Origin of the sequence: Mesorhizobium sp. BR1-1-6 (genome assembly GCF_020165355.1) — a bacterium.
In the GTDB taxonomy this organism is placed as follows: domain Bacteria; phylum Pseudomonadota; class Alphaproteobacteria; order Rhizobiales; family Rhizobiaceae; genus Mesorhizobium.
Genome location: NZ_JAIUHZ010000012.1, coordinates 1 through 57,671 on the forward strand (window position 1 = coordinate 1; position 57,671 = coordinate 57,671).

The 57,671-nt window shown below is 59.2% G+C and carries 45 protein-coding genes and 1 pseudogene (1 of these 46 running past the window's edge); 27 read left to right on the forward strand and 19 right to left on the reverse strand.

Annotated elements, in window-relative coordinates:
• Positions 1–92, reverse strand: a pseudogene (locus LB545_RS31045) (molybdate ABC transporter permease subunit); the annotation flags it as partial.
• A gap of 605 nt (positions 93–697) precedes the next feature.
• Between LB545_RS31045 and LB545_RS20935 the strand changes: the two are divergent.
• From LB545_RS20935 to LB545_RS20945, 3 genes are all read left to right on the forward strand, one after another.
• Positions 698–1,372 (forward strand): hypothetical protein, encoded by a 675-nt coding sequence (locus LB545_RS20935; protein WP_140498426.1) that lies wholly within the window; start codon positions 698–700, stop codon positions 1,370–1,372.
• Positions 1,373–1,909: 537 nt separating this feature from the next.
• Positions 1,910–3,259 (forward strand): UDP-glucose dehydrogenase family protein, encoded by a 1,350-nt coding sequence (locus tag LB545_RS20940; RefSeq protein ID WP_224705806.1) that lies wholly within the window; start codon positions 1,910–1,912, stop codon positions 3,257–3,259.
• Entirely contained in the window at positions 3,256–4,284 is a 1,029-nt protein-coding gene (locus tag LB545_RS20945; RefSeq protein WP_140625477.1) for an NAD-dependent epimerase/dehydratase family protein, read from the forward strand. Before LB545_RS20940 ends, LB545_RS20945 begins: the two co-directional genes overlap by 4 nt.
• Positions 4,285–4,314: 30 nt before the next feature.
• Here the strand turns inward: LB545_RS20945 and LB545_RS20950 are convergent, their stop codons facing one another.
• Positions 4,315–5,241 (reverse strand): formyltransferase family protein, encoded by a 927-nt coding sequence (locus tag LB545_RS20950; RefSeq protein ID WP_140625476.1) that lies wholly within the window; start codon positions 5,239–5,241, stop codon positions 4,315–4,317.
• Between the two features lie 433 nt (positions 5,242–5,674).
• Here LB545_RS20950 and LB545_RS20955 point away from each other — a divergent pair, with 433 nt between their 5' ends.
• The 8 genes from LB545_RS20955 to LB545_RS20995 all read left to right on the forward strand — a co-directional run bounded on the left by LB545_RS20955 (position 5,675) and on the right by LB545_RS20995 (position 18,171).
• A complete protein-coding gene (locus tag LB545_RS20955; protein ID WP_140513529.1) occupies positions 5,675–6,658 on the forward strand; it encodes a sulfotransferase domain-containing protein in 984 nt (327 codons plus the stop codon).
• A 17-nt stretch (positions 6,659–6,675) separates the two neighbouring features.
• The gene (locus LB545_RS20960) at positions 6,676–7,779 is read left to right on the forward strand and encodes a glycosyltransferase family 4 protein (RefSeq protein ID WP_140525323.1); all 1,104 of its coding nucleotides are present in this window, start codon (positions 6,676–6,678) and stop codon (positions 7,777–7,779) included.
• A 374-nt stretch (positions 7,780–8,153) separates the two neighbouring features.
• On the forward strand, positions 8,154–9,974 hold the full coding sequence (locus tag LB545_RS31050) for a sugar transferase (protein ID WP_140513525.1): 1,821 nt from the start codon (positions 8,154–8,156) through the stop codon (positions 9,972–9,974).
• Positions 9,975–10,262: 288 nt separating this feature from the next.
• Positions 10,263–11,666 carry a lipopolysaccharide biosynthesis protein gene (locus LB545_RS20970; RefSeq protein ID WP_224705772.1) on the forward strand — a complete coding sequence of 468 codons (1,404 nt, stop codon included), beginning with the start codon at positions 10,263–10,265 and terminating at the stop codon, positions 11,664–11,666.
• On the forward strand, positions 11,667–12,662 hold the full coding sequence (cysD, locus tag LB545_RS20975) for a sulfate adenylyltransferase subunit CysD (RefSeq protein ID WP_224619688.1): 996 nt from the start codon (positions 11,667–11,669) through the stop codon (positions 12,660–12,662).
• Positions 12,662–14,593 (forward strand): sulfate adenylyltransferase subunit CysN, encoded by a 1,932-nt coding sequence (cysN, locus tag LB545_RS20980; RefSeq protein WP_140513523.1) that lies wholly within the window; start codon positions 12,662–12,664, stop codon positions 14,591–14,593. Before cysD ends, cysN begins: the two co-directional genes overlap by 1 nt.
• Before the next feature lie 6 nt (positions 14,594–14,599).
• Entirely contained in the window at positions 14,600–15,817 is a 1,218-nt protein-coding gene (locus tag LB545_RS20985) for a glycosyltransferase family 4 protein (RefSeq protein ID WP_140498434.1), read from the forward strand.
• Between the two features lie 155 nt (positions 15,818–15,972).
• Entirely contained in the window at positions 15,973–18,171 is a 2,199-nt protein-coding gene (locus tag LB545_RS20995; RefSeq protein ID WP_140625474.1) for an acyltransferase family protein, read from the forward strand.
• Between the two features lie 98 nt (positions 18,172–18,269).
• Here the strand turns inward: LB545_RS20995 and LB545_RS21000 are convergent, their stop codons facing one another.
• On the reverse strand, positions 18,270–19,148 hold the full coding sequence (locus LB545_RS21000) for a sulfotransferase domain-containing protein (RefSeq protein ID WP_140498436.1): 879 nt from the start codon (positions 19,146–19,148) through the stop codon (positions 18,270–18,272).
• 436 nt (positions 19,149–19,584) lie between these two features.
• On the opposite strand from LB545_RS21000, the gene LB545_RS21005 reads away from it, so the two are divergent.
• Both LB545_RS21005 and LB545_RS21010 read left to right on the forward strand, forming a co-directional pair.
• Entirely contained in the window at positions 19,585–21,741 is a 2,157-nt protein-coding gene (locus tag LB545_RS21005) for a nucleoside-diphosphate sugar epimerase/dehydratase (RefSeq protein WP_140581293.1), read from the forward strand.
• A gap of 20 nt (positions 21,742–21,761) precedes the next feature.
• A complete protein-coding gene (locus LB545_RS21010; RefSeq protein WP_140557994.1) occupies positions 21,762–23,216 on the forward strand; it encodes a hypothetical protein in 1,455 nt (484 codons plus the stop codon).
• Between the two features lie 105 nt (positions 23,217–23,321).
• On the opposite strand, the gene LB545_RS21015 is transcribed toward LB545_RS21010, so the two are convergent.
• Positions 23,322–24,662 (reverse strand): O-antigen ligase family protein, encoded by a 1,341-nt coding sequence (locus tag LB545_RS21015; RefSeq protein WP_181165376.1) that lies wholly within the window; start codon positions 24,660–24,662, stop codon positions 23,322–23,324.
• 279 nt (positions 24,663–24,941) lie between these two features.
• Here LB545_RS21015 and LB545_RS21020 point away from each other — a divergent pair, with 279 nt between their 5' ends.
• Positions 24,942–27,239, forward strand: coding sequence for a GumC family protein (locus tag LB545_RS21020; protein WP_181169651.1), 2,298 nt, complete (start codon positions 24,942–24,944; stop codon positions 27,237–27,239).
• A gap of 36 nt (positions 27,240–27,275) precedes the next feature.
• Here the strand turns inward: LB545_RS21020 and LB545_RS21025 are convergent, their stop codons facing one another.
• Positions 27,276–28,406 carry a glycosyltransferase family 4 protein gene (locus LB545_RS21025; protein ID WP_140498441.1) on the reverse strand — a complete coding sequence of 377 codons (1,131 nt, stop codon included), beginning with the start codon at positions 28,404–28,406 and terminating at the stop codon, positions 27,276–27,278.
• A 66-nt stretch (positions 28,407–28,472) separates the two neighbouring features.
• Positions 28,473–29,693: a glycosyltransferase gene (locus LB545_RS21030; protein ID WP_140498442.1), complete on the reverse strand. Its 1,221-nt coding sequence runs from the start codon at positions 29,691–29,693 to the stop codon at positions 28,473–28,475.
• A 143-nt stretch (positions 29,694–29,836) separates the two neighbouring features.
• Here LB545_RS21030 and LB545_RS21035 point away from each other — a divergent pair, with 143 nt between their 5' ends.
• The 9 genes from LB545_RS21035 (at position 29,837) to LB545_RS21075 (ending at position 39,055) form a co-directional block, all read left to right on the forward strand.
• A complete protein-coding gene (locus LB545_RS21035) occupies positions 29,837–31,198 on the forward strand; it encodes a polysaccharide biosynthesis/export family protein (protein ID WP_140498443.1) in 1,362 nt (453 codons plus the stop codon).
• Positions 31,195–31,857, forward strand: a complete 663-nt coding sequence (locus tag LB545_RS21040; RefSeq protein ID WP_140498444.1) for a sugar transferase — start codon at positions 31,195–31,197, stop codon at positions 31,855–31,857. The genes LB545_RS21035 and LB545_RS21040 overlap by 4 nt, the downstream gene beginning before the upstream one ends.
• Entirely contained in the window at positions 31,854–32,531 is a 678-nt protein-coding gene (locus LB545_RS21045) for a PIG-L deacetylase family protein (RefSeq protein WP_140498445.1), read from the forward strand. The genes LB545_RS21040 and LB545_RS21045 overlap by 4 nt, the downstream gene beginning before the upstream one ends.
• 22 nt (positions 32,532–32,553) lie before the next feature.
• Positions 32,554–33,729, forward strand: coding sequence for a DegT/DnrJ/EryC1/StrS family aminotransferase (locus LB545_RS21050; RefSeq protein WP_140498446.1), 1,176 nt, complete (start codon positions 32,554–32,556; stop codon positions 33,727–33,729).
• On the forward strand, positions 33,726–34,736 hold the full coding sequence (locus LB545_RS21055) for a thiamine pyrophosphate-dependent dehydrogenase E1 component subunit alpha (protein ID WP_140498447.1): 1,011 nt from the start codon (positions 33,726–33,728) through the stop codon (positions 34,734–34,736). Before LB545_RS21050 ends, LB545_RS21055 begins: the two co-directional genes overlap by 4 nt.
• 3 nt (positions 34,737–34,739) lie before the next feature.
• A complete protein-coding gene (locus LB545_RS21060) occupies positions 34,740–35,672 on the forward strand; it encodes an alpha-ketoacid dehydrogenase subunit beta (RefSeq protein WP_140561287.1) in 933 nt (310 codons plus the stop codon).
• A gap of 6 nt (positions 35,673–35,678) precedes the next feature.
• Complete coding sequence (locus LB545_RS21065) at positions 35,679–36,773, forward strand: NeuD/PglB/VioB family sugar acetyltransferase (protein ID WP_224705773.1); 1,095 nt, start codon at positions 35,679–35,681, stop codon at positions 36,771–36,773.
• A 322-nt stretch (positions 36,774–37,095) separates the two neighbouring features.
• Positions 37,096–38,280 (forward strand): acyltransferase family protein, encoded by a 1,185-nt coding sequence (locus LB545_RS21070; RefSeq protein WP_140818776.1) that lies wholly within the window; start codon positions 37,096–37,098, stop codon positions 38,278–38,280.
• Positions 38,281–38,377: 97 nt separating this feature from the next.
• Positions 38,378–39,055, forward strand: coding sequence for a cysteine hydrolase family protein (locus LB545_RS21075; protein ID WP_224705774.1), 678 nt, complete (start codon positions 38,378–38,380; stop codon positions 39,053–39,055).
• A gap of 175 nt (positions 39,056–39,230) precedes the next feature.
• Here LB545_RS21075 and LB545_RS21080 read toward each other — a convergent pair whose 3' ends face one another.
• The 5 genes from LB545_RS21080 to LB545_RS21100 form a co-directional block, all read right to left on the reverse strand.
• Positions 39,231–39,992, reverse strand: a complete 762-nt coding sequence (locus LB545_RS21080; RefSeq protein ID WP_140498452.1) for a Crp/Fnr family transcriptional regulator — start codon at positions 39,990–39,992, stop codon at positions 39,231–39,233.
• Between the two features lie 131 nt (positions 39,993–40,123).
• Complete coding sequence (locus LB545_RS21085; RefSeq protein WP_140498453.1) at positions 40,124–40,903, reverse strand: response regulator transcription factor; 780 nt, start codon at positions 40,901–40,903, stop codon at positions 40,124–40,126.
• Positions 40,904–41,343: 440 nt separating this feature from the next.
• Positions 41,344–42,993 (reverse strand): FAD-dependent oxidoreductase, encoded by a 1,650-nt coding sequence (locus LB545_RS21090; protein WP_224705776.1) that lies wholly within the window; start codon positions 42,991–42,993, stop codon positions 41,344–41,346.
• Positions 42,994–43,137: 144 nt separating this feature from the next.
• Positions 43,138–43,617: a MucR family transcriptional regulator gene (locus tag LB545_RS21095; protein WP_318012505.1), complete on the reverse strand. Its 480-nt coding sequence runs from the start codon at positions 43,615–43,617 to the stop codon at positions 43,138–43,140.
• Between the two features lie 485 nt (positions 43,618–44,102).
• Positions 44,103–44,297 (reverse strand): hypothetical protein, encoded by a 195-nt coding sequence (locus tag LB545_RS21100; protein WP_140498455.1) that lies wholly within the window; start codon positions 44,295–44,297, stop codon positions 44,103–44,105.
• Between the two features lie 690 nt (positions 44,298–44,987).
• On the opposite strand from LB545_RS21100, the gene LB545_RS21105 reads away from it, so the two are divergent.
• From LB545_RS21105 to LB545_RS21120, 4 genes are all read left to right on the forward strand, one after another.
• Positions 44,988–46,994: a DUF4838 domain-containing protein gene (locus LB545_RS21105; RefSeq protein WP_140673422.1), complete on the forward strand. Its 2,007-nt coding sequence runs from the start codon at positions 44,988–44,990 to the stop codon at positions 46,992–46,994.
• 757 nt (positions 46,995–47,751) lie between these two features.
• Positions 47,752–48,081: a DUF768 domain-containing protein gene (locus LB545_RS21110; protein ID WP_140498457.1), complete on the forward strand. Its 330-nt coding sequence runs from the start codon at positions 47,752–47,754 to the stop codon at positions 48,079–48,081.
• A gap of 79 nt (positions 48,082–48,160) precedes the next feature.
• Positions 48,161–48,661, forward strand: coding sequence for a metallophosphoesterase family protein (locus tag LB545_RS21115; RefSeq protein WP_140498549.1), 501 nt, complete (start codon positions 48,161–48,163; stop codon positions 48,659–48,661).
• Positions 48,662–48,839: 178 nt separating this feature from the next.
• Positions 48,840–49,145, forward strand: coding sequence for a hypothetical protein (locus LB545_RS21120; protein ID WP_140498458.1), 306 nt, complete (start codon positions 48,840–48,842; stop codon positions 49,143–49,145).
• A 133-nt stretch (positions 49,146–49,278) separates the two neighbouring features.
• Here LB545_RS21120 and LB545_RS21125 read toward each other — a convergent pair whose 3' ends face one another.
• The 8 genes from LB545_RS21125 to LB545_RS21160 all read right to left on the reverse strand — a co-directional run.
• Entirely contained in the window at positions 49,279–50,463 is a 1,185-nt protein-coding gene (locus LB545_RS21125; protein ID WP_140581301.1) for an NAD(P)/FAD-dependent oxidoreductase, read from the reverse strand.
• Entirely contained in the window at positions 50,460–51,182 is a 723-nt protein-coding gene (locus LB545_RS21130) for a class I SAM-dependent methyltransferase (protein WP_140581303.1), read from the reverse strand. Before LB545_RS21130 ends, LB545_RS21125 begins: the two co-directional genes overlap by 4 nt.
• Complete coding sequence (locus LB545_RS21135) at positions 51,183–52,268, reverse strand: type III polyketide synthase (protein ID WP_140581305.1); 1,086 nt, start codon at positions 52,266–52,268, stop codon at positions 51,183–51,185.
• A 449-nt stretch (positions 52,269–52,717) separates the two neighbouring features.
• The gene (locus LB545_RS21140) at positions 52,718–53,905 is read right to left on the reverse strand and encodes an extracellular solute-binding protein (protein WP_224705778.1); all 1,188 of its coding nucleotides are present in this window, start codon (positions 53,903–53,905) and stop codon (positions 52,718–52,720) included.
• 34 nt (positions 53,906–53,939) lie between these two features.
• The gene (locus LB545_RS21145; protein WP_140561302.1) at positions 53,940–54,701 is read right to left on the reverse strand and encodes a glucosamine-6-phosphate deaminase; all 762 of its coding nucleotides are present in this window, start codon (positions 54,699–54,701) and stop codon (positions 53,940–53,942) included.
• A 2-nt stretch (positions 54,702–54,703) separates the two neighbouring features.
• Positions 54,704–55,756 (reverse strand): LacI family DNA-binding transcriptional regulator, encoded by a 1,053-nt coding sequence (locus LB545_RS21150; RefSeq protein WP_140558017.1) that lies wholly within the window; start codon positions 55,754–55,756, stop codon positions 54,704–54,706.
• 211 nt (positions 55,757–55,967) lie between these two features.
• The gene (gene uxuA, locus LB545_RS21155; RefSeq protein WP_224705780.1) at positions 55,968–57,152 is read right to left on the reverse strand and encodes a mannonate dehydratase; all 1,185 of its coding nucleotides are present in this window, start codon (positions 57,150–57,152) and stop codon (positions 55,968–55,970) included.
• Positions 57,153–57,187: 35 nt separating this feature from the next.
• On the reverse strand, positions 57,188–57,671 hold the 3' portion of the coding sequence (locus LB545_RS21160; protein ID WP_411971088.1) for a GntR family transcriptional regulator. 260 nt of this gene lie beyond the right edge of the window; 484 of the gene's 744 nt are visible here — the last part of the coding sequence; its start codon lies off the right edge, out of view; the stop codon is at positions 57,188–57,190.

A 57,671-nucleotide genomic window follows, 5' to 3' on the forward strand; every position in this document is an offset into this window, starting at 1 on the left:
AAGCCGAGCGTCAATCCGAAACCCGGAATGACGCTCGGCTGTCGAAACCGCCAACCCGCCCGAGCGGGTGCTGTGATGGCCACTGCTGTCATGGAGTTCCGGATCGCCCCACTCTTCAAGCCAGATTGCCCTTCGCTATGACTTCAAGAGCCTTGGGCGTGCAAGTTCGTTGAAAGATACGGCGCCTACTTCCATTCGCCCAAAGGCGTGTGGATTTTCTTCCTTCGCCGTCATTCGGGCTTTCTCCAGCTCTTCTGACTACTCCTTACTGCGCAGGTCTCCAGGTCTGGTTGGATGAGCACCATCACCGAAATGATAGGGTACGCGTATTCTTCAATCGTCGAAAAATTAAACCAGAAGGTTGCATGTCGCGACCAGCGTTGGGTCCCGAGCATCCACCGCGCGCATACCGCCCGGCAGACGGCGTTCGGCGGATCGGACGGCAGAATTGCAGACGTCGTCTTGTGGACCAGGCGACGCCGACAATGACGAAAGCGAAGCTATGGCAGCAAGTAGTAGCGAACACAATCGCGCGCGGATCAGCCGACAGTCGGAAGTGGGACCCTTGCTCAAAAGAATAGGTTGGCCACGCCACTAAGATATCTCACGCGTTCCCGTGATGGCCTTCTACGCAATACAAAACCAACGCATCATGGAGCGCATAAATCAGATTAGAAATCCGCCTGGGGAGGAGGATATGAAAAACATCTCAAATGACCTGATGGAAATTGCCGGCCGAATTCGCCCTGCGCGGGAAGCCTTCGCGGAGGCGGACAGGAGGAGGGTCGAATCCGCTTTGGAGGCAGGACGACTTCTTTGCCAGGCCAAGGACGACTGCCTGCACCAGCAATGGATGGCTTTCCTGAGATGGGCCGATATGGATGAACAAGAGGCTCGAAAGCTGATGCAGCTTGCCCGCGCGGGACTGACATCGTGCGTCGTTTCGGAAATCGGCGGCATCGATGCGGCACTGGCCTATCTTGTGGAGGCAAGATTGCCCGAGCCGGAAGAGTGCCTGACCGTGGGCCGCGTAGGCTGGCCGGAAAAGAACACGCCCTTCGCGATTATCAAACCCAATGCCGCGCATCCCGGCTATTACGATATCGCCATTGCCGACATGTGGGCCAATCCAGCAACGGTTTTCTCATCGAGAAAGCCGCTTCGGGGGGAAAGCATGAGGCAAGCCGACGGGTCGTTCTTCAACAGCCTCTGGCATATTGTCGATCGTGAATTGGATGTCCCGCATTCGCAGCGCGAGTTCCAGATGATGCCGGCGGATCTGTTCTCGCGAGATGGTGCCTTCCTCTTCGCCAAGCCTGTCTCCGCGGCTGACAGTGCGACGGAAAGCGAGGCCCACAGCTACATTCTTTGAATGTTCGCCGGCAAACGCGACCGCGCAGCCCCGCAACAATTCCATTGCATGGACCGGAAAATCGCCCTGCCGGCCTCGGCGTGCTCTGCCTAGCGTTGTTCGTCACGGCAGAACACTCCAGCGCGCAGTCTCACCCGGACGAAGATCTATCATGCTCAGGCGAGGCTGTTCGAGGGCAATTTCCTGACTCGGCTCCCGGACGGCAAGTTGAAGCGAGAACCGAACTACCTCTAAGAGCATGGCAAAAAGACCAAACGGCCGCCGACCGGAATTTTGACGGAAAATGAACTCAAGCAATCGACGCGCCAATGAAGCGCCGTCAGCCGGCTTGCAGCCGAGCGTGGCTGCGCGCCGGATCATCTCGTCTCGTCCATTTGCAATGGCCATCAGCACTTAGCGTTGTCAAACCGCGCCAGACGACCGTCCGGGCCCATACCAGGTCTCGGAAGTGGTAATGTCTTATCCGATTGCGCACTCCATTTTCTTGGCCGCTGCTGGCTTAATCGCGTCAGTTGTCATCATCAGAGTGGCGGTTACATGCGCATCGCGATTGTTGGTTCGGGTTACGTGGGTCTTGTATCGGGCGCTTGCCTGGCTGATTTCGGCCATCAAGTCGTCTGCGTCGATAAGGCGGAGGCCAAGATTGCCGATCTCCAGGCCGGAAGAATGCCGATCTATGAGCCAGGTCTCGACGACCTCGTCGACAAGAATTCCGCGAGCGGCCAGCTCACCTTCACCAGCACGCTTACAGCGGCAGTCGCCGATGCGGACGTGGTGTTCATTGCCGTCGGGACGCCTTCGAGGCGAGGCGACGGCCATGCCGATCTGTCCTATGTCTACGAAGCGGCCCGGGAAATCGCGGCCGCTGTTCACGGGTTCACCGTAGTGGCAATCAAATCCACGGTGCCGGTGGGCACGGGGGATGAGGTCGAACGGATCATTCGCCAATGCAATCCCCTGGCCGATGTGGCCGTCGTCTCCAACCCGGAATTCCTGCGCGAAGGAGCCGCGATCGACGACTTCAAACGACCAGACCGGATCGTTATCGGCCTCCCGTCGGACGAGCGTGGCCGGGAGGTGATGGCGGAGGTGTATCGGCCGCTCTATCTCAACCAGGCACCCATCCTGTTTACCGGCCGCCGCACGTCCGAGCTGATCAAATATGCGGCCAACGCCTTCCTGGCGCTCAAGATCACGTTCATCAACGAGATCGCGGATCTCTGCGAGAGCGTGGGCGCGAATGTGCGCGAGGTAGCGCGGGGCATCGGGCTCGACAATCGCATCGGCTCAAAGTTCCTGCACGCCGGCCCGGGCTATGGAGGATCCTGTTTTCCAAAAGACACGCTGGCTTTGGTCAAGACGGCGCAGGACAGCGGCGCGCCATTGCGCCTGATCGAAACGACGGTTGCCGTGAACGACCAGCGAAAACGCACCATGGCGCGCAAGATCGTATTTGCTTGCGGCGGAGATGTCCGCGCAAAGACAGTGGCCTTGCTGGGTCTTACCTTCAAACCCAACACCGATGACGTCCGTGAAGCGCCTTCCCTTTCGATCATCCAGGCCTTGATCGATTTTGGAGCACATGTCCGAGTGTATGACCCCGAAGGCATGGAACAGGCGAAAATCGTGCTCGGCACAAGCGTAAGTTATGCAGAAGGCGCCTATGAATGCGCCGAGGGCGCCGACGCGCTGGTCATCGTGACCGAGTGGAATCAGTTCCGCGCCCTGGATTTTGAACGACTGTCCCGCACGATGTCGAAACGGGTGGTGGTCGACCTGCGCAACATTTACCGGCGGGAAGACATCTCCAAGCACGGCTTCGAGTACGTGAATATCGGTGAGGGAGCGGTCGGAGACAAGGCAGTTTTCGCCGCGGCCGCGGAATGAGGTATCTGGTCACCGGCACCGCAGGATTCATCGGTTTTCACCTGGCGCGCCGGCTGCTCGACGACGGTCATCGCGTCACCGGCTTCGACGGCATGACGCCATACTATGACGTCGTCCTGAAGCAGTCCCGACACGCCCTGCTTCAAAGATACGACGCCTTTCGCGCCCATATCGGCCAACTGGAAGACCTGGATGCCCTTCGCCGCGCCGCGGACTACGCCCGGCCCGATGTGATCGTGCATCTGGCCGCGCAGGCCGGTGTCCGCTACTCAATCGACAATCCGCGAAGTTACACGGACAGCAATCTCGTCGGCTCGTTCAACGTCCTTGAGCTTGCGCGTGATCTCAAGCCCCGGCATTTGCTCCTTGCGTCCACGAGCTCGGCCTATGGAGCGAACGACAAGATGCCATTCGTCGAAACCGACATGGCTGATTGGCCGTTAACCTTCTATGCGGCCACGAAGAAGGCGATGGAGGCGATGGCGCACTCCTATTCACATATCTTCGGAACGCCGACCACATGCTTCCGCTTCTTCACCGTATACGGCCCCTGGGGCCGGCCCGACATGGCGCTCTTCAAATTTGTCGACGCGATCGAGAACGGCCGTCCGATCGAAGTGTATGGCGAAGGCCTGATGAAGCGCGATTTCACCTATATCGATGATCTCGTCGAAGCCATCGTCCGACTCGTCGAATGCACGCCGGCGACAGGTCGCGCGGCGTCCGCTCCCGGCGTCGTCGACACGCTGTCACCCGTCGCGCCGTGGCGTGTCGTCAACATAGGCGGCGGCGAGCCTGTCGGGCTGCTGCCTTTCATCGAGACGATCGAGAACTGCCTGGGCAAACGCGCCATCCGCAAGATGTTGCCGATGCAGGCTGGCGACATGCGGGCAACCTATGCCGACCCCCGCCTGCTGGAGGCCCTTACGGGCTTTCGCCCTTGCACCAGCGTCGAGGACGGGGTGACCGCCTTCGTACGCTGGTATCTGGAAGAACGGCCGTCGCGGCCGACAATCGCCGCCTGAAGCGCGCAGACCTGTGCTCCGTGCAGGCGCCTAGGTCCTTGGCGCGACACAGGTTGGTCCTGCCGAGGCCAGCTTGGCATGTATCCTGGGCCTTTCGCCATACCAGGATGTCACCTCAATGGCGGCTCCGTCTCCACAAAGCACTGTAAAGCCGCTGTCGGTATGAGTTTGGACCTGGCCGGTCAGCCCGATATGGCGCCCAGGCGGGGCAAACATGCGCGCCTTGTCGATCACGATCTTGGCACCGGCAGTGAAAGTGAAGGCGCCCGGATAGGGATCGCCGACGGCGCGGACGAAGCGAAGGACATTCTCGGCGGCATCGCTCCAGTCGATCATTCCGTCGTCGGCCGTGCGCTTTGCGCAATAGCTGGCAAGGGATTCGTCCTGCGCGACGCCCACGGCCTTGTCACGACTTATCGCCGAAACGACAAGCGGCGTCATCTCGAGCAGGGCCTGCTTGTGCTTGTCGTAGAGCGAGCGCGCGGTCTCGTCCGGTGCCACGGCAAAAAGCTTCTGGAGGACGATAGGGCCACTGTCGACACCCTCGTCGAGCCGGAAGAAAGTCGAACCCGTCTCCTTTTCATTCGCAATGATCGTCCAGGGGATCACCGCCCTGCCCCGAAAACGCGGTAACGGCGCCGGGTGAAAGCCGATCGAGCCATATCGGGCGACCGAGCGAAATTCGCCGCGGCAGATTTGCGACCAGCCGACCACCATCGTCAAATCGGGCCGCTCGGCTTCGAGCCTGTCGATCGTGTCGGGCGCATTGATGTCCTTGGTCAGGTGGACCGCGGCCCCGGCCAGACGTGCCGGCCCCGCCAGATCGACGAAATCGGAATGGCGTTTGGAAGCTTCGCCCGCAAGGGTGACAAGCAGCGAAGGCGTCATGCCAGCTTCGACAAGGGCATCGAATGCGACCCGAGATCCCTCCACCGCACCGACAAAGGCTATGCGCATGAATTCAAGGCTCCAACTCACCGGCGTGAGCGATAGATGGACACAGATCTCTTCTATTGTCTGCTTCGTTTCTGCGCCCAAGTCCTCCTTTAGAGGTAAACGGCAGCCGGCGATGCATCCCTATGTGCAACTCGTCCCTTCAAAGAAAGCTGGGTATTTAGGGGTTGCGACAGCGGGATTGGAATACGCGATGGACAGCTTCGCCGGCTTGGCATTTCTGGATCGCAGCGCCATTACAGTAGGGAAGGGCGGATCTGATCTGCTACGCATGGCGATCCTGCTTTCTGGACGCCGACGCATTTGTGCTTTCGTCCCGCTACGAAGATTGCGCGGTACCACTCAAGGCCATGGCCGGCAGCCCGCCCATCGCGTCCTTCGACTGCGACGTCATACATGCTGCGCTACGATCCCCAAGGACTGAAGACCTGTCACCATGCTGACGACCACCCGTCTGACATTGCATAAGATCGACGCCCGGATCAGGATGACCTGGGCTGCGTCGGGCGCAGACGCGTTTCTTGTCTCCTATCCCGAATCCGGAGCAACCCAGCTTAGACATATCCTTTCGGAATACTTTCGTCGCCACGCCAACGGCGAAAATGTCCATCTTTCGCCAATGTTCGAGGTTCTTCCGGATTTCGATCTCGATCCGACGAGGGGCATCCCGGCTTTTCGTTACACAGATGAGCGCCATCGTGTGCCGCTCGTCCTGGTTTCGCACCTCACCTATAGACGCTCGCTTTTTCTCAACCGACCCATCATCTTCATGACTCGAGATCCGCGCGACGTAATCGTGTCAGCTTATTTCGATGCCACACGTCACAAACGCTGCTTCGAAGGCACCATGGACGCGTTCATTGCCGATCGCGAACAAGGCCTGCCGGCTCTGATAGTATATCTGAATGATTGGGGTAGAGGTCTAAAGCATCACGTAAGTGCAGTATTGGGCTATGGGGAACTGACGGAAGACCCTATGGGTGCCTGCACGCGTATCCTGAGATTTCTCGGCCACACACCGTCCGTGCGCGCGCTTCAGGATTCTATCGACGCCTCGCGTTTCGATGTAATGCGTGAGCATGAGATGGCGGGCGGCCTAGCGGCCCACGATGGCGAAAGCCAGCATGCGCGTCCCGGCAAGGTCGGCGGCTTTTCCGATCATCTTAGTGATGCGCAAGCCGAACTCATTGAGCAGACCTGCATCGACTGGCTAACTCCAGCCGCGATCGAACTGCTTGCCCGTGGCGGAACGCGGCTCGCATGCGGCTGGTATGAACTTCGCCGCCAATTCATGGATGAACACGGCCAAGGCGAGACGATCAAGAGAGATCTTCCTGTCGTCGAATCCCTTTCCACCAATCCATGCAGCAACTTGGCGGAGATCGCCGAGAAGTATGGAAATAATCCATCGACGTCCTGACGTTAAGAGGGGAGTAAATGCGACTTGCGATTGTGCAGGCGGGCCTGGGTGCAGGAGGGACGGAGCGCGTCGTCAGTCTGCTTGCCGCAGATCGATGCAGGCGCGGAGATGAAGTCCATCTATTTGCTTTCGTGGGAGAGCAAGACAAGAGCTATTTTGCCCTGCACCCGAAGGTCACCGTCCACAGACTTGTAGAGGATGGAGCTTCGCGGCTTTCGAAACTCGGATTTGTCCGCAGCTTGCGGCGCGTGGTCGTGTTGCGCGCGGAATTCAAGCAGCTTCAGCCCACTCTGATCGTTTCATTTCTAACAAAGATTAATATTCTTTGCCTACTGGCGGCGAAAAATCTTGGCATCCGGGTTATTATCTCGGAAAGAAACAATCCCAAAGCGCAGAAAAAACACGCCGCTTGGCGGCTCGTTTCTGGCATCATACTTCGGCAGGCGGATCGGCTCGTCATGCAGACTGATGCGATTGTCAAGACGCTTCCGGATACGCTCAGAAAAAAAGCCCACGTTATCGGAAATCCTTGCGAGGTCATCGGAAATCCGTGCGAGGCGACCGATGCCTACAAAGACCATGGCAATGAGATGTTTCGCCTGGTCGCCGTCGGACGCCTGGTGGAACAGAAAGGCTTCGACACGCTGATAAAGGCATTTGCTAAAGTCGCCAGCGAATTTCCGGCATGGGCGTTGACAATCTTCGGCGAGGGACCTGATCGGGTTCTTCTTCAACGTCAGATCGATGCGTTGGATTTGGAGGACAGGGTAAAGCTTGCCGGCATTACCGAGCGTCCGGGCGAATGGGCGCGCGACGCCTCCCTCTTTGTCCTGCCGTCACGCTACGAAGGCTTTCCCAACGTGCTGATCGAGGCGATGGCGGCAGGCCTGCCCGTCGTCGCAACAGACTGCGATTTCGGTCCATCCGAAATCATCGAACCAGGCGTTTCGGGTCTGCTGGTACCAGTCGACGATGTTGCCGAGTTGGCATCCGCGATGGCATGCCTGATGCGAAACAATGCTCTTCGCCACAAAATGGGTAGATCGGCCCGGAAAACGATCGATCGGTTCTCAATGCAGCAGATTGCGGAAAAATGGGACTCCGCTTTGACGAAATTCTGAAAATGAAGGCAATCGATCACGAACTCAGTTATTCAGGTTCGCGATCTACGAATGAAAAATATCCGATCCCGGACAAGAACACCTCGAGCGTTTTCAAATCTGGCGCACATATCCTGATGTTCATCCGGAGAATGATCTTTGATAGGCGCACTTTACAGCCAATGTAACTAAAAGCGGCGACCTGTCGCGCGTGGAAGGCAATGCCCGCACATCGTCCCTGATTGGGATCGGTCTCAAGACACAAGGCTACATGTAGACTTTCGAGATTGTGTCCCGTGGCGTGGCTTGGCTTTTGACCACTACGAAGCCTTGCGGTTGGCCAGAGGACGTATCAGCGAGCCGCGGCAGGCATGCTGATGAAAGGAGCATCGCTCATGAAACGCACGTTCGACCTGCTCGGTGCCGCCTGCCTTCTGCTGCTGATGTCGCCCTTCATCGCGGTGCTTTCAATAGCAGTCGCGCTGCTTCTTGGGCGGCCTGTTTTTTTCCGCCAGGAACGTCCCGGCCTGCACGGGAAACCATTCAAGATAATCAAGTTCAGAACGATGACCGATCGTCGGGATCGTCATGGCCGGCTGCTTCCCGATGCTGACAGGCTGACTGGCTTTGGCAGCTTTCTGCGCGCAAGCAGCCTTGATGAGCTGCCCGAATTGATCAATGTATTGCGGGGTGAGATGAGCCTCGTCGGGCCTCGTCCCCTCTTGATGGAGTATCTCCCCCGCTATAGCCCTGAGCAGGCGCGTCGTCACCAAGTCATTCCCGGCATCACAGGTTTGGCGCAGGTGAACGGCCGCAACGCACTTGATTGGGAGAACCGCTTCGTCCTGGACGTCTGGTATGTCGATCACCGGACCTTCGCACTTGACCTGAAAATTCTCTGCCTGACCTTTTACAAGATCTTCACCCGAGAGGGGATCAGCGCCGCGGGACACGCCACCATGCCCGAGTTCATGGGCTCGCAGGTTTTGCAGTCGGGCGGGCCGTTGAGGACGTCTGGATCGCGCCTGCCACGGTTGGCCGCAAGGGTTGCAGCCATCGGTATTCTGCTAGAACTTGGGACTGCCGCTTTCGTTTTTGTTGTCGATCCATATGGGATCAACCATCATCTGGAGATTCCTGATTTCAATGCCGAAAAGACACATCGCCTTTCGATCGGTACGACAGCCGAGCGCTCACTACGTCTATGGCTCACCGACTACGACACTTTGATCCTCGGCGGCTCGCGGGCGCGCGTCGGGCTTGATCCCGCCGGACCGAGCCTAGCTAGGCTGAAGGCCTACAATGCCGCGGTTCCGCATGCGAGCATGGTCGAACTCTATGACATTGGCATGTTCGCCCTGGCTCACGGCGCACCCCGCCGGATGATCGTCAATCTCGATTTCTCCATGTTTGAGGCGGACCGAACGGAAACCCAAGATTTTCCGGAGTCCGGCTTTGCCGGAGTTCCAATGCCTATCGTTTATGCGCGGTCCCTGTTCTCCCCCGAAAGCTTTATCGACGCTTTGCGGACGGTGCACGCCAACAGCATTGGATTTCGGGAGACCGACAAGGAAGACGGTTTTCACCAGATCATGTTGGCACATAATTACAGCTACAGACAGGTGTCCGACCAGAGGCTGAATCGGTTGATGGCGGAGTTTTCGTCTCCCGGCAGCTTCGATTATGACATCACTAGAATCGGCCTGTTGCATGACCTGCTGGATCGTCTCACCGCCGCTGGAGTAGACGTCACGCTCTTCATTTCGCCGATACATGCTCGTCAGATGGAAGCACTCAGGGCCATGGGGCTACTCCCGGTTTACGACCGCTGGCGTGTGGATCTGACGTATACCGTAAGTCAGGTCAACGCATCCAAGACAGCCACGTCTGAAGTGAAACTGTGGGATTTTAGCGGCTATAACTCCGTTACAATGGAAGACATTCCGGATCCGGGCGATCGTCATCAGACGATGCGGTGGTACTGGAGCTCTGCGCGTTACACTCCGGCCTTGGGAGAGTTGATGCTGGATCGCATGCTCGGCCAAGCCTATTCGGGCCCGTCGGATTTCGGCATATCTCTTACCGGATCCAACCTTAGATCAATCCTCGACCAACAGCGAAAGAGGCGCACCATATATGTCGTGCTTCATCCCGAGGAGATTAATAGGATATGGAGCCGTTTGCTTTTATTTAAATTTACAAAGCCAAATATCTAGGCAATTTTTCTCTTTATTAGTTCGGTATGTGTTATAGTTCTACTTTTTTGTTCCGCATATATTGGCGATAAAACGGCCATGAAGCTGCTACCGCTAATGGGGTAGGCCATCGGTCGTAGCGGCGATCAGGTCCTAGCTTATTGGGGTTGCGACAGGACCAAACTTGGTCGTGGCGGCTTTCTGGTTTCTGCCGATGATGGATGCATCGGCAGAAACAATCCCGGAGAACGACCAAGGGACGCGTACTGCCGATCAAGAATGAGCGGGGCGACTTTGGCTACGGTTGCGATGATCGGAAGACTGGCTCGACGGGTGCTGCAAGCTGCCAGGCGCAAGAGTGCGGGCCGCACGCGCCTGGCCAATATCGCACACCTTCTGACCGGCAATTTTCTTGGCTCATTGCTGGCGCTTGTAGCCTTTACGCTTTCAGCACGAGCGCTTGGGGTGACGAACTATGGTGAGCTTGCATTGATCATCGCGTTCACAAGGGTCGTCGAGCGCGTTGTCAGCTTCCAGTCGTGGCAGCCAATTATCAAATACGCAGCCGGCATGAACGCATCCGAGGGCCACGAGAATTTGCGCGTCCTCATGAAGTTCGGCCTGCTTATCGATGTCGGCGCCGCTGTCAGCGCCTGGGTCGTCGCCATTGGCGCGGCCCTTCTCATTGCGCCGGTTTTCGGTTGGTCGACGCAAATCGTGCATCTTCTTGTTCTCTACTCCAGCGTTCTGCTATTTCAGATTTCCGGCGTCCCCGTGGCTGTCCAACGCATGGCCGGCAACTTCCGCCTCCTCGCCTATGGGCAGTTGCTCAACGCCGTTCTGCGCGTATTGCTGTGTCTGCTCGGCGTGCTGCTCAATGGCGATCTCGCTTACTTCACGGCGGTTTGGGCCGGAACGCAGATCCTCGGCTCCCTGGCGCTCCTGACGCTGACCATGCGCGCGCTACACAGGCAGGGTGTCCACAATGTCCTGGGCGCGCCTTTGGCCGGCATCACACGCCGCTTCCCTGGCATCTGGAATTTCGCGTGGTCGTCGAACATCTCACTCACTTTGCGCGCGAGCGCGCAAGAACTCGATACGCTGCTGGTGGGATGGCTAGCCGACCCGGCCTCGGCTGGCTTGTACCAGATCGCCAAGCGTATAGGCCGCGTCGGCCAGCAAGTAGGCCCGCAGGTGCAAAACGTTCTCTATCCCGATGTCGCCCGCCTTTGGGCAAAAGGCAGCATCGAGGAATTCAAGCGGGTGATCTTTCAGACCGAAGCCATGCTGCTCTGCTTTGGCGTCATTTGCGTCCTGGTCGTGGCGGTGCTCATCCGGCCGCTGCTCTCCTGGACCGCGGGACCGGAGTTCATAGGCGCAGCCAGCCTCGTCATCGTGCAGATGGTGGCGGTCACGTTCGTGCTTTCGGGCTCAGCCGCCCGCTCGGCGCTGCTTGCCATGGGCCGGCAACGTGAGGTGTTGCGCATTGTTGTCGTTGCCACAGCCGCCTTCCACGTGACGGCCCTCCTGCTCATCCCGCGGATCGGCGCGATGGGGGGCAATATTGCCCATATCGTCCTGGGCATTCTGTGGGCCTTCGGCCTGGCGCTTTCGTTGCGACAGGCGCTCAAGACCGCCCATCATCCCGACCGGCAAACCCCGCCGGCGGACGCTCTCAACCAAGCAAGTCTTGCCCCTTCAAAGGCGATCTAGATGTCTCTTGCACCTCAAGCTCTTGCGCCTCAAGCCCAGGCACCTCAAGCCCTGGTCACTTTGCCTGCAGCGCAGCGGCGCTCGCCTTCCTCTCCTTCGTGGCTCACACATCTGCAACGACTCGAGGCTGAATCAATCCATATCATTCGCGAGGTCGTCGCCGAACTGCGCAACCCGGTGATGTTGTATTCGGTGGGCAAGGACTCGGCCGTAATGCTCCATCTCGCGATGAAGGCCTTCTATCCGTCGCAACTGCCGTTCCCCCTTCTCCACATCGACACGACGTGGAAATTCAAAGAAATGATCCGTTTCCGCGACGAGACTGTCGCGCGGCTTGGCCTGAAGCTGCTGGTGCGTCGCAACGAGGCCGGCCTGGCCGAAGGGATCACGCCATTTACACATGGCTCGTCGACCTACACGCAGATCATGAAGACGGAGGCGCTGAAATCGGCACTGACCTCGCTCGGCTTCGACGCCGCTTTCGGCGGCGCGCGGCGCGACGAGGAAAAGAGCCGCGCGAAAGAACGGGTGTTTTCGCTGCGCAGCGATAGCCATGGCTGGGATCCAAAGAACCAGCGCCCGGAACTATGGAACCTCTACAACGGCCGGCTGAAACCAGGGGAGTCCGTCCGGGTCTTTCCTCTCTCGAACTGGACCGAAACCGACATATGGCAGTACATCATGAGGGAGAACATCCCCATCGTCTCGCTGTATTTCGCGGCCAAACGCCCCGTGGTGGAGCGCGACGGACAGTTGATCATGGTGGACGACGATCGTCTGCCGCTCCGCCCAGGCGAATCCCCCGAAATGCGCTCGGTACGCTTCCGCACGCTTGGCTGCTATCCCCTCACCGCGGCCACTGAAAGCACTGCCGCGTCTGTTCCCGAAGTGCTCCAGGAAATGCTTGTCGTGAGGACCTCCGAGCGATCAGGTCGGCTGATCGACCATGACGAGGCAACCTCGATGGAAAAGAAAAAGCGCGAGGGGTACTTCTGATGCTGGGTTTTGCTCAAACCGCGGAACTCGAATCTTCTTCGATAGACGAGATCACTTCGCAATATCTTGCTGTCCACGAGAAGAAGAGCCTGCTGCGATTTTTGACATGCGGCAGCGTGGACGACGGCAAGTCGACGCTGATCGGCAGGCTGCTCTACGACACGAAGCTGCTGATGGAAGACCAGCTTGCCACACTTACCCGCGATTCCCAACGCCACGGCACAACCGGCGGCGATCTCGACTTCGCCCTTCTGGTCGACGGTCTGGCCAGCGAGCGCGAACAGGGCATTACGATCGACGTGGCCTATCGTTTCTTCGCCACGGAACGGCGCAAATTCATAGTCGCCGACACGCCCGGCCATGAGCAATACACCCGCAACATGGCTACTGGCGCATCCAATGCCGACCTGGCGATCATTCTTGTCGATGCGCGGCAGGGCATTCTGACCCAGACACGCCGACATTCCTTCATCGTTTCGCTGCTCGGAATCCGGCATGTCGTCCTTGCGGTCAACAAAATCGACCTGGTCGATTATTCGCAAACGGTATTCGACGAGATCGAGGCGACCTATCGAAGCTTCGCGGAACCGCTTGGCTTCGCGTCTCTGGATGCCATCCCGCTGTCGGCGCGTTATGGCGACAATGTTCTTTCGAAAGGCGAGAACCTGCCCTGGTATCGGGGCCCGACGCTCATCGAGCATCTGGAAACCGTCGAGGTGGAACGAGACCGCCGTAGCGCGCCTTTCCGGATGCCGGTGCAATGGGTCAATCGCCCGAACCTCGACTTTCGCGGGTTTGCCGGCACCATCGCCGCCGGCGTGATCCGGCCGGGAGACCGTGTGGTCGTGGCACGATCCGGCGTGACGAGCCTGGTCAAGCGCATCGTCACCCAGGACGGAGACCTGTCGGAGGCAGCGGCCGGCGAGGCTGTCACGCTGACGCTCGAAGACGAGATCGACGTTTCTCGCGGCGACGTCCTGGCGGGGGCGGCGGAGCGCCCGGAAGTGTCAGACCAGTTTGCGGCCCATCTGCTCTGGATGCACGAGGATCCATTGATCCCCGGCCGCCCGTATCTGATCAAGCTCGCCACCAGCGTGGTGGGTGCGAGCGTTACGCAGATAAAACACCGGGTTGACATCAATAATTTTGCAAAACTGGCAGCAAAAACCCTCGAGAAGAACGACGTCGGCTTCGTCAACTTGACGACACAGGCACCGCTCGCCTTCGACCCGTTCTCCAACGTGCACGAAACCGGCGCGTTCATCGTCATCGACCGGATCAACAACCACACGGTCGGTGCCGGAATGATCGACTTCAGTCTGCGCAGGGCGAACAACGTCCATTGGCAAGCACTGGATGTCGACATGAATGCGCGGGCGATCGCCAAAGGTCAAAAGCCCGTGGTGCTGTGGTTCACAGGCCTGTCGGGCTCCGGAAAGTCGACGATCGCGAATCTCGTGGAGAAGCGCCTCCATGCGATCGGCAGGCACACCTACCTTCTGGACGGCGACAATGTTCGCCATGGCTTGAATCGAGATCTCGGCTTTACCGACGCGGATCGCGTGGAGAACATTCGTCGCGTCGCCGAGGCCGCCAAGCTGATGGTCGACGCGGGGCTGATAGCGCTCACTTCATTCATTTCGCCATTCCAGGCGGAGCGGCGGATGGCGCGCGACCTCTTCGGCCCAGGGCAGTTTATCGAGATCTTCATCGACACACCACTGGAGGTCGCTGAAAGCCGCGACCCGAAGGGCCTTTATCGACGCGCCCGAAATGGGTTGATCCAGAATTTCACGGGCATCGGCAGTCCCTATGAGCGCCCGGAAGCGCCACAGATCACGGTTACGCCGGATCTGAGCGCCGAGGAGGCCGCGGAAGTGATCGTCAGCTACCTCGAACGAGGCAGCTACCTCGGAACCGCGACCGGGTAACAGGCGATGGTTGGAGGAGCTAGCCAAGGGCCGATACGGGTTTGCTTTCCATTTATCGGTGATGATGTCGGTGGAAGCCACATCTCGGCGCTCAAGCTCATCCAGAACCTCGATACATCGAAGGTCGTTCCGATTCTGGTGCTTCAGGAAACGGCCGGGCCTCTGGCGGCCTTTCTGCAAATGGAGGGCCAGCCCTTCACGGGTTTTCCGCTGCCGACGACTTCGCCTGGAAAGGGAATAATCCCCGGCGATGTCATGACCTATCTGACCAGTACGCTTCCGCGCATGCGGCGTTTCATCAAGGAGCAGAAGTTCGATATCGTTCACACCAATGACGGCAGGACGCATGTGAATTGGGGCATTGCGGCGAGGCTGGCAGGTGCTCGGCTGGTTTGGCATCATCGCGGCGACCCCGACGCCAAGGGCGCTAACGTGCTTGCGCCGCTCATCGCGCATCGCATGGTGACGGTGTCGCGATTTTCGCGACCGCGGCATCCGATCAGATCCCTCAAGGGACGGCTCAGCGTCATCCATAGTCCCTTCGACCATCCGTCGACTGTGCCTGACAGGATCGCGGCCAAGGCCGCACTTCTGGACGAGCTAGGCCTTGCACCAGGAACACGCGTCCTGAGCTTCATCGGCGGGCTGATCGAACGAAAGCGGCCGCTCCTCTTCATCGATATCCTTGATCGTTTCGTGCGGGAGCATCCGCAAATCCCGGTCGTCGGCTGCGTGTTCGGGAATTCACCCGCGGGCTCGCAAGATCTTGAAGCGGCCGCCCGCGTGCGCTGCGCCGAGCGCGGGCTCGGCCAAACGGTGCGCTTCATGGGTTTTCGCAACCCGATCGAACCTTTCCTCGCGGCAACGGATGTTCTGGTGGTTCCCGCCATGGGAGAGCCCTTCGGCCGAACCCTTATCGAGGCGATGTTTCTTGGGACGCCGGTGGTTGCAACCGATCATGGCGGCAATCCGGAAGCTATCGAGAACGGGCGGACCGGATTTCTGGTCACACCGGAAGACGCCGGGGCCTTCATGGAGCCGCTATCGCGGTTGCTGTCCAATCCGCCGCTCTGGGCCCGGATCAGCGATGCAGCCCGCGACCACGCCTTCTTCTCCTACAGCACGCACCGCCATGTCGAAAATGTCATGAAGATCTATGACAGGGCGCTTTGCTCCCGCAAAGCCGGCTTGGCGACCGACCTAACCAGCGAAATCGGCGGTTAAAGGATTTTCGCAATGCGGGTAGAGCACATCGATTTCCTTGTCATCGGAGCCGCAAAAAGCACAACGACCTGGCTGCAGCAGCAGCTTCAGGCCGATCCGAGCGTCAGCACGCCGGCATCCTGATAGACGCATCCAAGGGAAGGGCCTCCTTTGACATGAGTGAGTTTCACGAAAAGTCAGCTGCGCCATTGACATATGGTTCCCCCGGCATTGATCGAGGTCTGCCGTACGAAGCCCATCATCCTGCTCGCAATGCGAACCAAGACACGGGAGCTGCCCAGAGTGGGATCGTGGCCACGGCCCCGGCCGGTCAAGTTGGATATCGCCGCGAAATTGACGGCCTGAGGGCGATCGCAGTCGTTCTGGTGATCCTCTACCATTCAGGGCTTCGCGTCGCGGGCCTTGACCCCTTTGCGGGCGGTTTTATTGGCGTTGATGTCTTTTTTGTTATTAGCGGCTATCTGATTGGCTCGATTGTACAGCGGGAAGTCATGGATGGGACTTTCTCGTTCGCCAATTTTTACGAGCGTCGCGCGAGACGGATCCTACCTGCGCTGTATACCGTCTTAGCAGTAACGATCCCCTTCGCTTGGCTATATATGCTGCCGAGTGCCTTTAGAGACTATTCGGCGAGCCTTTTGGCAACCGTGTTTTCAGCCTCCAATCTATATTTCTGGCATGTTGCGAGCTATGACGCAGCCGACAATCTTTTTCGTCCATTAATTCACACCTGGAGCTTGGGGGTCGAAGAACAGTTCTACGTGATCTTCCCTTGCTTTCTTCTACTGGTGTGGAAATTTTCTCGGAAATTTTTAACAGCCATCCTGTGCATTGGGCTCGTCGTTTCGTTCATTCTTGCGGAGTGGATGACGCGGCATTTCCCGGACGCATCTTTTTTTCTACTGCCACCCCGAATCTGGGAACTAGGGTTGGGGGTGTTTCTGGCAAGACGTGAATTGACTGGCGGCCGGCTTGTGTCGATGCGCTCTTCGCGAGTCGCGCCTGCGGTCGGTTTGGCGCTCCTGATCTGCGCGGTGCCGCTGATGCGGCCGCAGTGGCACCACCCGGGACTTGTGACGCTGATCCCGGTTGCAGGAACGGCATTGCTTATCTGGTATACAGGACACGGCGATCCCATTACACGAGCGCTTTCCTCCCAACCGTTTGTATTTGTCGGTCTGATATCATATTCCCTCTATCTTTGGCATCAGCCGATATTTGCTTTCGGCAGAATGAGCGCAACCGATTCTGTCGGTGGTATGATGGTATTTTTTTGGATTTTGATGTCAATTATACTTGCCATTGCGACTTACCGCTTCGTTGAGATTCCGACCCGTAGCAGAAAGCGAACCAGCAAGCACGTTATATGGCTGATTGCCTCACTAGGGGCCGTACTACTCAGCGGGGGCGGATACTACTGGTATGTCCAAAATGGCCTGCCAAGTCGTTTTGCAGACGGCCTGGCCCCGATTGCCGCTGCATCCGATATTCGCGAGGCTCAGATCTTTCAGAACGGGAAGAGCTGTCTCAACTTTGCGCCTGAACAGGGTCCTTGTACCTTTCATGGCTCGAATCCCGAGGGCTATGCTCTTGTTAGTTTGGGTGACTCTCACGCTCGCACTCTGCTTGGTCCGATGCGAGACAGCCTCGATGACTACCGAGATATCGCCTCGTTCACACCGCTCAATCGAGGCGGCTGCGTATTTCTTCTCGGTCTGCAAAGGGTTGACGTGGACCAACCGGGTTGTCCAGGCGACTACAATGACAAGAGGCTCGACTACATAGGCAGGCTGAAGCGACCGATAGCCGTGCTCTTGTGGCGTCTCCCCATTCTCGTGGAGCAGAGCCGTTACAACAATGGCGAGGGGGGAATCGAGCCGGGCGACGATCACCCGCATTTGGCCAAGCTGGGTGAAACCGGGCCCGCCGATCCGGCTGCAGTCGCCACGGCCATTTCCCGCACCATAAACACACTTCTGGAGCGCGGGGTGAAAGTTGTCTTAGTCTATCCTGTCCCGGAGATGGGTTGGAACGTCCCGCAGGTGCTTCTCATGCGGGCCAGACGCCAGAACGATCCTGCAGCTTATATGCAGGCGGACCCGATTTCGGTTTCCTACGGGGATTTCCGCCGGCGAACGCAACGGACATACGCATTATACGATAATGTCGGATCCGATCCAAATCTCGTGCGTGTGTATCCGGAGAAGGCCTTCTGCGATCAACAGCGCTGTTTCGCCAATCGAGGCTCTCAGATTTTTTATCGGGACGATAACCATCTCAGCGAGACCGGCGCGTCCAAGCTCAACGTTTTGATCATGGACGCCATCAAAGCACGGTGGGGAAATGACCGATGACAGGCGAAGGAAGAGCCGTGGACTTTTTCGACCGGGAAGTCTTATGCGACGTCCCAGCACGGAAGCGACAAGGCTGCGCCTTGCAGTAGAGCTCGACGCTATGCCTTGCGGTGGTATATTTCGAAATACGGGTCCAAAGAGCTGGCAATTCTCTCATCCATGTAAGCGATCTCGTCTCTGTTGAAATAGTCGACATAACCGCCAATTTTGCCCCGGCGCACCTTAAAACTGTCGGGATTCGACTGGTCCGTCGGGCGCATTCTTTCGTGACCGAAAGCGTCTGCCATTTCGATCTTTCGCAAATTCTCGAAAGAGCCAAAGGTTGTCGCCTCATCGAGGATCATCTCCGGCACGCCCTGAATGCCCAGAAAATCTAGCGCCGTGCGAAGCGCCGATTTTGGAGCTTGGCGCATATGTTCGTAGGACAGCATTTGAAATGCCTTCACCTTATCGCGGTTGTGCGCCCAAGCGTTGTAGAACGCTATGATGGAATCAATGCTGCCGACATCCTGGGCAAGAAACTCACTGATCGTTCCGTCAAACACCTTCATTCGGTGCGTTGCGTCGAAATAATATGAAACAAGCACGTCTCTCGGATCCCTAACCAGAAATAGGATCTTTTTTCCTGAATATTTTGACTTATCGGCCTGGATTTCGCTGGGACGCTTAAGGTTTGGGCTGTCGTCGTGAGAAAAGCCAATGCAGGGGATGTTCGACGAGATCTTCCAGAAATGCTGGATTTCCATCGGATTCTGCAGGTTAAGGCCGTAGTGTTTGTCGATGACGCGGCCAACCATGGTGCGCAGCCACGTTCTACCGCATTTCGGGTATGAAAGCACAAAGGAGTCACGCGACCAAAAGATCATCTGGCGGCGCAACGCTCCCAGGGGACCCGAGTAGCGTATTTTCTTTGGAACGACGGCTTCGCCAAGGAAAAAGGTAGCGTCGCGAAGATTGTTCTTCAACTGTCCGAGCATAGAAAGCTTCCTCTGCTAGCGTGAGTTTGGCGCATTGGCGGCGTCAACAATGAAGTGCCCGAAGAACGGGACCGCCGGACCGAAACTCAAGCGACCATTTTAATCTCCGCCATTGTAAGCCATTGCGTCGGTGCAGCGAGACCTAGCTAGCTGGCTGGCCCGGACTGATGGGAGTACCTCTTTGGATTAACGCGGCAAAGTCCGCTTGCAGTTCCGATAGCCCCACATGCACAAAAGCATGTGTTGCTTAGAAAGCGGGTAAAGCGCCCCATAGCAGCGATAAGATCGTAGCCTCGAATCCGAACGATTGCAGGCCAACCTGTTCTTGATTGAGCAAGGGACTGGCAGGCACGGATTTGTGCCTGCGAGTTCAAACAGCCGCATCTCTTGACGCGCTCTCTTGGGGCGCGGCGGGTAAGCTTTGTCGAGGTCTAGAATGAGCCAGTCAGATCAGCCGTTTGAGGCAATCAGTCCACTGGGAGGCCAATCCCTTTTGCTGGCCACTGCGATCGCTCTCGGCCGTCTGGTCAGCAAACCGCGGACGATTGTTCATGTGCTGTCTTACTTGCGCCGGCGGGTGACCGGGCGCGCCAAGGCCGTTGGCAAGAACCTTCATCTCTACATCATCGATCTGGCCCTGGCGCTGGCGGCACTGTCGTTTGCTTCATTCATGCGATTGGGCCTTGATGGAGAATTCACCGGTCCGGAAAGCCACGCTTCGTTGCTCTTCGCACTCCCTTGCTTCCTGCTTACATGCGCCGTGGTCTTCCCGGTGACTTGCCTCTACACCCGCAACTGGCGATATGCTTCTGTCGGCGACATGCTCGGTATCGTTCGCGCGGCATTCGTCACATCGCTGGCCTTCGTGTTCCTGATGTTTGTGGCTACACGGCTCGATTCGATCCCGCGCTCGGTGATAGTGATCCAGTTCCTGTTGCTCGTGCCGCTGCTTATTTCAGTTCGCATCCGCTCCAAGCTCGTTGAGCTAAGCCGCTTTGGTCCGACTGCGAACAGAGCGAAAAACGGACGCGACGTGGTCCCTGTGCTGCTGATCGGTGCAGGCGATGCGGCCGATCTTTATATTCGCGCGCTGCAGCGGGATCCGAATGCACGCCATTGGCCGGTCGGCGTGCTCGATAATGGCGCAACGACAGAGGGCTATTTCCTGCGCGGCGTGCCGGTTCTGGGCAGCATCGAAGACTTCGACATGGTCATCGGCGATCTGGAAGGTCGCGGCATCAAGCCCCGCCACGTGATTTTCACCGAAAGGGTGCCTGGCCTCGTCGACCCGATGCTTGAAGCGCTGATCGACCGGGCCGACCGTCTGGGCATCGCTGTCTCTCGCCCCGCCCCGGTCCTGGAACTGCGCAATCCTAAATATCAGAGTCGCTTCGACTTGCGCCCCATCGAACTTACCGACCTTCTGGAGAGGCCGCAGGCGGTTCTTGATAAAGATGCGTTGTCCCGAATGATCGAAAACAGGCGCATCGTCGTCACCGGCGCCGGAGGCTCGATCGGCGGAGAGCTCACGCAGCAGATTGCCGCGCTCGGCCCCACCGAAGTGGTCCTGATCGATAACAGCGAGTACAATCTGTACGCCATCGATCTGGAATTGGCGGAGAAATTCCCGAATGTGCGCCGGAAGCCATATATCTGCGACGTACGCGACCCTGTTCGCTTGGGCGAGATTTTCCGACGCCATCGCGTTGACCTGGTCTTCCACGCGGCGGCGCTCAAACATGTGCCGATGGTCGAGTTGAATCCCTGTGAGGGCATTCTTACCAACGTCATCGGTACTATGAACGTGGCAGAAGCGACCCGCCTTTGCGGCGCCAAGGCAATGGTCCAGATATCCACCGACAAGGTTGTGAACACGACCAGTGTCATGGGCGCTACCAAGCGCCTAGCGGAACTCTACTGCCAGTCCCTGGACCTCGCCTTCACCGCCGGCGATACCCCCGTCCGCTTCATGACCGTTCGTTTCGGCAATGTTCTGGGTTCAAGCGGGTCACTGATCCCGCTATTCAAGCGCCAACTCGCCCACGGCGGTCCGCTGACCGTGACCGACATGGAGATGAAGCGCTTCTTCATGACAATACGCGAGGCGGTTGAACTGACCTTGCAGGCATCGGCCCATGGTCTGGAGAAAAAACTCGGACAGGGCGAAATCTTCGTTCTCGACATGGGTGCGCCAATCAAGATCATCGACATGGCGCGCCGCATGATCAAGCTCGCGGGATTTCGGCCGGATGAGGACATCAAGATCAAGATTGTCGGCTGCCGGCCGGGAGAAAAGCTGTTCGAGGAACTCTTCGACGAAAGCGAAAGACGTGTCGACGTTCCGATTTCCGGAGTCTTGGGCGCCGTGCCCAACGCGATGCCGCTTGACACGCTTCGCAAGGGATTTTCGCAATTGCGTCGCTTGGCGAGGGCCGGCGACACTGAGGGAGTGTTAAATCTTGTTGCGGATATGCTTCCCAGTTACCGCAGAGAGGAAGCCAAGCCTGCGGCGGCGGTGACGGCGCCCTTCGTGCCTCATGTGATCCTCGGTTCAGCCAAGGCAAGCACGCGTCCACACGAGGCGGCCGCTTGAGGCCCAGCGGGAGCGCTGCCGTGCTAAGGCATATTGCCTCGGCTCTGTTTGTCGCGCTGTCGTGCGGCACTGCACTGGCCGGGGCGCCTCAACCTCAGCCGACAGTGGCCGAGGCACGGGAGGCGGTCGAGGCTGCCGGGGCCTATTTCCGCGATCATCTCGGTGTAGCGGGAACTTATGTATGGAAATATTCCCTCGACGGCCAAAAGAGGGTGGGCGAAGGCGGTACCGTGCCCGCGAGCGTTGGCTGGGTGCAGCCGCCTGGTACGCCGGCTGTCGGCGCTGCGTTCCTGCGCATTTTCGAGGTTACCGGCGACAAGCAATGGCTTCAGTCTGCCCAGGTCGTGGCAACCGCTCTGGTCAAGACTCAGCTGGAGTCCGGCGGATGGTTTTACAAGATCGAGACCGATCCGCAAAAGGCGGCGACATGGTGCTACCGCGCACTGAAGTTGGGCGGGAATACCTGTCGCGATATCAAGGACAATCCGCAACGCAACGAGACTGTCCTCGATGACAACAACACACAGAGCGTGCTGAATTTTCTGATGTGGTTCGACCTGGCGAGCGGCGGTTCGGATCCGGACGTCCGTTCCTGCATCGACAGGGCGCTTCATCGATTGATGCGGGTGCAATACCCGAATGGGGCCTTCCCGGTCTTCTTCAAGGGAGCCGCGCCTGGGGCGGATGTAAAGGCTGCGGCCAAGGCGAGTATTCCGGCCAGTTGGTCTCACGAGTGGCAGAAGCCTGATCGTCCGCCCTATTTCATCATCAATGACAATCTTCCCCGCGATATGGGTCGTCTCTTTCTCAACGCCTACCGCACATATCACGATCCCGCATATCTCAAGACGGCGGAGAAGGTCGGTGATTTTCTCCTTGCAGCCCAGTTGCCCGCGCCACAACAGGGCTGGGCTCAGGGTTACGATCGTTCCATGCAGCCGGTTTGGGGACGCAGGTTTGAGCCGCCAGCGGTCGTCTCGCGCGAAACCGCCGGCAACATCGATTACCTGATCGAGTTGAACGAGCAAAACAGGGATGCGCGGTTGCTGCACGCGGCGACGACTGCAGCCACCTGGCTACAGGCGGCGCGCCTGTCCGACGGCAGTTGGGCACGTTTCTACGAACTCAACACCAACCGGCCGCTTTACATCGATGAGGGCGGCCAAGTGACGTTCGACGACATGGACCTCCTGAAACACTACGGCATGAAAACCGGTGCAGAGATCGAGCCGGTGTTCGCTCGGCTCGAGAGTGCAACGCGGGGGCAGAGAGTTTCACGTCAACGACTGTGGATCAGTGCCGCGGATGAGTTGAGTGCTGGCGAACTGAATTCAAAGGTGCGTCAGCTCGTCGACAGTCAGGATACCCAGGGACGCTGGGTTGAGGGCCGGTTTATCGAGGGAGAAGACTTCGTCGAGGGCGTGTTCGCCCTCGCTCGTTTCATCTCCGCGCAAGCATCAGAGCCGGCGAAATAGCTTCTATATATCGCTCGCTCTTGCCATGGGGAGACCCTGACCAGATCTTCCGGGTGCGCCGATTTTAGCCTTTGTAGGAGCTGGAAAGCTCGGCTGGTGGGCCCCTTAGATCGGCCTGCGTAGGAAAGGCCGCGAACGACCGTACTTGGAGCGAGTACCGCGAAGAAAGCGCGTGACCGTTCTTGAAGCTGGGCCGTCGCGCAAAATCGCAACACTGGGCGCCATTCCAAGCAGCAGAGGCACGAGAAAGAAACGACTGTAAAGATGTGGTAGCGCATTTGCCAGCGCCGCGAAGAGGAGAACTGTCGTCGCCGTGCAAATGGCGGATACCTTGCCTTCACGACTCCGAGCGGCAAGGATGGCGATGGTGATGCCTGCCACGAGCAGGAGCAGAAAACCGATGAATCCGGGCAGCCCTGCCTCGACCCATATGAGGAGGTAGGTGTTGTGGACCGGGGCGTGCAATTCGCTGACCTGCCGATACTGGTCGGCACCGATACCAAGCAGTGAATTATTGTCCGCTTTGCCAATGGCCTCATGGATGAGCCGCATACGGTCTGCAAACGTGCCAGCCTCATCGAGGTCACCATTCTGCAGCGCATTCAGCACGCGGTGTTGGAAGACCTCGGGCAAGAAGTCGCGGCCCCAGGTAACGGCAATGAAGAATGCGGCGAGCGAGGTCACCGCTAAAGAAATGATGCGGCGCCACGAGCCCGTCGCGACTACGAAGATGGTGACCGCAAAGACAAGGCCGATCAGGCCGGTATTGGATCCTGTCAAAATAATGCCATAACCAAAAAGCGGCAGTCCGACCCAAAGCCAGCGAGGCCTTATGCAACCTGACGCCACCAGCCACAACATTAGCGGGACAGAGAGCGCGATCAGCGTTGCGCACTCATTCTCGCGTTCCACCCAACCCTGGAAACGACCATTGCCGCTGACAAAGACGGTGCCGCGTTGCTTGAGGATGTCGATTATCACTATCCCCTGCAGACACATCACGGCGATCGAGCAAAGAAATGATTTCATCAAGAGAACGATTTCCGCCCAGGGCCTCGACACGATCATGAAGGCCAGGAGAAAGTAAGCGTACAGATATTGCGCCGAGATGATGAAGCCTCGCTGCGGATCTCCGTGGATCAGACTGCTTAGCAGCAGCATCCCGCATAGTAGGGCGATGCCGATATTCCATAGAAACGTCCCCGCGCCCAAGGGAGAGATCGAAAAGGATTTCCCGAGTATGGCTGCGAATACGGCCGCGAGAGCGAAGCCGTCGCTGATGGTAAAATAGAATGCATCAAACCGAAGAATATTGAAGGGCGTGAGAAAGACGGACGCCACGGCGAACCAGAGCCCGAGTCTCCCGGCTACCTCTGGCAACGATGTGACGGCCGGTTTGGGGCCGGGCCTTGTCCAATAATGGCGAGGAGCCCTGGCGTAGTTCATCCTCACTCCTGAATCTGCTTGAGAGTCCTTTTCGCCAGCCCTCATTGGGCCTGCAGTTCAGCCTATCTGCCAAGATAGGGCCCGGGCCGGTTACGCTATCCTTTTGGATGATGTCGCCTTTGCGGCTAAGCCTCTTGAGCGCGATTGCGGCCGCGCAACCATGTTAAAACTGTCGTCGCGGTAAGTCGCGAATTCGATGTTGGGTAGCCTCCAGGTCCGATGTGGCAGGGCCGGCTTGGACCAGTCGAAGACAAACAAAAAGGGGCGGGATCTGTGAGCTTGATAGACGACAACAGCGTGTGGAGCCGTCTGGAACCATTCCTTCAAGAGCCGATCGAGCCGTCGAAGGAACGCACTTTCGGCCCGCGCGAGCTCTACACGCTTTTCCGAAGGCGCCTCCCCTTGATCCTTGCGGTCGTGACTACCGGCACCGCTCTCGCGCTCATCACGGCTGTGGAACTTCCCAAGACGTACACCGCTCGCTCGATGATCGTTGTCGAATCCGACGATCCCAATCCTCTCGACACCGCACAAGCGCAGCCTAATCAACAGCCCGACAAGTCGCGAATGGACACCGAGGCGGATCTGATCACCTCTCGTGTCTTTGCCAGCCTGGTCGTCGACAGACTGGACCTCATCAAGGACCCGGACTTCAACACCTATCTGAAACCAGCCGCGAGCCGAGCTTCCCCTTCGGATTCGGGCCCTGGACTGCTGTCACAGGCCGTCGGCTTGATCGTCTCGATACCGCGAGCGCTATGGAGCCTTGTCGCCGGCGCCGACCCGCAGGATCCCGCGTCGCTGCCATCGAAGGGGGTTCAGCAAGATCGGGCGATTTCATCGTATCTGTCGAGCGTTTCGGTTGACCGGTCCGGAGAGAGCTCGGCGATGACGATCTCCTTTTTCAATGACGACGCGTCGAGGGCGGCCCTGATAGCCAATGCGACGGCCAAACTGTTCGTGGAATGGTCCCGGGACAACAAGCGGCAGGACATCAAGGACGCCGTTAGCTTTCTGAGGCAGCAATCGACGGAGCTTGCGTCACGGATAGCCGCCATAGAAGGCCAGATCGCCCAGTATGCGCGAGAACACGGCGTATCCAGCGATCCGCGCGATGATCTGCTGCGCGCCTCGATCCAGCAAAGCAACGAGCAGCTCAGCACCGCCAGAGGTGAATACACGCAAGCGCAGGCGCGCCTCGCCCAGGTCAGGCTGGCGGCCAAGACCGGCGACGCGGGCGCCAACGTCGATCCCCTGCTCTCATCGGACTTCCTGACGTCCCTGCGCAACGACGAAGCGACGGCGATGAGGGATCGCGCGCAACTGGCCAGCAACTACGGGCGCAATCATCCCTTGGTCCAGGAGGCGGATGCAAAAGTAGCGGCCGTCCGCGCGATGATCTCTCAGGAGATGCTGCGTACGATCGCAATCTTGGAAAACGACGTCCGCGTCAACGAAGGCAGGGTCAACCAACTCGCGAAGACTTTGGAGGAGTCCAACGAGCAACTGCGGCAAAGGAGCCTGGCGGAAGCGAAGCTTCGGGAACTGAACAACCAATTGTCGACCGAGCAGAAGCTCTACGACCTCGTATCAGGCAGGCTTGGCAGCCTCGATCCGTTTTCCGAGGCGGTCGAGCCCGGCGTGCGGACGGTTTCCGCCGCCGAGATTCCGACGAGCCCTTCCTTTCCCAAACTTCGTTTGATGACGGCAGGCGGTTTCGCCGCGTCGCTGATCCTAGCCCTGATCCTTGTGCTGACGCTTGAAAGCATGGATGTGAGAATACGCGAGTCACAACGGGTATCGAAGCTTATCCGTGCGCCACTGCTGGCGTCGATTCCGCAACTGCCCAAGAAATTCCTGCAACGCGCCACGCCCCCTCTTGAAACCTTGTTGTCGCAACCACGGTCGGCCTTCTCCGATGCCTTCCGGTCGCTGTACATGGCCTGCACCCGGATGAACGGTGGCCGGAGCAAACAGGTGATCCTGGTCAGCTCAGGACTACCACAGGAAGGCAAGACAACGACGGCCATGGGCCTCGCCGTGGCAGCTGGAATGGACGGCGCCCTGACAGCGCTGATTGATCTGGATTTGCGAACCCGCAGCATCCATAGCGCCATGCAGTTTGGGCCCGCCGACAAGACACTCAACGACTACCTACATGGTGGTTGCACCCTGGCAGAGATCGTTCAGACGCTTCCTGAAGTTCCGCGACTGGATGTGCTGGCGCCATCTGCCGACGACCAGACCTTGCCTGAATTCCTCAATTCCAGCCAATTCGCGAAATTGCTGGAGGCGTTCCGGCTCGAATACGACGTGGTGATCATCGACGCGCCGCCTGTGCTCGTCGTCGAAGACGCAATCAGGATTGCCGCCTCGGTGGATACCGTCGTGGTCGTGGCCGCGTGGGACAACACCACGCAAGAGGCTCTCTCCCAGGTTGTCGAGCGCCTGCGGTTCGCCGGCGGTCCATCGATCGGCTGGGTGTTCAACCGCGTCGACCCCTTCCGACAGGCCCGTGGTGCCCTGCGGAAAGCCTATTTGAAACGGCAGCAGATTCGTCGTTATTTTCCTGCTTGACCGCCATCGGCCGCGCGGCCGATCAGGCGCGGCCGACTATATCCCCATCGCCTCGAGCAGGGTTTGGTTCACCTTGTGAACATCGAACCGGTCTTCCGCGAGCTTTCTTGAGTTGGCGCCCATCTTTGCGGCGAGTTCCTCATCCTCGAGAAAAGCCCGCTGCGCCGAGGCGAGAGCTTCCACGTCTCGCGGCTCGACCCGGAAACCGTTCTCGCCCTCGATCACCGTTTCTTGACAGCCAGGGGCGTTGGTCGTGATTATCGGCCGACCGGTCGACAAGGCTTCCAGCGCGCTGCGGGGAATGCCCTCCCTGTAATAGGACGGCAACACGAACACGGTGGACGCGGTCAAATAGGGACCGACGTCGTGTGTTTCGCCGAGATATTCAACGGCGCCTTCCTTGGTCCACTGGTCCATTTCGGCTTTCGAGATGGAGAGGGGACTGGGATCGAAGGGCCCGAGAATCTGAAAGCGTGCAGCGCGGTACTTGGTCTTCAGGATACGCGCGGCGGCAGCAAACTCGGCAATTCCCTTTTCGCGAAGCAAGCGAGCGATCAGAAGGAAGACGGGAGGCCCTGAAGGTGGGGGGCTTGCGGCAAACAGTGTCAGGTCCACTCCTGAACCCGGGATCATGATCACCGGCGTCGTCGCAGAAACCATCCCATGGCGCCGGATGTCGGAAGCGTCGGCGTCATTGTAAGCGAAAACTGCTTCGCAGCCGACCAGAGCCGAGCGGTAGAGACCAATACTCAACCGGCGCAAAATGGTTGCGCGCAGTCCCGTCATGCTGCCGCTGAATATGAAGCCGAAGCCTGTAAAGAGCGCAAACCGGCGCGGTACACGGGCAAGGCGGGCAGCCAATCCACCATAGATGATCGGCTTCATCGTATACGCCAGGACGATTTCGGGCGCCAAGCCGCGGATGAGCTTGTAAAGCGCCTTGAGCGTTCGCAAATCGGCCAGCGGACTGGTACCCGTCCTGGCCATCGGAATCTGTCGGAAGGTCACGCCAATTGCCTTGAGACCGGCGATCGCCCGCTCATCTTCATCGGGGGCGAGCGCAATGACATCATGCCCCGCAGCGACCATGGCCTTCAACAATTCGAGACGAAAGTTGACAAGCGAACGCGTCAGGCTCGCAATGACGACGATGCGCTTGCGGCGCATCGCATAGTCCACAGGGGCGCGAGGAGAATCTCGACCATTCATGTGCACAGCAACCACCAGCCGCTCCTATCGGATATGGCGACGACGCCCTAGAGCTGCTTCGTAGAGTTCCAGGTGCCGGCCGACGTAAAGGGAAAGCGAGAAGTTCTCCATGACGCGACGACGCGCTTGTTGACCCAAGGCGCGGCGCTCGGCCGGTTCAAGGCTGACAAGCCTGATCAATCCGGCGGCCAGAGCTTCACTATCTCCCGGTGGAACGACCACGCCGCTGTCGCCGACCAGCCAGCCGGAGTCGCCGACCGCGGTAACCACCGCCGGCACGCCGCTGGCCATCGCCTCGCCTACGGCAAGGGAAAATGCCTCGCCCCAAGCCGAGCAAAGCGCGTAGACGTCGAAGCCCGGCATGAGGTCGGCGATGTCAGCGCGGATGCCCGGCGTGGTAATGCGGTCGTCTATGCCGAGCTCACGGGCGGTGCGCCGCACCGGGCCGTCGGCATGTCCCTCCCCGATAAATATGCCCTGAACGTCGTATCCCTGTTCCAGGAGCCGGCTGATGGCGCGGACCAGGCTAACCTGGTCCTTCATGGGATGGAAGCGTGCCACATGGCCGATCATCAGCCGTCCGGGCGGCAAGCCGAACAGGCGGCGCAGCTTCGCACCGGCGTCGGCCGAGGGGGAAAATTGATCGCAATCCGTCCCGTTCGGGATAACCACCCTCCGGCGCGGATCAAAGCCCAGGCGCTCGTGATCATCGGCGGCGACGCGCGAGCAATATGAGATCGCGCTGGTGCGCCTCGACAGGCGGGCCGAGAGCCGTATCAATTGGCGCGTCAATGGTTTCTCGTCGGCGAGATCTCGAACCGTGTGATGGATGCTCCAGATGACCGGCGAGAAATTGAGCCCTAGCATCGAGCCGAGCGTTGCCGCGACGTTGCCGTGATACATCCATCCGTGAAGAAGATCGGGGGCCGCCCGTCTTATCGACCGCGTCAGCCGAACGACATCGCGCGGTCGCGGCCGTTCCGTCATGTCGAGCGAAACGAGCCCCGATCTTGTATATTCTACGTTTGCAGCCACCGGACCGGGTGAAAGCAGGGACAGAACTGAAGTCGAGAAGCGATTTTGGTCGACCTGGCCAAGAAAACGGGCAAGCATGACCTGAGCGCCGCCGACGTCGAGACTGGTAATGGTGTGAAGAACACTTGTGTGCACGCAAGCTTCCCAGCTGTCTGCAACGCTCCGCCCTGAGGAAGCATTCAATCGTCCGACAGTATCCAGCCGCACCATACGTTGGTTGCAGTCGACATCCAGTTAGCCAAATTAGGTGGGAACCAGACCGAAGGTTGTCACCGCTCCACCAAAGGTATGACTCATTGTCCTCGCGCAGGTGTCGCTAGGGTCTTTGCAGGAAAATTCTATGGTGGGCTTCCATGGCATCTTATTGCAATGCGGCGCGGAGCAGGCGATCGACAGGCGCGTGGACCAGTACATTCCTTGCGAAAGCACTGGGATCCGCCAGTATTGCGATCCTTGCGGTTGCAGCGATTCTGATTTCCCAGCTTGATGCCTGGGCCGCGGCGGACGATGACTACAAGGTTTCGGTCGGCGATGTGGTGTCGTTTGACTTCATCGACGACGCGCTTCCCGCCGAACAACTCACGGTCGCCAGCGATGGCGCGATCAACATTCCGCTGATCGGCAGCTTTGAAGTCGGCGGCCTGACGGTGCCCGACGCCTTGAGTCGTATCCGTAAGGCATTCATCGAGCGTGAACTCTTCAATGACCCGCATATAGCTCTTGCGGTGGTGAGCTTCCGCCCGATCTTCGTCCTTGGGGATGTAAAGGCGCCGGGCTCGTTTCCTTACCAGCCGGCACTGAACGTGGAGCAGGCGGTGGCGCTTGCGGGCGGCCAGTCGACCGGGGGAGCCACGGCGGAGGATCGCGTCGTAACACGCGCCCGGTTGCGCGGAGCTCTTGATGAAAGCGTGGTGGAGATCGCCAAGGAGGCGGTCGCCGCTGCGCGCATCAAGGCCCAATTGGCAAACAGCGACAAGATCTCGGAACTGGATCTGCCTGCCAAGATCAAGGGCCTCATGAACGCCAACCTGCTCGCGACGCTGCTTCCTACCGAGCAGCGCATCCTTGAAGCAGATCAACATGCGCTGACGACACGTCGCAAGCAGCTCTCGGCGGGGATCGAAGAAGTGAATGTTGCCCTCGCCAATGTTCAACAGCTTTCGGACATACAAAAGACAGTGATCGCTTCGGCACAGGCGGATCTCGATCGCATCAGGGGCCTTAACAAGAAAGGTCTCGTCACAATCACAGACCTCTCGAACGCCGAGCGCGAAGCGACCACGCAGCAATCCCATCTGCTTGAAATCTACAATCAGGCATCAACGGTGCGCCGCGAATTGAGCCAGTTGCAGCGCGACCTGGATGACGCCACCCAGACCTGGACACACACGGCGCTGACGGATCTCCAGGCCCACAACTCTGAAATCGAACGCCTGATCGCGGTTCGAGAATCGACCGAGGAACAGATCCTGCTGTTGAGCTCGCTGGCCGCGGAGCAGACACGCAGCAACAACTCCATCACGTTCACCTACCAGATTCGCCGCAAGGTAAATGGCCAGACCGCCACAAAGGTGGCGACCCTCGACGATCCGGTTGCGGCCGGAGATACGATCCTTGTGTCAATAAACCGCCTGGATAGCGCCCAGGACACGACAAGCCGTTCAGCCACTACCTTGGCGACGACCTCTTCCGTCCAGGTCGGACCGTCGCAATGATCGGCCTCAGCACCCCAACAGCACGTTCCGGCGGCTGGACTGCGCGCGTTCCGCTTGGCCGGGCCATACCAAGCCGTATCGCCGCGGTGATCCTTTTGGTTCTCAGCCTGCCGCTATGGCTCGTGGCTGCTGCCATTGTCTGGGCCAGTGTCGGCCGTCCATTGTTTTTCCGCCAGTCTCGCAGCGGGCTGGAAGGTCGCCCGTTCGTGATCTGCAAGTTTCGTACGATGCACGAAGGGCGAGACGGGAATGGCATGCTGCTCCCCGACGCTTTGCGTGAGACGCCGGCCACGCGATTGATGCGCTCCGTCCGCATCGATGAGCTGCCGCAGCTTCTCTCGATCGCCAGGGGGGACATGGCCTTCATGGGGCCCCGTCCGTTGCTCCCGGCCACCATCGCCGAATTCGGCGAGCTGGGGCGTATTCGCGGCACGGTCCGCCCCGGCCTGTCCGGATGGGCACAGGTGAACGGCAATACCCGCCTCACCAACAGCGAAAAGCTGGCGCTCGACCTCTGGTATGTGCGCAACCGCAGCCTGTGGCTCGATCTGCACATACTGGTTCTGACTGTCCAAGTGGCACTGTTGGGCGAACGCGTCGACCGCCGCCATGTCGACCATGCTTTGAAGGCTATGCCCGCCGGGACGGTCCGGCCATGAACCCAGCACTCGGTCGACTTCTGGTGATCGCACCGCATCCTGATGATGAGGTCTTGGGGTGTGGCGGCACGATAGCCCGGATGGCTGCGCAAGGCGCAGAAGTTCATGTCGCAGTGGTTACGCGAGGCAGCCCGCCCGCCTTCACAGAGGAGATGACGGAACGGGTTCGCAGCGAGGCCAAGGCGGCGCATGCCTGTTTGGGCGTGCAACAGACGCATTGGCTTGATCTGCCGGCTGCGCAGATCGCCGAGACGCCGCACGCGACGCTCAACAGGGCGCTGCTGACCCTGTTGCGGGATGTCGTGCCGGATACGTTGCTCATCCCTTTCGTCGGTGATGTGCACATGGACCACCAGCTGATCTTCCTGTCATCGCTGGTAGCGGCTCGCCCGACCCAATCTCAATATCCGCGGACGATCATGGCTTACGAGACCGTCTCCGAAACGAACTGGAATGCCCCCTATGTGACGCCGAGCTTCGTGCCGAACGTCTTCATAGACATCGCATCGACGCTGGACCGCAAACTCGAAGCTGCGTCGATGTTCGCCTCACAGATCAGAGATTTCCCGCATGAGCGTTCGATCGAAACCTTGCGGGCGCTTGCGATCGTCAGGGGCACCGCCGCCCATCTGAGGGCGGCCGAGGCCTTTGTCCTTCTGCGAAACGTCATTTGAATTCTAGCTGGAGTATTCTGCGATGAAACGCTGGCCAATCTACGACGAAGAACAAATAACCGATGTGGTAGAGGTTTTGCGATCCGGCCAGGTGAACGCCTGGACCGGCGACCATGTGAAGACCTTCGAACGCGCCTATGCGCGCAGCCTCGGCCGACGTCACGCGGTGGCGCTGGCCAACGGCTCGCTCGCGCTGGATCTTGCGATGAAGATTCTCCACATCGGCGCCGGCGACGAGGTGATCGTCACGCCCCGCAGTTTCGTCGCCTCCGCCGCCTGCGTCATGTTTGCCGGCGCCACGCCCGTTTTCGCGGATGTCGACCCGAGTTCGGGCAACCTTTCCGCCGAGACGATTGCGCCGAAGATAACGGCTCGAACAAAGGCAGTGATCGTCGTGCATATTGCCGGCTGGCCGTGCGACATGGCGCCGATCATGGAACTCGCAAAGCGCAGCGGCATAAAAGTCATCGAAGATTGCGCCCAGGCGCATGGAGCCGAATACAACGGACGACCGATTGGCTCCTTCGGCGACATAGCGGCGTTCTCGTTCTGCCAGGACAAGATCATCACGACGGGCGGCGAAGGTGGGCTTGTCGCAATGGACGACAAGAAATTGTGGCTCGCTGCCTGGAGCCTCAAGGACCACGGCAAGAACTACGATCTGGTCTTTGCCCCCCATAGGGCGACAGGGTTTCGCTGGCTGCATGACAGCATCGGCACCAACTGGCGCATGACATCAATCCAGGCAGTGCTTGGCTTGCGGCAGCTCGAGCGCCTACCCGACTGGACTCGCCAACGCGAGCGAAATGCCAGCATCTGGATGATGACGCTTGCTGAATTGCCGATGCTGCACGCGCCCCAGCTCGGTTCGGAGCATAAGCATGCCTGGTACCGATGCTATTTCTATATCAAGCCCGAGATGCTGTCCCCCGGATGGTCGCGCGACGAGTTGATTGCGGCTATCAATGCGGCCGGCGTCCCATGCTTCTCGGGAAGCTGCTCTGAGATCTATCTTGAACATGCCTTCGCGGACGCCGGGGTAGCGCCGCCCGAACGTCTGCCGATCGCACGGCAGCTCGGTGAAACGAGTATGGCTTTTCTGGTCGACCCGTCCTGGACGACCGAGGAGACCATGGCTGCCGCGTCGACGGCGCGGTCAATCCTTGTTACGGCTTCGCGCCAGCTCGAGGCAGCATGACAAAGGAACGCGCGATCAGGAAGGATGAAACCGTTCTAGCGTCTTCTCTGGCAGAGCTGCAGATAGTGACGTCGTCAGCAGCGCGGAACCTCACTCTTGCCCCTACAGAGCGTGGTTTGCTCGGATTCGAACTGCCAGCCGCGGTTCGATTTTATCAGCAGATGATGCTCATCCGGCTCGTGGAGGAGCGCTTGCTCGATCTTTTTTCCCAAGGTCTCCTGTTCGGCACGACGCACACGTCCATTGGACAGGAAGCCAATGCGGTTGGCGTGATAAACGCTCTTGACCGGGACCGCGACATTGTCTGGAGCAACCACCGCTGCCACGGTCATTTCATTGCCTATTCGGGCGAAGTCGAGGGCCTGATAGCCGAGATCATGGGGCGTGTAACCGGCATTTGCGGCGGACGCGGCGGCAGCCAGCACCTGTGCTTCCGCAACTTCCACTCCAATGGCATCCAAGGAGGCATCGCACCCGTCGCGGTTGGTAGTGCGCTGGCGCGAAAGGACGAAGGCGCCGTCGCAGTGGTCTTTCTCGGCGACGGCACGATGGGCGAGGGAGCCGTATACGAGAGCCTGAACCTTGCGTCTGTTTTCGCCGCCCCGGTGGTCTTTGTGATCGAGGACAACGAGATCGCGCAGACGACGCCCAAGCATCTGACCGTCTCCGGTTCGATCGTCGCCAGGGCCGAGCCGTTCGGCGTCCGCACATTCGCCTATGACGGCAACGATCCGATCGCGATATATGAGCTCGCCCAAGAAGCCGTAGGCTATGTACGCGCCGAATCCCGCCCCTGCTGGCTCTACTTGCGAACCGAGCGGATCGGCCCACACAGCAAGGGAGATGATACGAGGCCGGCGGAGCGTCTTGAGCAAGCTCGAGCCAGAGATCCCATACCCCCGATGCGCCGGCGCGTTGCGAACGCCGACGAGATTGACGCCTACTGCCTGAATGTCGTGGACCGCGCGGTCGAATCCGCCGCCGCGGCCGCCTTGGCGCGGGGTTGATCCATGCGTGTCGTCGAATCTATCAATCGCGCGCTACACGATCTCATGGGAGCCGATCTCCGTCTGGTGATTTTGGGTGAGGATGTTCTTGACCCCTACGGTGGCGCCTTCAAAGTCACCAAGGGTCTTTCGTCAGCCTATAAGGACCGTGTCTGGACCACGCCGATCAGCGAAGGCGGCATTGTTGGCATGGCGGCAGGCATGGCCATCAAAGGCCGGCCTGTGATCGTCGAACTCATGTTCGGAGACTTCATAGCCCTTGCTGCCGACCAGATCATCAATCACGTCGCCAAGTTCCGCTGGATGTACAACGATCAGGTTGAGGTCCCCGTCATCATCCGCGCTCCCATGGGCGGACGGCGCGGCTATGGGCCGACGCACTCGCAAAGTCTGGAAAAGCATTTTTGCGGCGTGCCCGGGCTGACGGTGCTTGCCACTCACGAGTATGCCGATCCTGGCACGCTTCTGCATCGGGCCTTCGCGTCGCGATCCCCTCACCTGATCATCGAAAACAAGGTGATGTATTCCAGGCCCGTGCTCGGACCCGACGCGCTTCCACGCCCGGCGGATGCAGATGTCGTGATCCTGACATATGGGGGTTGCGTCGAGCACGCTGTCGCGGCCGCAAAGAAACTCGCGCAAGAGGAGGAAATCGCGACCACCGTGGTGGCCGTCGAACAGCTGTCGCCCTTCCCTGGCGATGAGGTCCGAAGCCAGGTCGGCAACTGCACGCGTGTGGTCGCGGTGGAGGAAGGCTCTCCCGGCTGGGGCTTCGCGTCGGAGTGTGCGCGCGCGCTGATCGGCCGGGTCAGGCACTTCAGCGCATTGACCGGGCCCGATCACCCCATTCCCTCAAGCCGCGACTGGGAGGACGATCTGCTGCCGGGTGTGAACGCCATCCAGGCGGCCTGCATCGACCTGTTCCAGAAAGGCTAAGCGTACATGACCGTGCTTGTCGAAGCCCCGCGGGTTAACGCCAACGAGGACAATCTCCAGCTCATCGAGATTCGGGTCGCACAAGGTGAAAGGGTCGAACAAGGCACCATTCTTTTCGTGCTTGAGACCACCAAGGCCGCAGTCGAGGTAGATGCTCCGGAGGCAGGAACTGTCGGCCTGCTGGACATCAAGGTCGGTGACTTCGTTCCTGTCGGCGCAACGCTTTGCAAAATCCTCGACGAAAATTCGAATGCCGTTGTCGGGGAGACCAGCGCGGCCGATGTCGGGGCCAGCGAGGTCGCGATAACGGCTAAAGCCCGCAAGGCCGCATCCGAGCTCGGGGTCAACCTTGCGGACGTCATTCCGTCCAATGGCCGCATTGGCGAAGCCGAGGTGCGCGCTGCTGCCGGTCGCCGATCCGCCGCCAAGAGAGCCGAACCGGGCGGGCCGAGTTCCGTCGCTTTCTCCAGGCGGGCCGTCATCATCGGCGGCGGCGGCCACGCCGCCTGTTTGATCGATGCTCTCGATGGTGCCGGATACGATATCGTGGGCTGCACCGATCAAGCGTTGCCCGCCGGCCACCACGTCTGCGGCGGTATTTCGGTGATCGGCACGGAAGACTGCCTGGAGCGTTTGTTTGCCGAGGGCACGCGCTATGCTTTCATCGGCATCGGAGGCGCCCAGTCAAGCCAGGTGAGGCGGGCAATGTATGAACGCGCCACCGCAATGGGCTTCGTTCTGCCGCCTGTGATCCATCCTTCCGCGATCGTCTCCAAGGCGACCAGGATTGGACATGGCTGCCATATTCTGGCCGGCGCGAGCATCGGTCCGCGCTGTACGATCGGTAACAACGTCATCGTCAATCAGGGAACTATAGTCTGCCACGACAGCGTCGTTCAGGACAATGCGCACCTGACACCAGGCGCTATCATAGCCGGCGGAGTGGGCATCGGAGCCTTGACCGTCGTGGGAATGGGCGCAACGGTGCTCCTGGGCGTCCAGATCGGCGCCGACTGCCTGATCCACAACGGCGCGCACATCAGCGCCAATGTCGCAGACAACACCATCGTCGACGCGCAGGGCCGCCGCCATCTCCGCTAATGCATGTCGCCCAAGGCGATCTCCGGCTCGAGAAAGCGACATAGCGGGGCGGTTCGACGGGGCGGCTCCCGTGGCTGCGGCCGAGGGTTCGCCACTTCCGATCGGTGTCAAGCCGTACTTCGGTTGCGGTCCAGCGATCGCCCGCAATCAGCATCGGGCCTGGGTTAAATCAGTCCCGCAATGCGGCTGTTAGTCATCCGGTGGAGTTTTTCTGCGGCAGCCCACTACTTTTGGGCGGGGGTGTCCTTCGAATTCCCGAGCATTGCGAGACCTGGGATGGTGTACGGTGAAATGGTCTGCGAGATCCAACTTGAAGGCTCAGATGACCGTTGCACATCTCCATTCTCAGAACTCATCGGGTCCGCAGCATTTTCCCGTCGAAGCGTCAGCGAAGCCGGCTGGCGACAATTCGTTCAATGTAGCCGCGCATGGGTTGCGCGGCATTGCTTCTCTTATGGTCTTCTTCGCTCACCTCCTGGGCGGCACGGCGGAGCACGTCTACGCCTCCAATTCGGCCTATGTCGACCGCATTACGCCCTTCTGGAATTTCGGCACCTTCGGAGTCTGCCTTTTCTTCGTAATCAGTGGCTTCGTCATCCTGCCCAGTGCGATACGCTATAGTCCCGCTCAGTTTGCTGCCCGACGGTTCCTGCGCCTCTACCCTCTGTTTTTCGCGCTAAGCCTGCTTTTCATCTTGCTGAACGCAACCACCAACTTTTATCCCGAAACCAACAATCTCACAGCGGTTCTGGCAGGACTGACATTCCTGAACCTTGCAACCCATACCGAGCAATTGACGCCGAACGCGTGGAGCCTGACCTTCGAGGTCTGGTTCTATGTGTTTACGGCAGCGTTCGTTTTCCTGACGGTTCGTCGCCCAACCAGACTCGGCACAATTGCGCTCGGTCTTCTCGCGGCGCTCTTTATCGCCCGGTACCCGATCGCCTTGTATTTTCTTGCCGGCGGGCTGATCCGCCTTGCCTACGACCGATTTGAATGGGTAAACCGGGGCCGCCATCGGCTTGCCGAGAGCGGGGCGCTGGCAGCTTGCGTCTTTCTCGCCAGCCGCGGCCATTACGACTATCACTGGTCCGATTTCCAAAATGCCGAGCTTCCCTTGCTCATGGTCGCGACGGGGCTCTACTTCTGCCTTGCAGTGTCGCGGAACAGCTTGACGGCACTACTCCTTGGCAATCGGCTGCTTCGATACTTCGGAACGGTGAGCTACAGCCTGTATCTGGTGCATCCCTACACGTATCTTCTGACACGCTCGCTGTTTTCCCGCGCCCATCTTTTTTCCGGCAATGTTGTCCTATCGATGAGCGCCTTCATTTTGGCGGCGGCGGCGATCACCTGGGTGCTGACGCATTTCGCGAACCGAACGCTTGAGCTGTGGCCCTATGAGTTTGTCTATCATCAGAAGATCTATCGCTCGGCTTCGCAGCCAAGCGCGATGCGGCTTTGGCTGGCGTCAAATGCCAAACGTGCGGCATGGCTAAGGGGGTAGGATCGCCGTTGCGCGGCGGCCTGCGGCTTTTGAGGCGGATAGATAGCAGACTGGTCGTAACCACTGTTGTTAGGCTGCAAGCAGGGATGAGGACGAAATGCATCCATTTGTCATCGACGCCAAGCCTATTTCAATTGATCCCGCTGACGCTGCCGTACTCGTCGTGGACATGCAGAATGACTTCGGCTCCAACGGTGGAATGTTCGACAGAGCCGGAATCGATATCTCCGGGATTCAACGGGCTGTAGGCCCTACTGCCAGCGTAATAGCTGCCGCTCGCGAATTGAGCATGCCCATCGTCTACCTGAAGATGGGATATCATCGCGACCTCTCGGACCTTGGAACGTCGGACGCCCCCAACCGTATTCGACATCTCCAGATCTTCGGGGTGGGCGCGAACATGACAGCCCCGGATGGCAGCGAGAGCCGGATTCTGATCCGCGACACCTGGGGAACAGAGGTCGTCAACGGCCTCAAGCCACAGGCAGGGGATGTCGTCCTCTATAAAACGCGATTCAGCGGTTTCTACGAAACCGAACTCGATTCTGTTCTGAAATCCGCAGGCGTCAAACACCTCATCGTGACAGGATGCACGACCAGCGTGTGTGTGGAATCGACAATTCGGGATGCCTTCTTCAGGGACTATCGCTGCATACTGCTGACGGATTGCACCAGCGAGCCCATCGCTTGGGACGCCCCAAGGAGCAATCATGATGCCTCGATGAGCTCGTTCAGATACTCTTTGGATGGACATCGACGTCCGACCAATTCCTGAAGTCGGTCGCAGAGCGAGTTCACGGTCGTCTTGAACTAGCCGAATGAGCAGGCGAAGCTGCCTATCAGTCGCCTTGGAGCACCGCGGCTGCCGCTCAGGGCCAGCGTAGATCAAGCCCAAACACAACCGACGTCCCGACCACTCTCGAAAGGTGCCCCGACGCATCGCCTACGATTTAGTCGTCCGACTTTGCCACAAGATCGGCGATACGGGATACATCAGGCACGTAAAGCTCTTTGGCGTGGCGCAGCACGAGTCCGATGTTTTGCAGGTAGCTCAACTCGCGTGCCACCGCCTCGCGGTGGGTGCCAATGCGGTGGGCCAGATCCGTATGGGTCGGGATAGGAGAAATCCTCGCCGAACCGTCGGCTCCGATGTCTTCAGCGCATAAGCGCAGCAACTCCTTATGCACCCGGGACCGGACGTTGAGCGTCGAGAGCTCAACGATGTGCTCGACAAGCACCTGCTGACGTTCCACCAACAATTGTACAACCGCATGCAGGGCTTCAGGATCCTGCTTGACTATGTCCAGAAAGGCACGACTGCCGATCGAAGCGATAGTGCATGGTCCCGCCGCTTCGACCGAATATGGCATCTGGATGTCGCCGCTCAAGGCAATTCCGTTAACAAGCGAGCCACGATGCGCAGGGGGGAGCGACACAATCTTGCCATTGCGGGTATAAACGAGCGCTCGAAGCTCGCCCTCGAGCAGAAAAAAAAGCCGGTCGACACTTTCGCCGGCCGGGACCAGGACGTCCCCTTCATTGAGATGCAACCAACGACAGCGGCGGTCTATCTCGATCAGCGTGGACGACTTAACATTGCTGAAATGCTCGATATTTTTCAAATCCGGCCCGTGCATATGGTTGGCATCAGCTACGGAGGTGATCTCCCCGTCAGTCTGCGGGCCTGGATATCGAACGGGCGGTTGTTTCATCCTGGGTAGCGCCCCCTTGCAAAGGTTCGCAGCCGCTTCCGTTGCGGCTGCTCCCCAAACTCAAGCAAATCACATCTACTAAAACGGTCCGTCAAGAACCATTACTCGTTGAGTGAGGCGGCACCCATATTTCAATTCCGTATGGCAATCCCTTCATACGGCGTTGTGTTGAGTATGTAGGCGACTTCGGTACGGTTTCTCGCACGAAGTTTTTTCATGACATTCCGAATGTGTACCTTGACCGTACTTTCACACATGTTGAGCTCGTACGCGATGACCTTGTTCGCCTTTCCTCGACGCAATGCCTCGATGACAGACATCTGACGCGAGGTAAAAGTGTTGTCTCCGTGCGGCTGCTGCTTGGTCGCGGACTGACCGTCGGTGACGGCGCGTCCTGAATGAAAGAGAACACTGGGCGGGACGAAAGTTCCGCCCGCCGCGACAAGCTGGATGGCCTTGGCGGCCACCTGCAACCTGACGCTGGTAGGAATATAGCCACGCGCGCCGTTTTCGACCACTTTGAGAATGTCCTCAAAGTTCTCGATATCCGATAGGATGACCACCCCTACCTCGGGCCTGGTCGCTTTCAGATGGCCTATCTGGGAAAGATGATAGTCCGCCTGGGAGTTCGACCACATCACACACATCAGGACCGTCGAAACTCTCTGCGTTTCTTCGGGATCCGCCATGTCGAACGCTTCGACCGACGCGTAATGCTGGATATGAAATGATGGCTCGATGATTTCGAGGCTTCTGCTGAAGCAGTCACACATCAAAGGCCGGCCATCGATGATTGCAATCTCGATTCCCTCTCCCGAGGACGGTGAGAGACGATTGACGTCGAGAATAGATGGATATTGATCAAGATCAGTTTTGTCCGTCCGATCATTCGCAGGCAAAAAACTTGTCATGACTCACCCCCGCGCAAATCTCGCCCCAACGGAGATTTCGCTTTTAAACCCATACCTTAACACTTTAGTAATAGCTTGTGGACCGGAGGTGGTGGTGTGACAAAACGCACAGCGCGGCCAAAATTTCGGTTTCCCCAAGCAATCAAAGTGAAAAAGTCGTGGTTGCAGTATTATAGTTGGCTTCGAAGTCCATGCGCTTACCAATAGGGGGTAGCTACGGAAGTAGCGGTCATCCAGAATCGTTACGACAAAGAGCTGAACAGGGGTGGCTATGTGAGCCGTTGGTCAGACCTTCGCTCAAAACGCGCACACTTTCTCGGCAAAGCGTAAAATTACATTCAGGAGCCGGCATATTCCACATGGCGGACCTGCGGCATGAGACGTCGCAGCCTGCTCCCTTTCCTCGTCGATTGACCGCTTTGGCGAAGGTGGAGGCGAGCTTATTCGAGGCTTTGCCGCAAGTGCTGGCCCAGTCTGATAGCGAGCGCGACAATGGTGAGGGTGGGCATGTCGTTGCCTCCGGTCGGGAAGACCGAGCTGCCGGCGACGAACAGATTTGCGAGGCCGTGCACCTGGCACGAACTATCGACCACGCCGGTTCGCGGGTCGTCGCTCATCCTCGTCGTGCCCATGTGGTGTCGAACCCAGTGATATGGAATGTCTTGCTCCCCCGCCGGGTTTTTGTCCTGGCCTGGATGAATGGCGCTTCTATGCCCCAGCCGCTTCATCTCTTCAGTGATGATCGCCTGGACACGCTCCAGCGTCCGTCGGACGAGAGGCCCCACGTTCCATTGCAGCTTCACACGGGGCAGACTGAACTCGTCGAGCCTTGTATCGAGCGTGACGCGGCTTGCCGGATCCGGTTCTTGTTCCAGTATCGTGTCAAAATGAAAATGCCTTGCACGCCGACGTGAGTGCCAGATCCGTTCGAAACCTGCCGATATTGCTCCCGCCGGATGCATCAGGATAGTTCGGCCGCATTTGATAAGGTCGCGATGCAGCCGGCCTCTCCGCAGCCAGAAGGTAAGATACTGCAAAGCTTCGGAACCATCCATATGATTGACGCAAGGCCCAGGCTTGATCCATGTGCGGGAATCGAGGAGGCGCTCGCTTGCACGTATTTCGGGCCGCAGCGCCAGTCCGAATGCATCATTGGTGCCGCGGTTTTCAGGCGACAATCCGGTCGTGCGGGTCCAAGGCACGTGGAGGTCTATCATGTTGTCGGGCTGGCTGACTTGCAAGCTTCCCCATTTTACCCGGGGATGCTCCATGAAATAGCGGCCAACCAGGTCATACTGGTTTCCTATGCCATTCGGCGCCTGTCGGTTTGAAACAAGGAGCAGGCGCGCGTTTTCGATACCGCCGCAGGCCAGCACGAAAAATCGCGCAGCAATCTGGAACCGTTTGTTCGGCGTTCTCGCTACCTCGATGGAGCGAACCCGCCTTCCGCAGTCGTCGGTGTCGAGCCGCAGCGCCGTGGCATGCAGCACGACCTGGACGTTTTTTGCGTCCTGAAGCTTCTTGCGAAGCGTTGCTCCGAGATCCGGAGTGGGACTGAGAAAGCAGCGTTCCGAAAAGAGCGGCCCGTTTTCAGGCATGACCGCGGAAGTCGGCCAATCGGTCAGCAGGTCGTCGATTCCGAGCAGGCGGGCTGCGGTCTCATAATGGGGTAGTAATGATTTATGGGCGACGGGCCAACCACTCAGGGGTATCCAGGGCCGGTGCTCGAAATCGCCATGGTCCAACATCTTGCACCATCCGCCCCAACCAGCCTTGCCTGTGCTCCCGCCGAACTGACGAAGGCGGCAAAGATCAAGAGCTTCGTAAGGTTGACCCACGGACAGCCCGCGCGACAGCCGTTGGCGCCAGTGCTCGTACGTCATGCCACCGCTTTCGATGACGCATATGCGATGCCGCGTGCCTTCTAGTTGTGATGCTATCGCCAGGCCGGCGGCACCCGCTCCCACGATGCACACATCCGCCTCCAGGCGCATGCCTTGCGGAAACGCGTTGCAATCTTCAATCATGGCGTCGATCGGGCATGGTGTCGATCGGGACCAGCAATTGCACGCCTGTGAGAGCGTGGCCATTTGCGCCTTGCCCCCAGCCCCATTTGGCTGTTGGTCCCGCTGGCATCGGGCGGGCACGTCAAACTTGTGATCCGAAGAAAACAAATGCGACGACACGACCAACGACGCGAGAACTGCCGGAGCCTCGCCCTGTGCTCCATTCGGTTAGCCTCTGGAAGTTCGGCCACTGGCATTCCGTTGTCCAAGCCTGATCCTCTTGGCTGCCTCCGAGCGCAACGCAGTTAAATTTGGCGCCACAATCGGATAATCCGGCGGCAAGCCCCATTTCTGGCGATATTGCGCTGGCGTCATGCCGATGGATGTCAGATACCGCTTCAAGGATTTCATGCGGCGCCCGTCCTCCAGGTTGACGATGAAGTCAGGGGTCACCGACTTGCGGATCGGCACGGCTGGAACAGGTTTCGGTTCGGGCTGGTGATCGCCCACGGCAAGCTTTTGCAAAGCACGGCCGACATTCTGGATCAGGTCAACCAGATCGGAAGGCGACGTCCGGTTTTTCCTGACATAGGCCGAAACAATATCAGCGGTTAGCTCAATGTGGTCGGCGGGGTCAGAATCCATGAGTCCGCTCATTGCCTGAAGAAGGCTATCTTCCGTGGCCGAGGCGCGGAGCACGTTCTGCATCGCTCATTGAAGGATTGCCCACCGTCACAGGAGAATGCTCCTGATGCCCCGCTCCTTGCATGGCCCAATGCCATCCCCAGGTGCCGTTTGTGTCAATTGTCCCTTGGCGGCAGCCGATCCATCCAAAAGTGGTACCGCTTGCCAATCCCGATCCCGTGATGGCAGCGGCGAAACCGGCAACACCGGCGGCACAGCTAAGCCGGCAAGACCTCACTGATCCGATGCCGGTGCGCATATGTCGCGCACCGGTATCGACCGTCAAATCGATATCCAGCGCCGCCTCGCTGCGACGGCTCGACTTATTCGCGACGGCTCGACTTGTTCAAGGCTGTCGTGTCTGGAGCTTCATGGCGCGCTTGAAGTCACGATTGTCCACGCGGCCGGCGCAAGACATCTCCAGGCCCGTAAGCCTTGAACAATGCTTGCGCCTTGTACTGTGCATGGGCGCTTGGACCTGAGCGGCGCGGCTTGACGGACCGCTCTTTCTACCACTCCGAGCCGGTATAGCCCGCAGCTTCCTTCCACAATGCGAGTGCGATGCTTGGCGAGCGGCCTTTCACTTCAATGTCTTTGCCGCGGTACTTTCCAGCCGCAATCCACACTGTCTTTGAACGCTGATAGATGTTGATGTCGAGGGCGCTGGCTAGAGCTTCCCAGTCCCTGCGTCTCGAAAAATCCATCCGACCCCCATCTCTCCATAATGTGGAGCAGTAACGAACATGGCGGATGAGAGTTCCCAGATCGTGAGGACTTCACCATTGGTTTGCGCAAATGGGTCGCACAGCGGTGAAAACTGCCTCCGCTGGCTACGCCAGCGGAGTATTGAATTGGGCGATATCCCCAGGCTGGAGCTATTTGGCCGCCTTTGCCGTCCTCTCCGCACCCACCGGACTTGCCAGCGGTTTTTCACCAGATCCGCAGGTGCCACCCGATCGGGCCGGCCTCGGACGACCCGGTCTTTGTCCGGAATCGGCAAAACGGCGAGATGAAAGAAGCCACTGAAGCACTCAGTGAGATTGTCAAAAGAATGTGTTTGATCATGATAAGCCTCCAAAAGAGGGCATTGCTTATCCCGTGGAGATGGATAGTTTTTCCCGAAGAATATCGCGTATATCTCGATTAATCCTTTGCAACCTTTAAATGATATGGGACTCTGCGTGTATGTACCTATTATACAAAGAGAACCCACACACGCTGATCTTCGTCTTGGCCCCGAACTGCAGACTGGCCATCAATGGATCGGCATGCGGGTAAGGGAAACGTAACGGCTGAAGCATGCAAAGCTTACGTGATACAAATTGTTGTGAACGCCCGTCCTCGTAAAATGGGTCTACATTCTTGGATGCGCGCGCATAGGTGAGGTCTTTGGCATGGGGCCGTTATCGCGAAGGACGTTTGCACAGGGAACGGTTCTGGGCCTGTTACACTGGCTTGGCTTTACCAACCCTGGCAAAGCGGCCACTCAATCTTCAGCTGGCGTAACGCTTATCGCCCGCGGCAGACCTGCGGCAACGCTCGTTACTTCGGATCAGCCGAGTGGCTCTGTTCACTACGCCGCCACGGAACTCGGCTGGCACATAAAAAAAGCGACCGGCATCCAACCTGCCATCACAACTGAAAACCATGTCTCGCCGGCTGGCCTGCGTAACGCCGCCCATATTTTTCTGGGCGACACCCGGTTCGCCCGGGCAGCCGGAATCACATTCGGCGCATTGGCGCGTGAAACCTGTATCATCCGAACCGTCGGCAACCATCTGTGCATCGCCGGCCTCGATCATCCCGGCAGTGCACTCGACCAAAACACGTCCGCGGGCACCCTCTTCGGCGTGTACGAGTTCCTTGATCGCTATTTCGGTGTCCGATGGCTATGGCCAGGTGAACTGGGAACGTTTGTCCCAAAGGCACAGTCCTTGGTGATCCCCGCGCTTGATTACGTCGTTACGCCCCGGTTCATGCAGCGTCGCGTGCGCGCTGGGGCTGGCTTCACGAGCGAAGAACATCCCGAAATGGGTTTCACCGCAGCAGCGGCGAAAGAATATATGAAAGCCCAGGCCACGTTCCTGCGTCGCCACCGAATGGGCCGCAGAGTACCCACGAACTACGGTCACGCTTTCGTCGACTGGTGGCAGCGGTATGGCACCGAGCATCCCGAATGGTTTCAATTGGTCAGAGGCAAACGGGGCCCGGTGAGGCTGGGCGCTCGCTTCTCGATGTGCATTTCCAATCCGGGCTTGCGAGAAGAGATCGTCTCGCAATGGCGTGAGCATCGGAGCGCCTCTGCGGGACAGCCAACTTTCGTCAATGCGGTCGAGAACGACATCCCGGGGCAGTGCGAGTGCGAAATATGCAAAGCGCTGGATGGCCCAGAGCCGCCTGACTATCGAAAGTTCATTCCGTCGAAGTCGAAGATCGCCAGCAAGCCTTTCGTATCGGACCGCTATGCGCGTTCATGGCAAGCCATTCAGCGGATAGCCGCGAAAGACGACCCTAACGCGGTCGTGGTGGGATACGCCTATATGAATTACTTCGCGGCACCGACATCGGGAATCAAGTTGAACCCGAATATCCTGATCGGGTTTTGCCCATCGGCCTGGTACTATCCACGCAGCGGCGAAGAGCAGGACTGGATAAAAGACCAGTGGCGCGGATGGGCGGCAACGACTGCCCAGGTGTTCATGCGCACCAACTATTTCCTGGATGGCTACTGCATGCCGCACATATTCGCCGGCCAGTTCGCCGACGAGTTTCAGAACGCGGCGCGAAACGGGATGGTCGGAACCGATTTTGACTCGCTGACAGGCCATTGGGCGACGCAAGGTCCAAATCTCTATTTGTTGATGCGCCTGCAGACACATCCTGAGACTGCCGTGGAGTCATTGTTGTCGGAATATTATTCAGCCTTCGGACCTGCGGCCGACGACGTCAAAAGCTATTTTGATTATTGGCAGGCGTATACTTCGAACGCTCGCGCCCAGCTGCGGGAGGGGTTCGAGGCTCTTGGAGCATCTCGTTGGCGAAGCTGGGCGAAGGCGGCGCACGCTGTCTATCCAGAGGAGAGTTTCGCGCCGGCGGAAGCCTTGCTTGACAGGGCGGCAGCCTCCGCAATCCAAGATCCGGAAGCCTCGATGCGGGTGAAGTTTCTTGAGCTGGGATTGCAGCATGCGAAGCTGTGCTCGCGAGCGGCCAGCAAGCTCACGCTCGGCGATCCGCAATCCGCCTATGAGCGCGGAAAGCCGGAACTGGAAGCGTTGCTGCAATTTCGGCGATCATATGAGCATATGTGGATATCCAACATGAATCACTGCGCGTGGGTGGAGAGCCAGAGTTGGATCCTGCCGGGCTTTGCGATTCAATCTCCGGACCTTGATCCGGAATGATCCATCTATTTTGAAAGAAGATTTGCGGGAAGCTAGCTGGCCAAGCCGCGCGATATCGCGCCCTGGCCAGCTAGGGAGAGGTGGTCGGCGTTGTGCCAGGCACTGCCGACTGTGCTCGATGCAGTTGCGGGAGCGCTTCTGTCCATGAACGGGGGGACTGCGTCAAGACAGGCGACAGACACGACAATCACCTCGCAATTTTTCCTCAATCGCCGGAGAGGACACGTCGTGCTGCGCGGAAGTCGGTGCCTGGCTCTGGTTTCCCGATGTGAGGCCGAGACTTGCCGGACTGCATTTTTCCTGTCGGCTTTGAGCTGTGTTACGTTGCCCTTGAACCGGTGGATCGGACCGAGGGGACTAGGGTCCGAAACCCGATTTTCATCCTGTTTGGCTGACACCTCCCATTGTTTTGGGAGCTGTGAACCACCTGGGCATTTCGCGATTCGAAGGCGAACCTTCAACCGCGCCCTAGAGTATTGTTAGGCCCAGGTACTTCCCACCTCCCTTTATAGAACACGGGAAGTCTGTAACCTATGACTGCAAATTGTAAGCTGACAGTTTGGGGCTACTCCGTTCGGATACCGTGTGTTGCCGACGGCAAGGGCCGCGGCACCGATGGCAGCGGCAATGGCCATGCTCAACCGGCGCGTTCATCGGATCCCCGGTACCCAAGGTCAACGTCACAAGAGTCCGCAAAGTGTAGCCAGGAACATGGAACAACCGCTCTCAGCAGCAGTTGTCCGGTTCAGGAGGCAATATGAGCGCGACGATCGAGTTCTTTCGAACCTGGCTGCAGGAGAATGTCGGAAACCTGGCGACCGACACGCAAGTCAGCGTCGCGGTGTTGGCCCAGCAATTCGAGCAGGATGCGGACGCCGCAGGATACGGGCGCGAGGTTCGCGAAGAAGATATCGGCAACATAGAAGACGCCATCCAGCAGGCCCTCGACAAGGCGAACGCAGCCAACGGCCGGCAACCAGTTCCGGAGGAAGATGGCTCGCTTACGCCGATTATCGAAGGTCTTGAGGCTGCGGAGCCTGAACACTCAGCGTCTGCCGCCGGTGATGGCCGTAAGGAAGGAAGCTGACGAGCGCGTACAGCCGAATACCGGATCGTTAGTCCGGCGTATCGGGCTGGGTCGATCAGCGAGGGAAGTCGCGCACAGGATGATCTTCTTCACGAGCGATACTCATTTCAACGATCCACGCATCCTGCGAATTGACCGGCGGCCGTTCGGCTCGCTGGCAACGCATGACGCGGCGCTGATGAGCCTCTGGAACGAGACCGTCGGCTCGGACGACGAGATCTGGCATCTGGGTGATTTTGCCCGCCCGAAGGCCGGCATCGAAAACATCCTGTCGCAGCTCAATGGGCGCAAGCACCTGATCATCGGCAACAATGACGGAAGCGATGCAACGCTCGCATCTGGCTGGGCCAGCATCCAGCACTATGCGGAACTGGTGGTGGACGGTACCCTCCTCGTCCTGTGCCATTATCCGTTTCGGACCTGGAATCAGATGGGCAAGGGATCGGTGAATTTGCACGGCCATTCGCATGGCAAGCTGAAGCCGCTTACTCGCCAGCGTGATGTCGGCGTTGACGTGTGGAATTTCCGGCCGGTTTCCCTGCCGATCCTGCTCAGCAAGCACAACCGTCGATCAGGCTGAGCGTGGCCCGTCGCCACTGACCGGCAGTCGTCCTTTATACAGTTCTGGATATGCTTCGCTCAGCATCAAAGCCGGACAAGAATGAAGATCGATCACGATTTTCCGTTACAGGAACAACAAGGACGGCGCTCCGTTGGGAAAGTGATCGCAACAAGCGATTTAACCAATGGAGGCACTTATGATGAAAACGATCTTGGTCGCATCCGCCCTGTCCTTAGCGCTTGCCACATCCGCCCTGGCCCAAACGAGCGGCTCGGGCAATGCCGGCGGTACCGCAGGCGGCGGCATGAACAACAGCGGCACGAGCGTCAACGGCTCCGGCAGCACCACGGGGACCGTCACAACTGATCCGAATGCGACGAACTCGACCACGACAACACCAAACGGCATGAATGACCGTTGCAAGGACACTGCGGGCAATGACGTCGACACCAATACCGCCAGCGGCACTGCCACCTCGCCGTCCCAAAATTGTAACAAATAGTTCCGCCAGCAGAATTCAGCTCAGGCCTGGCGATGACGGGCCTGAGACATCATGTCGAATCGCAAGGCTGGCGCTATCGAAAGACGGAGTGCATGACCGCTATAGCGTCTTGGAGCACAAAGTCTTGAGCCTCTCAGTCGCACCCGATCGGCAGCGGTTTCGTTTTGCCGGTCAATCTGGCTCCCAGCGTCAGGCTGTTCGGGAAGCCGCTCACGAACGTGTTCATCGCGGCAGCGGACATGGGATGGGAGGCAAGGCGTGCCAACAAGGCAGCCACGCGAATGCGGGTTGCAAATTGACTGTTCCAGACCTTCGAATAGCGGCGGCCAACAGCAATCCTCGCCGCCCGGTCCCAACGGCCGAACCTGGCCAGTTCGTTGGCTAGCAACCAGCCTGACTGCAGGGCCATCGAAATGCCTTCAGCGATGATGGGATGGGACTCACCGGCGAGGTTGCCCACCCGAAATATGTCGTCGGCAAAACGTGAACGAATGCCAGGCCGTATGGGCCCTGCGGCGAGCCATTCGCCATCGAGCGTGGCATTCACGATCGTGGAGGCGACACGGGGACACGAAGCAAGGATATGGGCATGAACAGCTTGGGCTGCCGACGAGACGTTGCCTTTTTCGCGTAGCCTGATCAAGACGTCGCGGCGCATGCAGCACGACAGCGACATCCTGTTCCGGTCGGCCCAGACCATGCCGCCATAGCCGCCGGGAAATGCCAGCAGGGGCATGAGGTCGCGGTCGAGCTCAGCGCCGGTGAAATGAGCCTTGAATCCGAAAAGATCGTGCGGCGCGTTGGTTTTCGGCAGGTTCGTCGAAAGCTTTCCTTGTTCCCATGAGCCATGCGCGGCAATCACGACCGGCGCAACGAGAACTCCCTGATCGTGCTTGCTTTCGATCCGAACCGTAGCGTTGTCACCATCGGTGCTGATCTCCGCCGCCCGCCAAGGCTGGAACACGTCGGCCCCGGCATCGCGAGCCGCATCCAAAAGTATGCCATCCAGAACGTCGCGCCCGAGCGCGCGTCCAAATGCATCTCCCGCGGCCCGCGGCATGCCCGCATCCGTGCCGGGACCCGATGCAAAAAGTGCAACCCGCTTGACCTCCGGACCGGCTTTGGCGCGAACCGCGGCGCCTCCGCCCAATCTATCCAACAGATCCAGATTGACCGCGGACATGAATTCCCCGCAAACTTTGCGGCGCGGGAATTCACTTCGCTCGACGATGGCAACAGCGCGCCCCTGGCCGCTCAAAGCCAAGGCCACCGAAGAACCACTTGGCCCGGCGCCTATGACGATGGCGTCGTACATCATGGCAAACCTTCCGAAGCGCGGTCGACGGCAAGGAAGGCGTGGGTAAACGGTCCAATTCTGCGTTCTGCACACTGGCGTCTGAAATCCGGGGGCCATAGGCTGGAAAGCTCATGACCCGCAAAACCCGCGCGGACGCTTGCCGCCGCATCGTGCAAAGTCACCTCGTTCGCGCCGATGACATGCAGAAGCGAACAGGCTCTTAAGGCAATGGCGTTTCGGCTCGGCTCGGTGGCGAGAAACACTGGCGCCAGAGGGCGAATCGCCAAAAACAGGCGTTTCAGGGCTGCGTCCGGAAAATGGTGCAGAAACAAGTTGGCCGATACCACATCGAAGGCGCCTGCTCGGGGGCTTTCGATCCATTCGAAGACATCATCGATGATGGTTTCGACCCGCCAACCAAGTGCGTAGAAATCAGCGAACCGCCTGTCTGAAATGAGGTTGAACTGGTCAAGCATGACCAGGTCGACATCTGTCCAGCGCCGGGCGAGGCGCTTTGCGACGGAAAGCATGAATGCTCCATCGCCGGAACCAATTTCCAAAAATCTGGTCGGGCTTTTGCGCACGCTTGCCTTCAACAGGCTGGCCATGATCGCGCTCTGAAACATCAGTGCGTTTATCCAGGCGAGATCACGCCGCGAACCGACGGCCCTTGGATCGTCGGGAGGCAAATTGTCGAGCAGTTCCCGCTCGATCCGACGATGGTCGAGATCATTGGCCATTCAGGTATCGCCGGCTGTGTGGAACATCATCGTCTCGGTCGTCAGGCCAGGTCCGAATGCCATGGCACAACCCACACGGTCTTCCTTTGTGGCCTCGCGCAGCATTCGCTCGAGTACGAACATGACGGTAGCAGAGGACATATTTCCGTTTTCACGAAGGACCTCGCGGGAGGTCGACAACGCATCGGAACGGAGATTCAGCGCTCGCTCCACTGCGTCGAGAACGGAGCGGCCGCCCGGGTGGACGGCCCAAAGGTCGACGTCTGAAACGCTCCTGTTTCCCAGAATGCTGCCTATGTCTGTGCCGAGTGCATGGTGGATTGCGGCGGGAACCTCTCCCGACAACACCATGTCGAAACCGTCGTCATGTATGTTCCAGGTCATGAGGTCGCGGCTGCCGCCATCGACGAGCGCGTGAAAACTATCCAGTCCTATGCCAAAAGGACTGGCGCTTACCGACGCAGCCGAGCAGCCATCGCCCCACAGGCAGAACGAGAGCAGCTTTTCAAGATCGGAGGTCTCCTTGAGGTGAAGCGTACAGAGTTCGATGCTGACCACCAGAACCCGGGCCTCGGGTTCCGACCGGATGATGTGTCGTGCCTGCTTGAGTGCGTTGATCGCTGCATAGCAACCCATGAAGCCGAGGATTGTGCGCTCGATGGAGGTCGGCAGGTTGCACCGGGCAATTATTTCCAGATCCAGGCCGGGGGCGGAAAACCCCGTGCAGGTGGTGACGATCAAATGTGTGATACGGCTCCTGTCCTGACCATGAAGGAGCTTCTCCACGGCCTGTTCAGCCAGAGCGGGCGCTGTGGCCGCGAACATCTCCATGCGCTTTGCCGTGCCTGGAAACGCGCCGCGTTTGAAAACACCCTCCAAATCGACACTTGGGCCTTCAGGATCATCGGCGGGCGCAAAGCACGAATAACGATGCTCTATTCCGCATCTGTCCGCCATGCGATCAAAGATCGCCCGGCGACGGGGATCTGCCGTCAACTGGGAACCGGCAAATTGAAGAAAGAAGCGGTGAACGCCATTCTCCGGAACGGCTGCCGCAATCCGGTTGATGAAAGCTTGAGCGGGCATCTTTTCCTCGGCCTACAGCTTTAGGCTGGTGTACCGCGGACGGTGACTACGAACCCGACCGGGTCGGGACCAGCCCCTGAGAGGTGGTAAACACTCTCATAAACGTTCGGGACAGATGAAAGCTTCCCTCGTCCTCGACGATTTCCAAGGTGCCGGCCAATGGCGGCACCAAGCGCAATTGGAGGCATCCTCGCTGTCGGCGGCGCAGGCGGGCGAGCGTCGAATGTGGCACCGTACCGCAACGGATGCCGCATTCGCATCAGGGTGGATGGCATCGCGGCCGCCATATAGCCAGACGAGTCATCCATTCCTTGACCGGCCAAGGCCTTGGCCAGCCGACCGCGATCTTGGTGCGGCTTCCCCGGACCACCAGGGGTATTGTTCAAGACTGGCTAGCTATCATGGCAGCGGAGGCAAACCGCTGTCGAACGGCCGTGCGCGGAGATACCCTATTTGGCGTTTTTGGCCCCGCCGATCTCCTTGTCCCATTTCTCGAACATGGCAACCAGCGGTTTGGCGTCGAGCGGCGGTTCGATCGGGTTGTCGGCGATCATCGCGGCATATTCGGGCCGGCCGAAACGCTTGATCGTGTCCTGGCTGTCCTGCGGCGCCATCTCTATCGGCACGTCCCTGATCGACGGGCCGGGGTACATGTAGCCGTGATCGTACATGAACGCCTGCTGCTCGGGCTCAAGGATGAAGGCGATCAGTTGCAGGAGAACGCCGAGCTTTTCGTCGGAAACGCCCTTTGGGATAGCCACATAGTTGGCGTCGCTGACCCAGTGGAAGCCCTTCAGGGTCGCAATCTTGTAGTCTTCGGGAACGATGCCGAGATAGCGCGGATTGATGTCCCATCCGGTGGTCGTGGCGATGATGTCGCGCGTGCCGTCACCCAGTTCCTTCATGGTGACGGTCGTGCCGGAGGGATAATAGTCGATGCAGTCGTTCAGTTCCTTGAGATAGGCCCAGGTCTTCTCCCAGCCGTCGATAGGATCCAGCGGATCCTTGTCGCCGAGCAGGTAGGGAAGGCCCATGACGAAGGTTCGGCCGGGGCCGGAATTCGCCGGGCGCGCATACATGAACTTTCCCGGATGCGCCTTGCACCAGGCAAGCAACTCTTCAGCGGTCCCAGGAAGGTCCTTGACCCGATCCGGCGCATATTCCAGGAGCGGGCCTGACGGATACCAGCTATCGACGAAGGCTTGGCCCTTCGCCATCTGCTGCATGGCATAGGCGCCCGGTAGGTAGCGCTCGTCGAGCTTGGGGAACATATCGGCGTAGTCGGGCAGGATCTGGGTCCACAATCCCTGGTCGATGCCCGCGGCAAGGGCGTCGTTACCGGTGAGCACGAAATCGATGTCCAACCGGCCTGCCGACTGCTGGGCCTTGAGCTTGGCGGCAAGTTCGGGCGCGGGCGCCTGCGTGTAAACGAACTTCGAAATCAGTTCCGGATGGGTCTCGGCGAACTTTTCAAGCGCCCGCTGGCTGAGTTGCAGGTCGCCGGCAACGTCGACCACATTGATGACCAGCGGTTCCTTCGGCTTCGGGAACTCCTTGGCAAGCACGAAAACCGGCCTTGCCGCCGCGGCAACGCCAGCACCCAGGATCGTTAGAAGGGCATTGCGTCGGGTTGTCATTGGTGTCTCCTCCCTTTCTAGGTTGCGTGGACGGTTATTCGCCCACGGTGTCCGGCACTTCGCGAAGCAGAGCAGCCGATTGCGGATCGAGAAACAGGTGGCAGTCGGCATGCCTGCGCAAGATACCGGCCGGCACCATCGGCGAGATCGGCGCTTCGACCGTATCGCGCACCGCCTCGGCCTTGCGGCGGTCCGGCACCGCCAGCACGATCAGACCGCTTTTCATGATCTGGTTGACGGTCATGGAGATCGCCCTGTGCGGAACGTCTTCCAGCGTCGGAAACCAGCCTTCGCCGAACTGCTGGCGGCGGCAGCGGTCGTCCAGCGTTACCAGGTGGAACGGTGCGGTCGTCTCGAAGTCCGCGGGCGGATCGTTGAAGGCGAGGTGGCCGTTCTCGCCAATGCCCGCGAATGTCACATCGATGGGGTGACGCTCAATCAACGCATTGATGCGCGCCACCTCGGCACCTGGATCCGGCACGTCCCCGTCGATGAAATGAAAGGCCCCGAGCGACGGCAGCAACGCGGTGAAGCGCTCCTTGAGATAGCGCCGAAAACTGGCCGGATGCGTATCCGGCATGGCGACATATTCATCGAGGTGAAAGCCGGTGACGCGCGACCAGTCGATGTCATCCCGCTCCACCAGCGCGGCAAGTACCTCGAACTGGCTGGCTCCGGTGGCGACGACGATATTGGCCGCGCCGCGCGCCTCGATCGCGGCGCGGATCGACTGCGCCCCCAGTTCAGCGGCAGCGGCGCCCAGCAGCTTTTTGTCCGGTTTCACGTAAATTCGCATGATCACTCCGTGGTTGTAAGTCGATCGAGCCCCGCCGTGGCTCGCTGCGAGCACGGGGCCTGGGTTGTCGCCCTGATGACGAATTCGGTGACGAGATTGATGCGCTTGTGAGCGAGCGGCTTGCCTTGCAGCATAGCGACGAGAAGCTCGACCGCCTGCCTGCCGGCCTCCGCGCAATGGGTTGCGATGGACGTCAGGGGCGGGAAAAGGGTCGGCGCCAGTATGCCGTCGCAGCCGATCACGCTGTAGTCGCCCGGCACCGACAGGCCGCGCGCGGCAAGCCCGGCCATGATGCCTTGCGCCATGACATCGTCGAATGCGAGTACGGCGGTCGCGCCCGTCAGGACGAGTTCATCGACGCAGGCCTGGCCGGCCTCGAAGCTTGGCCGCGAGGTCGGAACCCGTACGATCTCAACCCCAAGCTCGGCGGCCCTCCTGGTCACGGTGCCGTAGCGCTGGCTGTTCGACCAGGAGAATGCCGGCCCGGCAACATAGGCGATCGATCTATGGCCCAGCGAAACCAGATGCTCCAGCGCCTGCCCATAGCTCGGCCCGCTATCGACCAGAAGCCGTACCATGCCGGGAATGTCGCGGTTGACGAGGACGCAAGGCCGCCTCCGCGCATGTTCAAGGATCTGTTTCGTGTGCAGGCGCGAAGAGGCGATGATGAAACCTTCTACCTGCGCTGACAGCTTGGTCAGGAGAATGTCTTCCACTTCCGGCGTCTCGTCAGAATCGCCGATAAACGTCGCATAGCCACATTCGCGGGCCGTCGCCTGCCCCCCACGCATCATCGCCGCGAAGAACGGGTTGGTGATATCGGGCACGATCAGCGCGATGTTGCCCATCCGCCCGGTGCTTAGTGCGCGCGCGGCATGATTGGGGACATAGCCGAGCCGCGCGGCGACCGAGTGAACCCGCGCGACCGTCTCGCGACTGAGAAGTTCCGGCCGGCTGAAAGCACGCGAAACGGTAGCCGAAGAGACGTTGGCAGCGTCCGCCACCTCGCTCAGCGTCGGTGTTGAAGATGAATTGTTCCGCTTTCGGTCAGGCATGCGCGCCCCTATGCAAGCGCTTGCATGAAAGCGCTTGCACGAAGTCGTGTCAAGGATTGATTGGCCTAGAACAGGTCGGATAGTCGGGCTGTCCCCCGAGGCACTCCTCCACAGGCGGAAACCGACCTAATGCCGACCGACGTCAGGGATAGGGCAGGATCGGCGCAGGCGGACCGAAGCCGCGCCGATCACGGTAGGCATTGCCGCGCTGTCAACCCTTCGACTGGAGCGCGTGGATCACGCCGCGCAGTTCCGCCAGACCGCGCAGGCGACCTATCGCCGGATAGCCGGGATTCACCGTTTTTGTGAGATCATCCAGCATGCGGTGGCCGTGGTCGGAGCGGAAGACGATGGTGTCGTGCGGTTCCCGTTTGCCGTCTTCGGCCAACAATTCGCGCAGTACCGCAACCATGTCCACGTCGCCGTCCAGATGCGCCGCTTCATGGAAGGTGCGGCCATCGCCTTCGCGCTTGGTCGCCCGCAAATGTGCGAAGGGGATGCGCGACGCGAAGTGCTTCGCCATCGCCGGAAGATCGTTGTCGGCGCGCACGCCAAGGCTTCCGGTGCAAAAGCACATGCCGACGGCCGGCGACGGAACTGCCTCGAAGAGCGCGTTGTAGTCGGCGGCGGTCGAGGCCACCCGCGGCAGACCAAAGAGCGAGCGGGGCGGATCGTCCGGATGCAGCGCAAGCCGGACGCCGCTGCTCTCTGCGGCGGGCGCGATCGCCGCCAGGAATTCGGTGAGATGGTGGCGCAGCCGGGCGGCATCGATGCCAGCATAACGCTCCAGCCGGTCGCGAAACTGCGGGACCGTCAACGGCTCCGTGGTCGAGCCCGGCAGCGCACTGGCGATGTTGGCGACGAGGGTCGCGGCCTCCTCTTCGCTCATCGCCTCGAAAACAGCTTTCGCCCGCTCGCGGTCCTCGTTCGAATAATCGGCTTCGGCTCCCCTGCGCTGCAGGATGTGGAGGTCGAAGGCTGCAAACCGGTCCTGGTCGAAACGCATCGCGGTCGCGCCGCTTGGCAGTTCGTAATCGAGATTGGTGCGGGTCCAGTCCACCAGGGGCATGAAATTGAAACAGATGATATGGATGCCGTTGGCCGCAACCGCTTCCATGCTGGCGATCCAGGCCTCGATCTCGGCTTTCGCCTCGCCGCCGTGACGCTTGACAGCGTCGGGGACCGGTATGCTTTCAACGACCGACCAGACAAGCGGCGAGCGGTCGGACGGCGTATCCTCGATCATCGCCTTGCGCGTCGCCACCTCCGCCTTCGTCCAGGCACGCCCGATCGGGACTTCGTGCAACGCCGATACGATATCGGTGGCGCCGGCCTGACGCACCGCATCGAGCGGAACCCCCGCATCCGGCCCAAACCATCTCCATGCCTCGCGCATTCGTCATTTCTCCAACTATTTCAGGGCTGGTCGGCTCAAATAAACCAGTCGGGGTAGGCGTCGCGCAGTTGCTCGACATCGGGAATGACAGCGCCCAAATGGATTCGCATGGCTTCACAGGCAGCCTTCACGTCATGCACCGCTATGGCGTTGCGGATGACCGTATGCTCGCCGATCACATGGTCCATGCGGCCAAGCGCGGGCAGCGTCATGCGCCGCGCCCGGTCGATCTGCACCTTGACCGGCTTCAGATAGTTCCAGATGCCGGAATAGCTGGCTATTCGGGCAATCGCCTCGTGAAAGGCCTCGTCGGCCTCGTGAAAGCCGTTCATGTCCTGTCGTTCGGCAAGGAACCGCTGCCGCGCCAATATGTCGTCGAGCTTTCCCACATCGTCGCCGTTTGCGCATTGCGCGGCCTTTTCGACCGTGGCGCCTTCCAGCGCCTTACGGATGACGACGGCTTCAGGAATGAGCGAGATCGGTATCGGCGCGACGAAGGTTCCCGACTGGGGATAGATA

What these genes read in the sequence shown, in the direction of transcription:
- LB545_RS20935 (WP_140498426.1), top strand. Translation starts at nt 698, where the DNA reads ATGAAAAACATCTCAAATGACCTGATGGAAATTGCCGGCCGAATTCGC.
- LB545_RS20940 (WP_224705806.1), top strand. Translation starts at nt 1,910, where the DNA reads ATGCGCATCGCGATTGTTGGTTCGGGTTACGTGGGTCTTGTATCGGGC.
- LB545_RS20945 (WP_140625477.1), top strand. Translation starts at nt 3,256, where the DNA reads ATGAGGTATCTGGTCACCGGCACCGCAGGATTCATCGGTTTTCACCTG.
- LB545_RS20950 (WP_140625476.1), bottom strand. Translation starts at nt 5,241, where the DNA reads ATGCGCATAGCCTTTGTCGGTGCGGTGGAGGGATCTCGGGTCGCATTC.
- LB545_RS20955 (WP_140513529.1), top strand. Translation starts at nt 5,675, where the DNA reads ATGCTGACGACCACCCGTCTGACATTGCATAAGATCGACGCCCGGATC.
- LB545_RS20960 (WP_140525323.1), top strand. Translation starts at nt 6,676, where the DNA reads ATGCGACTTGCGATTGTGCAGGCGGGCCTGGGTGCAGGAGGGACGGAG.
- LB545_RS31050 (WP_140513525.1), top strand. Translation starts at nt 8,154, where the DNA reads ATGAAACGCACGTTCGACCTGCTCGGTGCCGCCTGCCTTCTGCTGCTG.
- LB545_RS20970 (WP_224705772.1), top strand. Translation starts at nt 10,263, where the DNA reads ATGATCGGAAGACTGGCTCGACGGGTGCTGCAAGCTGCCAGGCGCAAG.
- cysD (WP_224619688.1), top strand. Translation starts at nt 11,667, where the DNA reads ATGTCTCTTGCACCTCAAGCTCTTGCGCCTCAAGCCCAGGCACCTCAA.
- cysN (WP_140513523.1), top strand. Translation starts at nt 12,662, where the DNA reads ATGCTGGGTTTTGCTCAAACCGCGGAACTCGAATCTTCTTCGATAGAC.
- LB545_RS20985 (WP_140498434.1), top strand. Translation starts at nt 14,600, where the DNA reads ATGGTTGGAGGAGCTAGCCAAGGGCCGATACGGGTTTGCTTTCCATTT.
- LB545_RS20995 (WP_140625474.1), top strand. Translation starts at nt 15,973, where the DNA reads ATGAGTGAGTTTCACGAAAAGTCAGCTGCGCCATTGACATATGGTTCC.
- LB545_RS21000 (WP_140498436.1), bottom strand. Translation starts at nt 19,148, where the DNA reads ATGCTCGGACAGTTGAAGAACAATCTTCGCGACGCTACCTTTTTCCTT.
- LB545_RS21005 (WP_140581293.1), top strand. Translation starts at nt 19,585, where the DNA reads ATGAGCCAGTCAGATCAGCCGTTTGAGGCAATCAGTCCACTGGGAGGC.
- LB545_RS21015 (WP_181165376.1), bottom strand. Translation starts at nt 24,662, where the DNA reads ATGAACTACGCCAGGGCTCCTCGCCATTATTGGACAAGGCCCGGCCCC.
- LB545_RS21025 (WP_140498441.1), bottom strand. Translation starts at nt 28,406, where the DNA reads ATGCGCCGCAAGCGCATCGTCGTCATTGCGAGCCTGACGCGTTCGCTT.
- LB545_RS21030 (WP_140498442.1), bottom strand. Translation starts at nt 29,693, where the DNA reads ATGGTGCGGCTGGATACTGTCGGACGATTGAATGCTTCCTCAGGGCGG.
- LB545_RS21035 (WP_140498443.1), top strand. Translation starts at nt 29,837, where the DNA reads ATGGCATCTTATTGCAATGCGGCGCGGAGCAGGCGATCGACAGGCGCG.
- LB545_RS21040 (WP_140498444.1), top strand. Translation starts at nt 31,195, where the DNA reads ATGATCGGCCTCAGCACCCCAACAGCACGTTCCGGCGGCTGGACTGCG.
- LB545_RS21045 (WP_140498445.1), top strand. Translation starts at nt 31,854, where the DNA reads ATGAACCCAGCACTCGGTCGACTTCTGGTGATCGCACCGCATCCTGAT.
- LB545_RS21050 (WP_140498446.1), top strand. Translation starts at nt 32,554, where the DNA reads ATGAAACGCTGGCCAATCTACGACGAAGAACAAATAACCGATGTGGTA.
- LB545_RS21055 (WP_140498447.1), top strand. Translation starts at nt 33,726, where the DNA reads ATGACAAAGGAACGCGCGATCAGGAAGGATGAAACCGTTCTAGCGTCT.
- LB545_RS21060 (WP_140561287.1), top strand. Translation starts at nt 34,740, where the DNA reads ATGCGTGTCGTCGAATCTATCAATCGCGCGCTACACGATCTCATGGGA.
- LB545_RS21065 (WP_224705773.1), top strand. Translation starts at nt 35,679, where the DNA reads ATGACCGTGCTTGTCGAAGCCCCGCGGGTTAACGCCAACGAGGACAAT.
- LB545_RS21070 (WP_140818776.1), top strand. Translation starts at nt 37,096, where the DNA reads ATGACCGTTGCACATCTCCATTCTCAGAACTCATCGGGTCCGCAGCAT.
- LB545_RS21075 (WP_224705774.1), top strand. Translation starts at nt 38,378, where the DNA reads ATGCATCCATTTGTCATCGACGCCAAGCCTATTTCAATTGATCCCGCT.
- LB545_RS21080 (WP_140498452.1), bottom strand. Translation starts at nt 39,992, where the DNA reads ATGAAACAACCGCCCGTTCGATATCCAGGCCCGCAGACTGACGGGGAG.
- LB545_RS21085 (WP_140498453.1), bottom strand. Translation starts at nt 40,903, where the DNA reads ATGACAAGTTTTTTGCCTGCGAATGATCGGACGGACAAAACTGATCTT.
- LB545_RS21090 (WP_224705776.1), bottom strand. Translation starts at nt 42,993, where the DNA reads ATGGCCACGCTCTCACAGGCGTGCAATTGCTGGTCCCGATCGACACCA.
- LB545_RS21095 (WP_318012505.1), bottom strand. Translation starts at nt 43,617, where the DNA reads ATGCAGAACGTGCTCCGCGCCTCGGCCACGGAAGATAGCCTTCTTCAG.
- LB545_RS21100 (WP_140498455.1), bottom strand. Translation starts at nt 44,297, where the DNA reads ATGGATTTTTCGAGACGCAGGGACTGGGAAGCTCTAGCCAGCGCCCTC.
- LB545_RS21105 (WP_140673422.1), top strand. Translation starts at nt 44,988, where the DNA reads ATGGGGCCGTTATCGCGAAGGACGTTTGCACAGGGAACGGTTCTGGGC.
- LB545_RS21110 (WP_140498457.1), top strand. Translation starts at nt 47,752, where the DNA reads ATGAGCGCGACGATCGAGTTCTTTCGAACCTGGCTGCAGGAGAATGTC.
- LB545_RS21115 (WP_140498549.1), top strand. Translation starts at nt 48,161, where the DNA reads ATGATCTTCTTCACGAGCGATACTCATTTCAACGATCCACGCATCCTG.
- LB545_RS21120 (WP_140498458.1), top strand. Translation starts at nt 48,840, where the DNA reads ATGATGAAAACGATCTTGGTCGCATCCGCCCTGTCCTTAGCGCTTGCC.
- LB545_RS21125 (WP_140581301.1), bottom strand. Translation starts at nt 50,463, where the DNA reads ATGATGTACGACGCCATCGTCATAGGCGCCGGGCCAAGTGGTTCTTCG.
- LB545_RS21130 (WP_140581303.1), bottom strand. Translation starts at nt 51,182, where the DNA reads ATGGCCAATGATCTCGACCATCGTCGGATCGAGCGGGAACTGCTCGAC.
- LB545_RS21135 (WP_140581305.1), bottom strand. Translation starts at nt 52,268, where the DNA reads ATGCCCGCTCAAGCTTTCATCAACCGGATTGCGGCAGCCGTTCCGGAG.
- LB545_RS21140 (WP_224705778.1), bottom strand. Translation starts at nt 53,905, where the DNA reads ATGACAACCCGACGCAATGCCCTTCTAACGATCCTGGGTGCTGGCGTT.
- LB545_RS21145 (WP_140561302.1), bottom strand. Translation starts at nt 54,701, where the DNA reads ATGCGAATTTACGTGAAACCGGACAAAAAGCTGCTGGGCGCCGCTGCC.
- LB545_RS21150 (WP_140558017.1), bottom strand. Translation starts at nt 55,756, where the DNA reads ATGCCTGACCGAAAGCGGAACAATTCATCTTCAACACCGACGCTGAGC.
- uxuA (WP_224705780.1), bottom strand. Translation starts at nt 57,152, where the DNA reads ATGCGCGAGGCATGGAGATGGTTTGGGCCGGATGCGGGGGTTCCGCTC.